The 56,765-nt window shown below is 59.4% G+C and carries 51 protein-coding genes, 2 tRNA genes, 1 rRNA gene and 3 pseudogenes (1 of these 57 running past the window's edge); 28 read left to right on the forward strand and 29 right to left on the reverse strand.

Annotated elements, in window-relative coordinates; translation table 11 throughout:
- Positions 1-4: 4 nt before the first annotated feature.
- The 4 genes from rrf (at position 5) to B0D71_RS19105 (ending at position 3,833) form a co-directional block, all read left to right on the forward strand.
- Positions 5-120, forward strand: a 5S ribosomal RNA gene (gene rrf / locus B0D71_RS19090).
- 147 nt (positions 121-267) lie between these two features.
- Complete coding sequence (locus B0D71_RS19095) at positions 268-927, forward strand: paraquat-inducible protein A (protein WP_103396150.1); 660 nt, start codon at positions 268-270, stop codon at positions 925-927.
- Positions 914-1,537 carry a paraquat-inducible protein A gene (locus B0D71_RS19100; RefSeq protein ID WP_095945250.1) on the forward strand — a complete coding sequence of 208 codons (624 nt, stop codon included), beginning with the start codon at positions 914-916 and terminating at the stop codon, positions 1,535-1,537. Before B0D71_RS19095 ends, B0D71_RS19100 begins: the two co-directional genes overlap by 14 nt.
- Entirely contained in the window at positions 1,530-3,833 is a 2,304-nt protein-coding gene (locus B0D71_RS19105) for a PqiB family protein (protein WP_103396151.1), read from the forward strand. Before B0D71_RS19100 ends, B0D71_RS19105 begins: the two co-directional genes overlap by 8 nt.
- A 212-nt stretch (positions 3,834-4,045) precedes the next feature.
- Here the strand turns inward: B0D71_RS19105 and mksF are convergent, their stop codons facing one another.
- From mksF to mksB, 3 genes are read right to left on the reverse strand one after another with little or no spacing between them, the layout of a single operon-like run.
- Positions 4,046-6,886 (reverse strand): Mks condensin complex protein MksF, encoded by a 2,841-nt coding sequence (mksF, locus tag B0D71_RS19110; RefSeq protein ID WP_103396152.1) that lies wholly within the window; start codon positions 6,884-6,886, stop codon positions 4,046-4,048.
- Complete coding sequence (mksE, locus tag B0D71_RS19115; protein WP_103396153.1) at positions 6,883-7,584, reverse strand: Mks condensin complex protein MksE; 702 nt, start codon at positions 7,582-7,584, stop codon at positions 6,883-6,885. The genes mksF and mksE overlap by 4 nt, the downstream gene beginning before the upstream one ends.
- Positions 7,574-8,848, reverse strand: coding sequence for an Mks condensin complex protein MksB (gene mksB, locus B0D71_RS19120; protein ID WP_165798736.1), 1,275 nt, complete (start codon positions 8,846-8,848; stop codon positions 7,574-7,576). Before mksB ends, mksE begins: the two co-directional genes overlap by 11 nt.
- A gap of 231 nt (positions 8,849-9,079) precedes the next feature.
- Between mksB and B0D71_RS19125 the strand changes: the two genes are divergently transcribed.
- The gene (locus B0D71_RS19125; protein ID WP_103396155.1) at positions 9,080-9,826 is read left to right on the forward strand and encodes an energy transducer TonB; all 747 of its coding nucleotides are present in this window, start codon (positions 9,080-9,082) and stop codon (positions 9,824-9,826) included.
- Positions 9,819-10,271: a ribosomal protein S18-alanine N-acetyltransferase gene (rimI, locus tag B0D71_RS19130; RefSeq protein WP_085723975.1), complete on the forward strand. Its 453-nt coding sequence runs from the start codon at positions 9,819-9,821 to the stop codon at positions 10,269-10,271. Before B0D71_RS19125 ends, rimI begins: the two co-directional genes overlap by 8 nt.
- Positions 10,272-10,380: 109 nt before the next feature.
- On the opposite strand, the gene B0D71_RS19135 is transcribed toward rimI, so the two are convergent.
- Positions 10,381-10,785 carry a serine kinase/phosphatase gene (locus B0D71_RS19135; protein ID WP_103396156.1) on the reverse strand — a complete coding sequence of 135 codons (405 nt, stop codon included), beginning with the start codon at positions 10,783-10,785 and terminating at the stop codon, positions 10,381-10,383.
- A 168-nt stretch (positions 10,786-10,953) separates the two neighbouring features.
- On the opposite strand from B0D71_RS19135, the gene can reads away from it, so the two are divergent.
- Complete coding sequence (gene can, locus B0D71_RS19140) at positions 10,954-11,598, forward strand: carbonate dehydratase (RefSeq protein ID WP_103396157.1); 645 nt, start codon at positions 10,954-10,956, stop codon at positions 11,596-11,598.
- A 6-nt stretch (positions 11,599-11,604) separates the two neighbouring features.
- On the opposite strand, the gene B0D71_RS19145 is transcribed toward can, so the two are convergent.
- Positions 11,605-12,129 (reverse strand): SET domain-containing protein-lysine N-methyltransferase, encoded by a 525-nt coding sequence (locus B0D71_RS19145; protein ID WP_103396158.1) that lies wholly within the window; start codon positions 12,127-12,129, stop codon positions 11,605-11,607.
- A 217-nt stretch (positions 12,130-12,346) separates the two neighbouring features.
- Entirely contained in the window at positions 12,347-13,765 is a 1,419-nt protein-coding gene (locus tag B0D71_RS19150) for a short-chain fatty acid transporter (protein ID WP_103396159.1), read from the reverse strand.
- A 200-nt stretch (positions 13,766-13,965) separates the two neighbouring features.
- On the opposite strand from B0D71_RS19150, the gene B0D71_RS19160 reads away from it, so the two are divergent.
- From B0D71_RS19160 to B0D71_RS32415, 3 genes and pseudogenes are all read left to right on the forward strand, one after another.
- Positions 13,966-15,279 carry an MFS transporter gene (locus B0D71_RS19160; RefSeq protein ID WP_103396161.1) on the forward strand — a complete coding sequence of 438 codons (1,314 nt, stop codon included), beginning with the start codon at positions 13,966-13,968 and terminating at the stop codon, positions 15,277-15,279.
- A gap of 207 nt (positions 15,280-15,486) precedes the next feature.
- Positions 15,487-16,125, forward strand: a pseudogene (locus tag B0D71_RS32410) (PAS domain-containing protein); the annotation flags it as partial.
- Positions 16,126-16,275: 150 nt separating this feature from the next.
- Positions 16,276-16,713: pseudogene (locus B0D71_RS32415) on the forward strand (methyl-accepting chemotaxis protein); the annotation flags it as partial.
- Positions 16,714-16,816: 103 nt separating this feature from the next.
- On the opposite strand, the gene B0D71_RS19170 reads toward B0D71_RS32415, so the two are convergent.
- Positions 16,817-17,164, reverse strand: a complete 348-nt coding sequence (locus B0D71_RS19170) for a DUF6124 family protein (RefSeq protein WP_046043796.1) — start codon at positions 17,162-17,164, stop codon at positions 16,817-16,819.
- Between the two features lie 593 nt (positions 17,165-17,757).
- Here B0D71_RS19170 and B0D71_RS31495 point away from each other — a divergent pair.
- The 8 genes and pseudogenes from B0D71_RS31495 to B0D71_RS19210 all read left to right on the forward strand — a co-directional run bounded on the left by B0D71_RS31495 (position 17,758) and on the right by B0D71_RS19210 (position 24,848).
- Positions 17,758-19,710 (forward strand): type VI secretion system Vgr family protein, encoded by a 1,953-nt coding sequence (locus tag B0D71_RS31495; RefSeq protein ID WP_240635718.1) that lies wholly within the window; start codon positions 17,758-17,760, stop codon positions 19,708-19,710.
- 5 nt (positions 19,711-19,715) lie between these two features.
- The gene (locus tag B0D71_RS19180) at positions 19,716-20,489 is read left to right on the forward strand and encodes a hypothetical protein (RefSeq protein ID WP_103396163.1); all 774 of its coding nucleotides are present in this window, start codon (positions 19,716-19,718) and stop codon (positions 20,487-20,489) included.
- 65 nt (positions 20,490-20,554) lie between these two features.
- Entirely contained in the window at positions 20,555-20,938 is a 384-nt protein-coding gene (locus B0D71_RS31270) for a hypothetical protein (protein ID WP_133160949.1), read from the forward strand.
- 280 nt (positions 20,939-21,218) lie between these two features.
- Entirely contained in the window at positions 21,219-22,274 is a 1,056-nt protein-coding gene (locus B0D71_RS19185) for a DUF2345 domain-containing protein (protein WP_103396164.1), read from the forward strand.
- Positions 22,275-22,322: 48 nt separating this feature from the next.
- On the forward strand, positions 22,323-23,096 hold the full coding sequence (locus B0D71_RS19190; RefSeq protein WP_103396165.1) for a hypothetical protein: 774 nt from the start codon (positions 22,323-22,325) through the stop codon (positions 23,094-23,096).
- The gene (locus B0D71_RS19195) at positions 23,081-23,446 is read left to right on the forward strand and encodes a DUF7079 family protein (protein WP_103396166.1); all 366 of its coding nucleotides are present in this window, start codon (positions 23,081-23,083) and stop codon (positions 23,444-23,446) included. Before B0D71_RS19190 ends, B0D71_RS19195 begins: the two co-directional genes overlap by 16 nt.
- A 286-nt stretch (positions 23,447-23,732) precedes the next feature.
- Positions 23,733-24,158: pseudogene (locus B0D71_RS19205) on the forward strand (DUF6396 domain-containing protein); the annotation flags it as partial.
- Between the two features lie 90 nt (positions 24,159-24,248).
- On the forward strand, positions 24,249-24,848 hold the full coding sequence (locus tag B0D71_RS19210; protein WP_103396168.1) for a flavin reductase family protein: 600 nt from the start codon (positions 24,249-24,251) through the stop codon (positions 24,846-24,848).
- Positions 24,849-24,860: 12 nt separating this feature from the next.
- Here the strand turns inward: B0D71_RS19210 and B0D71_RS19215 are convergent, their stop codons facing one another.
- Entirely contained in the window at positions 24,861-25,229 is a 369-nt protein-coding gene (locus B0D71_RS19215) for a cupin domain-containing protein (RefSeq protein WP_103396169.1), read from the reverse strand.
- Positions 25,230-25,305: 76 nt separating this feature from the next.
- On the reverse strand, positions 25,306-26,115 hold the full coding sequence (locus tag B0D71_RS19220) for an AraC family transcriptional regulator (RefSeq protein ID WP_103396393.1): 810 nt from the start codon (positions 26,113-26,115) through the stop codon (positions 25,306-25,308).
- Between the two features lie 164 nt (positions 26,116-26,279).
- Between B0D71_RS19220 and ddlA the strand changes: the two genes are divergently transcribed.
- On the forward strand, positions 26,280-27,374 hold the full coding sequence (ddlA, locus tag B0D71_RS19225) for a D-alanine--D-alanine ligase (RefSeq protein WP_103396170.1): 1,095 nt from the start codon (positions 26,280-26,282) through the stop codon (positions 27,372-27,374).
- 64 nt (positions 27,375-27,438) lie between these two features.
- Here the strand turns inward: ddlA and ggt are convergent, their stop codons facing one another.
- Positions 27,439-29,271 carry a gamma-glutamyltransferase gene (gene ggt / locus B0D71_RS19230; protein WP_103396171.1) on the reverse strand — a complete coding sequence of 611 codons (1,833 nt, stop codon included), beginning with the start codon at positions 29,269-29,271 and terminating at the stop codon, positions 27,439-27,441.
- Positions 29,272-29,437: 166 nt separating this feature from the next.
- Here ggt and B0D71_RS19235 point away from each other — a divergent pair, with 166 nt between their 5' ends.
- On the forward strand, positions 29,438-30,541 hold the full coding sequence (locus B0D71_RS19235) for a DUF2817 domain-containing protein (RefSeq protein ID WP_103396172.1): 1,104 nt from the start codon (positions 29,438-29,440) through the stop codon (positions 30,539-30,541).
- A 154-nt stretch (positions 30,542-30,695) separates the two neighbouring features.
- Here B0D71_RS19235 and B0D71_RS19240 read toward each other — a convergent pair.
- The 6 genes from B0D71_RS19240 to B0D71_RS19265 form a co-directional block, all read right to left on the reverse strand.
- A tRNA-Met gene (locus B0D71_RS19240) sits at positions 30,696-30,772 on the reverse strand.
- A gap of 87 nt (positions 30,773-30,859) precedes the next feature.
- Complete coding sequence (locus B0D71_RS19245) at positions 30,860-32,314, reverse strand: amidase (protein ID WP_103396173.1); 1,455 nt, start codon at positions 32,312-32,314, stop codon at positions 30,860-30,862.
- A 60-nt stretch (positions 32,315-32,374) separates the two neighbouring features.
- Positions 32,375-33,421: an ABC transporter substrate-binding protein gene (locus B0D71_RS19250; protein ID WP_103396174.1), complete on the reverse strand. Its 1,047-nt coding sequence runs from the start codon at positions 33,419-33,421 to the stop codon at positions 32,375-32,377.
- A gap of 27 nt (positions 33,422-33,448) precedes the next feature.
- Positions 33,449-34,255, reverse strand: a complete 807-nt coding sequence (locus B0D71_RS19255) for an ABC transporter permease (protein WP_103396175.1) — start codon at positions 34,253-34,255, stop codon at positions 33,449-33,451.
- On the reverse strand, positions 34,255-35,175 hold the full coding sequence (locus B0D71_RS19260; RefSeq protein WP_103396176.1) for an ABC transporter permease: 921 nt from the start codon (positions 35,173-35,175) through the stop codon (positions 34,255-34,257). The genes B0D71_RS19255 and B0D71_RS19260 overlap by 1 nt, the downstream gene beginning before the upstream one ends.
- Before the next feature lie 15 nt (positions 35,176-35,190).
- Positions 35,191-36,309 carry an ABC transporter ATP-binding protein gene (locus B0D71_RS19265; protein ID WP_103396177.1) on the reverse strand — a complete coding sequence of 373 codons (1,119 nt, stop codon included), beginning with the start codon at positions 36,307-36,309 and terminating at the stop codon, positions 35,191-35,193.
- A gap of 226 nt (positions 36,310-36,535) precedes the next feature.
- Between B0D71_RS19265 and B0D71_RS19270 the strand changes: the two genes are divergently transcribed.
- Entirely contained in the window at positions 36,536-37,441 is a 906-nt protein-coding gene (locus B0D71_RS19270; protein WP_103396178.1) for a LysR substrate-binding domain-containing protein, read from the forward strand.
- A gap of 15 nt (positions 37,442-37,456) precedes the next feature.
- On the opposite strand, the gene B0D71_RS19275 is transcribed toward B0D71_RS19270, so the two are convergent.
- Positions 37,457-39,514 (reverse strand): methyl-accepting chemotaxis protein, encoded by a 2,058-nt coding sequence (locus B0D71_RS19275; protein ID WP_103396179.1) that lies wholly within the window; start codon positions 39,512-39,514, stop codon positions 37,457-37,459.
- A 334-nt stretch (positions 39,515-39,848) separates the two neighbouring features.
- Between B0D71_RS19275 and B0D71_RS19280 the strand changes: the two genes are divergently transcribed.
- Positions 39,849-41,066 (forward strand): MFS transporter, encoded by a 1,218-nt coding sequence (locus B0D71_RS19280; protein ID WP_103396180.1) that lies wholly within the window; start codon positions 39,849-39,851, stop codon positions 41,064-41,066.
- Positions 41,067-41,232: 166 nt separating this feature from the next.
- Here the strand turns inward: B0D71_RS19280 and ychF are convergent, their stop codons facing one another.
- From ychF to B0D71_RS19320, 8 genes are all read right to left on the reverse strand, one after another.
- The gene (gene ychF, locus B0D71_RS19285) at positions 41,233-42,333 is read right to left on the reverse strand and encodes a redox-regulated ATPase YchF (protein WP_103396181.1); all 1,101 of its coding nucleotides are present in this window, start codon (positions 42,331-42,333) and stop codon (positions 41,233-41,235) included.
- A gap of 22 nt (positions 42,334-42,355) precedes the next feature.
- Positions 42,356-42,940: an aminoacyl-tRNA hydrolase gene (gene pth / locus B0D71_RS19290; protein WP_103396182.1), complete on the reverse strand. Its 585-nt coding sequence runs from the start codon at positions 42,938-42,940 to the stop codon at positions 42,356-42,358.
- Positions 42,941-43,109: 169 nt separating this feature from the next.
- Entirely contained in the window at positions 43,110-43,709 is a 600-nt protein-coding gene (locus B0D71_RS19295; protein ID WP_103396183.1) for a 50S ribosomal protein L25/general stress protein Ctc, read from the reverse strand.
- 142 nt (positions 43,710-43,851) lie between these two features.
- Positions 43,852-44,793 (reverse strand): ribose-phosphate pyrophosphokinase, encoded by a 942-nt coding sequence (locus B0D71_RS19300; protein ID WP_003171603.1) that lies wholly within the window; start codon positions 44,791-44,793, stop codon positions 43,852-43,854.
- A 46-nt stretch (positions 44,794-44,839) separates the two neighbouring features.
- A tRNA-Gln gene (locus tag B0D71_RS19305) sits at positions 44,840-44,914 on the reverse strand.
- A gap of 36 nt (positions 44,915-44,950) precedes the next feature.
- Positions 44,951-45,802, reverse strand: coding sequence for a 4-(cytidine 5'-diphospho)-2-C-methyl-D-erythritol kinase (gene ispE, locus B0D71_RS19310; RefSeq protein WP_103396184.1), 852 nt, complete (start codon positions 45,800-45,802; stop codon positions 44,951-44,953).
- A gap of 1 nt (position 45,803) precedes the next feature.
- A complete protein-coding gene (gene lolB, locus B0D71_RS19315) occupies positions 45,804-46,421 on the reverse strand; it encodes a lipoprotein insertase outer membrane protein LolB (RefSeq protein ID WP_103396185.1) in 618 nt (205 codons plus the stop codon).
- 4 nt (positions 46,422-46,425) lie between these two features.
- Positions 46,426-48,150, reverse strand: a complete 1,725-nt coding sequence (locus B0D71_RS19320) for a tetratricopeptide repeat protein (protein WP_103396186.1) — start codon at positions 48,148-48,150, stop codon at positions 46,426-46,428.
- 339 nt (positions 48,151-48,489) lie between these two features.
- On the opposite strand from B0D71_RS19320, the gene hemA reads away from it, so the two are divergent.
- From hemA to B0D71_RS19350, 6 genes are all read left to right on the forward strand, one after another.
- Positions 48,490-49,779 carry a glutamyl-tRNA reductase gene (gene hemA, locus B0D71_RS19325; protein ID WP_103396187.1) on the forward strand — a complete coding sequence of 430 codons (1,290 nt, stop codon included), beginning with the start codon at positions 48,490-48,492 and terminating at the stop codon, positions 49,777-49,779.
- Positions 49,776-50,858 carry a peptide chain release factor 1 gene (prfA, locus tag B0D71_RS19330; protein ID WP_007981853.1) on the forward strand — a complete coding sequence of 361 codons (1,083 nt, stop codon included), beginning with the start codon at positions 49,776-49,778 and terminating at the stop codon, positions 50,856-50,858. The genes hemA and prfA overlap by 4 nt, the downstream gene beginning before the upstream one ends.
- Positions 50,859-51,689, forward strand: coding sequence for a peptide chain release factor N(5)-glutamine methyltransferase (prmC, locus tag B0D71_RS19335; RefSeq protein ID WP_103396188.1), 831 nt, complete (start codon positions 50,859-50,861; stop codon positions 51,687-51,689).
- Positions 51,683-52,438: a molybdopterin-synthase adenylyltransferase MoeB gene (locus B0D71_RS19340; protein WP_103396189.1), complete on the forward strand. Its 756-nt coding sequence runs from the start codon at positions 51,683-51,685 to the stop codon at positions 52,436-52,438. Before prmC ends, B0D71_RS19340 begins: the two co-directional genes overlap by 7 nt.
- Positions 52,431-53,222 carry a glutamate racemase gene (gene murI, locus B0D71_RS19345; RefSeq protein ID WP_103396190.1) on the forward strand — a complete coding sequence of 264 codons (792 nt, stop codon included), beginning with the start codon at positions 52,431-52,433 and terminating at the stop codon, positions 53,220-53,222. Before B0D71_RS19340 ends, murI begins: the two co-directional genes overlap by 8 nt.
- A 124-nt stretch (positions 53,223-53,346) precedes the next feature.
- The gene (locus B0D71_RS19350; RefSeq protein WP_103396191.1) at positions 53,347-53,865 is read left to right on the forward strand and encodes an acyloxyacyl hydrolase; all 519 of its coding nucleotides are present in this window, start codon (positions 53,347-53,349) and stop codon (positions 53,863-53,865) included.
- 143 nt (positions 53,866-54,008) lie between these two features.
- Here the strand turns inward: B0D71_RS19350 and B0D71_RS19355 are convergent, their stop codons facing one another.
- The 4 genes in view from B0D71_RS19355 to B0D71_RS19370 are tightly spaced (at most 54 nt apart) and all read right to left on the reverse strand, a layout consistent with a single transcriptional unit that may run on beyond the window.
- The gene (locus B0D71_RS19355) at positions 54,009-54,314 is read right to left on the reverse strand and encodes a YkgJ family cysteine cluster protein (protein WP_007981864.1); all 306 of its coding nucleotides are present in this window, start codon (positions 54,312-54,314) and stop codon (positions 54,009-54,011) included.
- 54 nt (positions 54,315-54,368) lie between these two features.
- Entirely contained in the window at positions 54,369-54,872 is a 504-nt protein-coding gene (locus B0D71_RS19360) for a DUF2878 domain-containing protein (RefSeq protein WP_103396192.1), read from the reverse strand.
- Positions 54,865-56,136 carry an SAM-dependent methyltransferase gene (locus B0D71_RS19365; protein WP_103396193.1) on the reverse strand — a complete coding sequence of 424 codons (1,272 nt, stop codon included), beginning with the start codon at positions 56,134-56,136 and terminating at the stop codon, positions 54,865-54,867. The genes B0D71_RS19360 and B0D71_RS19365 overlap by 8 nt, the downstream gene beginning before the upstream one ends.
- Positions 56,123-56,765, reverse strand: the 3' portion of a protein-coding gene (locus tag B0D71_RS19370) for a DUF1365 domain-containing protein (RefSeq protein WP_103396194.1). Its footprint extends 173 nt past the window's final position; 643 of the gene's 816 nt are visible here — the last part of the coding sequence; its start codon lies off the right edge, out of view; its stop codon occupies positions 56,123-56,125. The genes B0D71_RS19365 and B0D71_RS19370 overlap by 14 nt, the downstream gene beginning before the upstream one ends.

The raw sequence follows: 56,765 nt of genomic DNA on the forward strand, positions 1-56,765 counted from the left end.
ATTTCTTGACGACCATAGAGCGTTGGAACCACCTGATCCCATCCCGAACTCAGCAGTGAAACGATGCATCGCCGATGGTAGTGTGGGGTTTCCCCATGTGAGAGTAGGTCATCGTCAAGATTAAATTCCGAAACCCCTATCTGCGTATGCAGGTAGGGGTTTTGTTTTTGCGCGTTAAAAAACAGGGTTGGCCGTTGCACATTTTGCACAGTTATTTTCAGCTCATGGCACTAGAATAGGCCCAACTTCTTCAGAATCAGAGCCTTTATGCTGGATCCGGTTGACGCCCCAGGGCTGTCAGAATTACCACTAGAAAATCTGGTTGCCTGCCATGAGTGCGATTTGCTCATGCGTAAACCCGAACTCGCCCATGGTGAAAAAGCCCTGTGCCCGCGCTGTGGCTACGAGCTTTATGCCAATAGGTATAACGTCGTACAGCGCAGTCTCGCCTTGGTCATTGCAGCCTTGTTGTTGTTTGTCCCAGCGAACTTTTTACCCATCATGCAACTCAATCTACTCGGGCAATCTTCGCACGACACTGTCTGGAGCGGCGTTGTCGCGCTTTTTGAAACAGGCATGCAAAGCGTTGCAGTGATTGTGTTCCTGTGCAGCATGGGGATTCCGCTGCTCAAGTTACTGTGCCAACTGGCCGTATTGTTGAGCATCCGTTTTGATGTCGGACGCAGCTACGGCTTGTTGCTCTATCGCATTTATCACCACATACGAGAATGGGGGATGCTCGAGGTCTACTTCATGGGCGTACTGGTGGCGATCGTAAAACTGGCAGATATGGCAGCCATCACCATCGGCCTCGGCCTGGCGTGTTTCATTGGTTTGTTGCTGATACAAGTCTGGCTGGAGGTCGTAATGTCACCTCACCAGATCTGGCAAGCGTTATCAGGAGAGGATGCCCATGCGGGCGATTGATGCAGGCATTCTGATTTGCAAGGAATGCCATGAATTGAATAGGCAGGAAGCCGATACCGATGAGCAAGTCTGTACGCGCTGCGGGGCGCTGGTGCATGCCCGTAGCCCCAATAGTCTAGTGCGGACCTGGGCATTGCTGATTACCGCCGCCATTCTTTACATTCCGGCCAATTTGTTGCCGATCATGACCGTGAACTCATTAGGCAAAGGCGCGCCCAGCACGATCATGGCTGGTGTGATCGAGTTGGTGCACTACGGAATGTTCCCCATCGCGGCCGTGGTGTTTATCGCCAGTATCCTGGTGCCCACCTTCAAGCTGGTTGGCATCGCCTTGCTGCTGTTTTCCGTGCAGCGCCGCCAGCCACTTTCGGCCCGCCAGCGTATCTGGATGTACCGCTTCATCGAGTTCATCGGTCGCTGGTCGATGCTCGATATCTTTGTGATCGCCATCCTGGTGGCGGTCGTGAATTTTGGACGGCTTGCCAGCATTGAAGCCAATCTTGGCGCCATCGCTTTCGCCACTGTGGTGATTCTGACGATGCTTGCCGCTGTAACTTTCGATCCCCGACTGATTTGGGATAACACGGAGTCGGACGACGACCATGACTGATTTGCCTGTAGCGAAAACCCGACCGGCCTCGAACTGGTCTGCCATTTGGGTGTTGCCCCTGATTGCCTTGATCATTGGCGGCTGGCTCGGATGGCGTGCTTACAACGAGACCGGCATCGAGATTCAGGTGCGTTTTGAGAGTGGCGAAGGCATTCAGGCCAACAAGACGGAAGTCGTCTACAAGGGCATGTCGGTCGGCAAGGTCAAAAGCCTCAAGCTCGATGATGAGGGCAGTTCCAAGGGGGTGATTGCCAGCATCGAGATGAACAAGGACGTGGAGCAATACCTGCGCACCAGCACACGTTTCTGGCTGGTCAAGCCGAGCGTAACGCTGGCCGGTATCACGGGCCTTGAAACGCTGGTTTCGGGCAACTATGTTGCGATCAGTCCGGGTGAGGGTGAACCGATTCGCAAGTTCAAGGCCCTGGCTCAGGAGCCACCGCTCTCCGATGCCCAGCCAGGTCTGCACCTGACCATCAAGGCCGATCGCCTGGGGTCGCTGAACCGTGGCAGTCCGGTGTTCTACAAACAAATCAAGGTGGGCCAGATCAAGAGCTACGTGCTGTCCGAGGACCAGAGCACCGTCGAGCTCAAGGTCTTCATTGAGCCGACCTACGCCAAGCTGGTGCGCAAACACACACGATTCTGGAACGCCAGCGGCATTAGCATCGACGCCAATCTGTCCGGCGTGAAAGTGCGCAGCGAATCGTTGGCCAGCATCGTCGCCGGTGGTATTGCGTTCGCGACGCCTGAAAACCGCAAGGACAGCCCGCCTACCGACCCGAGCCTGCCATTCAGACTCTACGAAGACTTCGATGCGGCGGCGGCCGGTATCCGGGTCAAGGTCAAGCTCAGCGACTTTGAAGGTTTGCAGGCCGGGCGTACACCGGTGATGTACAAAGGCATTCAGGTCGGCAATCTCAAGGCGCTGAAGGTCGATCCTGATCTGTCCGGGGCCACCGCCGAATTGACGATGGACCCGTTGGCCGAAGATTACCTGGTGGACGGTACGCAATTCTGGGTGGTCAAACCGTCGATTTCCCTGGCGGGGATTACCGGCCTGGAAGCGCTGGTCAAAGGTAACTACATCGCTGTGCGTCCGGGCGACAAGGGCGCCGCCCCTCAACGCGAATTCGTGGCACGGCCCAAGGCGCCACCACTGGATCTGCGTGCACCGGGCCTGCATCTGGTGTTGTTCACCGAAAACCTTGGTTCGCTGGAAGTAGGCAGTCCGGTCCTCTACAAGCAGGTCAAGGTCGGTTCGGTACAGAGTTATCAGTTCTCTCGCACCAAAAAGCAGTTGATCATCGGCGTGCATATCGAGAAGGAATACGAGGATCTGGTCAACGCCTCGACACGCTTCTGGAATGCCAGCGGCATCACGCTCACGGGCGGACTGACCGGTGGGATTCAAGTCAAAAGTGAATCACTGCAAAGCTTGATGGCCGGTGGTATTGCGTTTGAAACACCCGAAGCCAAGGCGCCGCTACAGAAGCGCATTCCACGTTTCCGCTTGTTCGCCAGCCATGACGATGCCACGCAAAAGGGTGCGGTGATCAGCATCAAGATAGACCGCGCCGATGGTTTGCGTACGGGCACGCCAATTCGCTTCAAGGGTCTGGATGTCGGCAAGATCGAGGACGTTGACCTCAGCGAGGATCTGCAATCGGTATTGCTGACCGCGCGGATTACCGAAGTGCCGGAGCGCATCGCCCGGGTCGGTAGTCAGTTCTGGGTGGTCAAGCCTGAACTGGGCCTGATCAAGACGTCCAACCTCGAAACCCTGGTGACCGGGCAATACATCGAGGTGCAACCGGCACCGAAGAATCTGGGGCCGCAGAACAACTTTGTCGCTTTGCCCACGGCGCCGGAAACTGCCAAACAGGAAGCGGGATTGAGTCTGGTGCTCAGTGCCGCTCGTCGTGGTTCGCTGAAGGCCGGTGTGCCGGTGACGTATCGCGAAATCACCGTGGGCAAGGTGACTGGCTATGAACTGGGTCAGACCGCTGATCGTGTCCTGATCCATATCCTGATCGAGCCGAAGTACGCGCCACTGGTACGCAGCGGCACTCGGTTCTGGAACACCAGCGGTTTCGACTTTGATGTTGGCCTGTTCAGGGGCGCAACGGTGCGTACCGAGTCCCTGGAAACGATGATTCAGGGCGGTGTCGCCTTTGCTACACCAGACGGAGAGCGCATGGGCAGCACGGCGCTACCCGAGCAGACGTTTGCGCTGTTCGACAAGTTTGAAGATGAATGGCTGACCTGGGCGCCGAAGATTTCGCTGGGTAAATAACAGGGAATTGATTGGGCGTCTGTGATGACGCCTTCGCGGGCAAGCCCGCTCGTACATTTGATCGAATGTCTTCAGGGACAACCCAATCACCCTTGTGGGAGCGGGCTTGCCGCGAAGAGGCCCTCAAACCCACCGAACCTCTAACCCGGTGCCCACAAAAAAGGCCGCGACCCATTGGATCGCGGCCTTTTTTATTGTCTTCGATTCAAGCCTCAGACCGCATCCAGCTCCGGTTCATCCGCTTGTTCGCTGACCGTCGCCTTTACCTGATCGTGACGACGAATGTACTTCCAGTCCGCCTCGTCGATGTAAATGCCGGCCGGGCCGCTGCCGCCTTCGAGGTCGATGGCGACACTGGCGCAGACCTGCGGCTTCACGCTCGCCAGGATCGGCACGAAGCCCAGTTGCAGGCTGGTTTCCAGCAACGCGGCCTGGTTCTTCTCGTCGATGTCCGCCGCCTCGTCGAGGTAGTACGGCAAGCGCACACGCCCGGCCTGGTCACGGTCCATCAAGTGCAGCAACAAGTACATGTTGGTCAGCGCCTTGATGGTCATGGTGGTGCCGTTGGACGCTGCACCGTCGATGTCGGTGTGGATCACCGGTTGGCCGTTGACCTTGGTGATTTCGAATGCCAGTTCGAACAAGTCCTTGAGGCCGAGCTGGTTGTGGTTGGCTGCCACCAGCCGCGCCAGGTATTCCTTGGCCTCTTCGTTCTTGTTGTCCTGTTCAGCGCTCTGGCTAAGATCGAATACCGACAGGGTTTCGCCTTCCTCGTACTGACCGGCGCTGTGGATGATCTGGTCGATGTGCTTGAGCGCTTCCTTGTTCGGTGCGAGCACGATACGGAAGCTCTGCAGGTTGGAGACCTGACGCTTGTTGATCTCGCGGTTGAACAGTGCCAATTGGTGTTCGAGGCTGTCGTAGTCGCTGCGGATGTTGCGCAGGGTCCGGGCGATGTCCGTCACCGCGGCGCGGCGAGCCTTGCCCAGGGTCAGGGCTTCGTCGGTACGGTGCGCATAGGCGTTGATTAGCAGTTGCAGGCGACGCTCCATATCGTCTTCGCTGTCGAACTTGGCCACGCCTTTGAGGCGCACCTGAGCGTACAGCGCCTCGATCTGGCCGTCTGCCCGCAGCAGGCCCTGCCAGCTGTCCTGATAGTCGTTGAGCAGTGGCAGCAGGTTGTCCATGGAATCGTCGATCGGGTCCATGAACGGTGTGCCGAACGGCAGGTCCGCCGGCAACAACTGACGGCGGCGCAGGGCATCGTCAAGTGTGCGTTGCTTGGCTTCCATGTCGCCGATCTGACGACCGACCAGTTGCAGCTTGGCCGACAGTTGCTGGACGCGCTCGGTAAAAGCATCGCTGGAACGCTTCAATTCGTCCTGAGCGGCTTCCATCTGTGCCATCTGTTCCAGCTTGTCGCCTTCCTCGGCGCTCAGGGTTTGCGCGCGACGGAAATCTTCCAGGGCTTTCTGCGCATCCAGCACTTGCTGGTACAGCACTTCGGTCTGGGTCTTGCTCGCGGCGCGGTCGGCAGCCACTGCTTGCTGGGTTTTCAGTTGCTTGAGTTCTTTTTCCAGGCGCTCTTTCTGGTCGCGCAGGGCCGCGCGGTCAGCCAGGGCCTGTAACGCCGGTGGTTCGATGTGCGAGATGTCGATGGACAGGCCCGGCACTTCGAAACGCTCACCTTTGAAGCCGTCGAGGATCAGCTCAACGGATTTGACCCACTCGCCGTTGTCGTCGAGGGTGATGCCATGCTCACCCAGCGGCAGGCTGAACAGTGCGCTGTTGAACAGGCGCATCAGGCGTTCGACGTCCTGCTGCGAGAACTCCTCGCGCAGACGGGCGTAGCTGTTGTTGTCGGCGTGATCGAGTTGCTGCTTGACCGACTTCAGGCGTTTTTCCAGATCGCGCAGGCGCTCGTCCAGATCCTCGGCGCTGAACTGGCGGGACTGTGCCAGTGCACCGGCCAGTTCGTCGTGGGCATCCTTGGCGGCCAGCAATTGCTGTTCCAGTACCTTGACGTCATCGACCAGGGCAAAGCGATGCTTGAGTACCGACAGCTCGCCGAGCCAGCGCTGGATGCCGGTGATTTCCCGCTCCAGGCGCATCAGTTCCTGAGTGCCGCCGCGCTGGTCGTTTTGCAGGGCGTCCTGTTCGTTGCGGTAGTGCTCGGCCTGAATGGTCAGCTCTTCCTTGCGCGCACTGGCGTAGTCCGACCAGGTGCCCAGCAGCGAGTCGAGCAGCGGCGAGATCCGGTGCAGCTTGCCACGCAGGATGTCACGTTGCTTCACACCGTTGGCCAGGGCTTCGACCAGTGGGCCGGCGGCGACCAGCGAGTTGTAGTCCTGCTCCATGCGGCGTACATCGCGGAACGCTTCTTCGCACGCGGCAATGTAATCGACGCTGCCGGAACGCAGGCTGTGTTCGAAGGCATCGAGGAACAGTTGCTTGAGCTTGGCCGCGGTGATTTCGCGCATATGCAGCAGGTTGATGAACAGCGCACGGAAGGTCTTCAGGCTCTGCTCGCTGGTGGAACGCAGCGGAATCAGTGTCAGGTCCAGCGGGATCGAGGTGTGACCACCGACCAGCAGGCGGCGCAGTTCGTCCGGCTTGAGCTCGTAGGCTTTCAGGCCCTCGCGCTCAAGGTTGGTGAACAACTCCTTCTGACGCAGGCAGGTGTCGTTTTTCTGGTAGTGGGCCAGGTCCAGTTTGCCGGCATAGGCAAAGAACTGGTGACCAAAACCGCCACCCGGGCCGCGGCCGACCACACCAATAACATGTGGACCATGGGGCAGGTTCACTTCGACCAGGATGTAGCTGGTGTCCGAGGCGAAGTAGAAGCGCCGGGATTGTTCCAGGCTGTACTTGCCGAAGCTCATGTCCGACATGCGCGCGAGGATCGGGAACTGCAAGGCGTTGATCGAGGCGGATTTACCGAGGTTGTTCGCGCCGTACACCGACAACGGTTCTTCCAGCGGAAACAGGCCGAGGCTGTAGCCGGCGGTGTTCAAAAGGGCAAAGCGGCGGATGCCGTAACGTTCCTTGCTCATGCGTCGAGCTCCTGTTCTTCGGCGATGGCCCGGGCCAGGGCGTCTTCTTCGCTTTCGTCTGCAAACTCCGCCAAGTCGAGCGGGTCATCGGTCTGCAGCAGTTTTTCGTCGCTGTCTTCGTCGATCAGCACCGGCACCGGCAACGGCAGGACGCTGTGCAGGCTGGCGGCCAGATCGCGGTCCTGCTGCACCGACAGGCACACGTCGAGGAAGCGGTGCATCGGCGGCAGGAAACGGTAGATGCCGTTTTCTTCGCTGGCGAAACCGAGCTGGGTCATGCGGCGCATGATTTTTTCTTCGAGCTCGTCCTGGGTCTGTACTTCGGCCTGGATGAACAGGTCGCGGTACTTTTCCAGCAACGACGGCAGCTCATCGCGGCCGAGGCTGCCGCCATCGAGTACGGAGATCGGGTCGCGGCCCTGATCGGCCAGGTGCTCGACGAGGATGAAGGTGAACAGCGCCAGACGCTGGGCGGTCTTGTTCACCGCCGCCGCCGCGAGGTCGGGCACGAAGTAGTAGAAACCGCGGGTATCGCAGACCAGTTCAAAGCCCAGGGCCTTGAACAGCGTGCGGTACTGGTCCTGGAAGTTCGACAGCTGTGCGTACAGCTCAGGATCGCGGCGGCTGACGTGATAACCCTTGAACAACTCGCGAAAGATCGGCGCCAGCTGAGACAGTTCGGAAAGATCAAGATGCATGAGGAATGCTCGCAGAATTCTCGGCGACATCGCTGACCGAGAGCAGGGCGAAGGAGCGCAGGCTGACCTGGTGCTCGTGAGTATGGTATTCGCGACGTTCCAGACGCTCGCGCTTGAAGCGTTTTTCCCGCGACAGACGCGAGAACCAGTACAGCAATTCGTCGGTGGCGCCGTCCGGTTCCTGCTCCAGCAGCCAGGTCATCAGGTCCGGCATCGGCAGGGCGTCTTCGCAGCGTTCGAGCATTTCCCGAACGGTGCGTGGCGCCCGTGGCGCTTCGCCTTTCTGGGTCTTGTGCGCCTTGGGGAAACGCGCCGGTTTCGGTTCGAAACGCGCCAAGGCGTAAACGTAGGCTTCGACCTGACTGGCGCTGCCCAGGAAGGTGCTTTGCGGGCGGGTGAACATCGGCATGGCCGCTTGTGGCACGGCGTCGATGCCCTTGCGACGGATCATCGACAGGGCCAGCGCCGCGCCACGGGTCACGGCGTTGTGCCGGCGCGCTTCTTCACGCAGCGGCAGCAGCAGTTCGCGGGCATGACGCAGAGTCAGTTGGGCGCTGGTCTGCATTTCGAGGATGCGCGCGTGGGTACGCAGCAGCATGTCATCGTCGACCAGGTGGCCGAGGCGCTGCTGTTCGCTGAGCATCTTCAACAGGACGGTTTCGACCTTGCGTACGCCCTGTTCGAAGGCGCCGTCGGCATTCACCAGATCAATCATCGGCTCGACGTATTCGTCCCAGGTCGCCAGCACTTCAGCGTAACGCTGGCGCAACGGAATCTGCCGGTCGCTGGTTTTTGCCCGTTCGGCGACTGCCACCAGTGCCTGTTCGTCGTTATCGAGCTTTTTCAGCACGTCACGTACGCGCATGTCGAGCAAGCGTAATTGGCGCGCCAGGTCATTGCCGTCGCGAACATCGAACGCATCCTGGATGTAACCGGCCAGACGCTCGAGGTGGCGCAGGTAGGCTTCGATCTCCAGGCACAGTCCCAGACGGTGCTCGCGGCGCAGATAGGCGAGGAAGTCGTGAATCTGCGCATTGAGCTCGAACCGGTTCGGGCTTTTGGCCACGGGAACCAGAATATCGAGGCGAATCCACACATCCAGCAGGCTGGTGATGTCCTGTGGCGTACTGTCGAGTTGCTGGGCGGCCAGTTGCGTGCGCAGTTCGTTCAGGCTCAGTGTGCCTTGGTCGAAGTGCTCGCACAGTGGCTCCAGAAGAGCCCAGTGTTCAGCGAGGGCGCGCAAGACGCGCTTGGGTTCGATCATCGGAATGGCCGGCTGGTTGGCGATTAAAAGCCGCGATTGTACTGCATCGGGCGCGATGCGATTCAATCTCGGGACGGGCTGTCGCATTCTTTCGATAAAGAGCATCGGTCGAGGCTATCGATCAACAGCAAGCGATATTGAGCGAACGGCGGTAGAATCACCGCACTTTAGTTATCCACAAGTGGCCGACCTTTGCTTATCGAGTCCCGTCGTCGCGCTTATCTGGCCGCCATGCAGGTGGTCAACTGGCTGCCGCGCACCGAATTGCCCTTTGCCGCGCCGTCGCGGCCCGAGCTGCTGGAGATCCCCGAGCCGGCTGTGGTCGCGCCTGTCGTGCCGGCTGTCGTGGCTGAGACGCCCGTGGCGCCAGTGGTCAAACCGGCCGAGCGAGTGAAGATCGAGGTGCCGCGGCCATCGCTGGCGAGCACTCGCACCGGTGCCAAACCGGTGGAAGAGGCCGAAGAGGCGCCGGTCGTGGTCAAGGCGCCTGTCGTGCCGCCGCCGCGTTTCGCCCTGCAATTGCTGCGGGCCGGGCGTTGCCTGCTGTTGGTGGAGTTACCCACAGGCGAATCCTTCCAGACTCGCGATCCTGCTTACCTGCTGCTCAAGGACATGCTGCGCGCCGCCGGTCTGCCGGACAGCCCGCAGATCGTCGGCGAGCCGGTGCGCTGGCCGTTGCTGGTGCGTGGCACGATGGACCAGGGCCCGGAAGCGGCCCGCGACTTCGTGCAGGGGTTTCTCTCGGTACGCATGGAAGAAACGCCGTGTGCCTGCCTGTGGCTGATCGGCCTGCCCGCCGTGCGATTTGCCGGCGAAGCGGATGCCGAGGCGTTCAATCGCGAGTTGCAGATAGAAGGCCTGGGCTCGGCCTGGGCAGTGCCGGGCCTGGAATTATTAATGGAAGAGCCACAGCGTAAGGCTGATGTCTGGCAAGCCATGCGTCGGCTGATGGCGCGCTGGAAAGAATCGAATGAGTGACGCAGTATCGTTTCGCCCGATGACCGAGGCGGACCTGGAAGCCGTATTGAAAGTCGAATACGCGGCCTATAGTCACCCGTGGACCCGCGGGATTTTCCTCGATGGCCTGGGCAAGTATCAGATCTGGCTGATGTTCGAGGGTCAGCAACAGGTCGGCCACGGGGTGGTGCAGATCATCCTCGACGAGGCACACCTGCTGAACATTACGGTCAAGCCGGAAAACCAGGGCCGTGGCCTGGGGCTGACTTTGCTTGAGCATTTGATGTCGATTGCCTACAAGGCCGACGCCCGGGAGTGTTTCCTGGAAGTGCGCGACAGCAATACCGCGGCGTTCAAGCTGTACGAGCGTTATGGCTTCAACGAGATCGGCCGGCGCCGGGATTACTACCCGGCGGTGGGCGGGCGCGAAGATGCGGTGGTCATGGCCTGTACTTTGGTGGATTGAGCGTAAAAAACTCTTCGCGAGCAGGCTCGCTCCCACAGGGGATTTGTGTCGTACATAAAACCTGTGGGAGCGAGCTTGCTCGCGATGAGGGCCTGCCAGACACCGAAGATCACCGCTTGCCGTCCATCGGATCGCGCCGCGCCAGTTCCTCCTCATCCAGACCATTACCACCACCAATATCGTCCTCATCGACGATGCTCAGGTCCCAATCCGCGCGGCTGTTATTGCCCGCTTCCAGGGCATCCCGGGCACCATCTTCACGGATCAGGGTTTCCGGGCTCATGTCGTCGTCGGTAGGTTGATGGTCGCTGGTCGAGGCGCCGGTCAGGCCCGCATTACGTACGCGCTGGCCTGGCATCAACTGCTCGCGCTCGCCGTCCGGCAGTTCGTCACCGATCCTGGCGCTGGGTTCTTCGGTTTCGAAATCCAGCTCACGCACCGAGCCCATGCGGTCTTCGTTGTCATCGACGGGTTCCGGTTGCACCGCATCGTACGGACGTCGTGAATCATTCATGGTAATTCCTCATACTGTGGGCCTTACTACGGTTGACCCACGTGGCTACCGAGAATTCCACCGGCATGGAGGCCCGTGTTGCGGATCAGGAAAGCATCTGCATTTCGCGCGTGACCCCGACGGACGGTTGTCAGTCAAAGTTGCGCATCATTCTTGAGGCTTCAAAGCATGAACGAATTACAAGATCTGATTGATAACAACGAGCGTTGGGCCGCTGCGATCAAGGAGGAAGATCCTGACTTCTTCGCCAAGCTGGCGCGCCAACAGACCCCGGAGTTCCTGTGGATCGGCTGCTCCGATGCGCGGGTGCCGGCCAACGAGATCGTCGGCATGTTGCCGGGTGATCTGTTCGTACACCGTAATGTGGCCAACGTCGTGCTGCACACCGACCTCAACTGCCTGTCGGTGATCCAGTACGCGGTCGATGTACTCAAGGTCAAACACATCCTCGTCACCGGCCACTATGGCTGCGGCGGCGTGCGCGCCTCGATGCAGGATCGTCAGTTCGGCCTGATCGACGGCTGGCTGCGCTCGATTCGCGACCTGTATTACGAAAAGCGCGAAGAGCTTGCTAAATTGCCGACTGAAGAAGAGCGGGTCGACCGGCTCTGCGAGCTCAACGTGATCCAGCAGGTGGCTAACGTCGGTCACACCAGCATTGTGCAAAACGCCTGGCACCGCGGGCAGAGCCTGTCGATCCACGGCTGCATCTACGGCATCAAGGACGGTCGCTGGAAGAGCCTGAACGCCACCATCAGTGGTTTCGAGCAATTGCCGCCGCAGTACCGCCTGCGTCCGTTCGAGCCCCTATAAAACCCTTCAGCGCAGACTTTGCCGACGCCACTGTTGCAAAAACAGCTGGCCGTCGGCGTTTGGCGATTCATCGTAGCCGGTGATCCAGCCCCGGCAGTTGTGCGAACCGCAGCGGCAGGCGAATTGGCGCAGCAGTTTGTCTTCCGTGGCGGCGTAGTCCATCGACAGCCAGTCGCCTTTCTGAATGTCTTTCAGCGCCCATAACCACAATTCACTCATGTCGAGAAACACGTTCGGGTCGCAAGAGTGATGCAGCAGCCCGCAAAAGCGCGGGTCGTAAACATGCACCCCGGGCGCCAGTTGCCGTGTATGCCGGCAGCGATAGGGCAGCAAATGCCCCGAGGCCCGGCACATTCGAGTGATTCGCGGGAATTCGCTCCGGGCCGCAATGGCAGTGGCCTGGCCCTTGGCGTTTTCAATGATTTCAAAGTCGGCCAGGGACGGAAATCCCAGGCGAACAGGCAGCTCTGAAAAGGGATAAACACCTTGCGGCGACTGAGGGCGTTTTCCTTGAACGGCTTGAGCTTTCATAACGATCCTTGTCGGCAGGGTGCTGCGACTTCGGTCGGCTGACGATCCTGTCAGTCCTGCAGCACATGGGAGCGTCTTTAGGCTGTCGTAAAAACAACGGTATTTCTACTGTCATAACTGACAGCACAAATACCGTTCATCGTTTTGAAGGGCTGGTGCGGGGGGCTGAAGAGTCGCCCCCCTGGTTGTTTGCGTGATGGTGTTCGTCAGGTCTGTGTTACGGCATTACCGGCGGGGTATAGGCCAACGTCGTCCCCAGTGCCCACAGCAAAAACAGCACGATCGGCGTGTGCACCAGCAACTGCACGAACGAGAAGCCGATCAGGTCTCGCGCCTTCAACCCCAGCACGCCCAGCAACGGCAGCATGTAGAACGGGTTGATCAGGTTCGGCAAGGCTTCGGCGGCGTTGTAGATCTGTACGGCCCAACCCAGGTGATAGTTGAGGTCATTGGCCACCTGCATCACGTACGGCGCTTCGATGATCCACTTGCCGCCACCGGACGGAATGAAGAAGCCGAGGATCGCCGAGTACACGCCCATGAGCAGGGCATAGGTGTCGTGGGAGGCGATGCTGACGAAAAAGGTCGAGATGTGGTGCGCCAGGGTTTGCGCATCGGCGCCCTTGACCGTGGTCATCAATGCGGCGATCGAGCCGTACAGCGGGAACTGGATCAACACGCCGGTGGTGGTCGGCACTGCACGGGATACCGCATCCAGGAAGCTGCGCGGACGCCAGTGCAACAGGGCTCCCAGCATGATGAACAGGAAGTTGTAGGTGTTCAGCCCGGAAATCGCACTGATGGCCGGCTTGGTCGAAAACTCATGGAACAGCCATCCGGCGGCCAGCAATACCAGCAAAATCGTCAGCAGCGGGCTGTGTTCCAGCCATTCGCCGGGGCGGGTGCGCGGTTGCAAGGGCGGCAGGTTGAAGCTCGGGTCCACGCCGCAAGCCTCGGCGTCACGCGCCGAGTTTGGGCCGGGTGCAGTGGCGTAGGCGATGATCAGCGAGATCACGATCAAGACCAGCAACATGGCACCGGACTGCCAGAGGAAAATCGTCTGTGTGAACGGAATCACCCCGGTGATCGACAGAATCGATGGCGGCAGGCTACCCGGGTTGGCCTGCAATTGTGCGGCCGATGACGACAGGCCTAATGCCCACACGGCACCGAGACCCAGGTACGCAGCGGCGCCGGCGGCGCGGTAGTCCATTTTCAGATCGGTGCGGCGAGCGAGGGCGCGCACCAGCAGGCCACCGAACACAAGGGACAAGCCCCAGTTCAGCAACGAGGCGACCATGGAGATCAGCGCGACCCACGCCACGGCGGAGCGGCCGTTTTTCGGAATTTCCGCCAGACGGTCGATCAGTTTCACCGCCGGCGGCGAACTGGCGACCACATAACCGCCGATCACCACAAAGGCCATCTGCATGGTGAACGGGATCAGGCTCCAGAAACCATCACCAAAAGCCATCGCGGCATCGGTGGGCTTGGCACCCATGGCCATGGTGGCCAGGGCTACGATAATCACCGCCAGGGCAGCAAACACCCAGGAGTCGGGGAACCAGCGTTCGGCAAAACTTGAGCAGCGCAGGGCAAAGCGGGCGGAGCGGCTATCTTCGATATCAGCGGCCACGGGAGTACCTCGGATTTTTATGTTTGTTGTGGTCTTCGGGGCAGTAACCGCCCGTCTGGACAGACGCCAACATTAATTCAAGCGCGAGTTTTTTGCGGGGCTGATTTGTGGCTATGGGACTTTGGTCTAACGGGTTGTCCGCCAGCACGTTTGCGTAGACCATGGGCGCCTTGGTTTTTGCCTGTGCCAGAGTTCTTTTCATGACTGCCAACACCGATTCGCGTCCGGCGCCGTTCAGCCGCTCGGACTACAAGACCCTCGGGCTCGCTGCCCTCGGCGGGGCGCTGGAAATCTACGACTTCATCATTTTCGTGTTTTTCGCCCTGACCCTCAGTCAATTGTTCTTCCCTCCGGAAATGCCCGAGTGGCTGCGCCTGCTGCAAAGCTTCGGGATCTTCGTCACCGGCTACCTGGCGCGACCGTTGGGCGGCATCCTGATGGCGCACTTCGCCGACCGTCTGGGGCGCAAGAAAGTCTTCAGCCTGAGCATCCTGATGATGGCGTTGCCCTGCCTGCTGATCGGGATCATGCCGACCTACGCGCAAATCGGATATTTCGCACCCTTGCTGCTGTTGGGCCTGCGCGTCCTCCAAGGCGCGGCGGTGGGCGGCGAAGTGCCGAGCGCCTGGGTGTTCGTCGCCGAGCACGCACCCGTCGCCCATCGCGGTTATGCCCTGGGTTTCCTGCAGGCTGGGCTGACCTTCGGCTATCTGATCGGCGCCTTGACCGCGACCTTTCTGGCGCAGGCATTCACCCCGGCGCAAATCCTCGATTACGCCTGGCGTTACCCGTTCCTGCTGGGCGGTGTGTTTGGGGTGATTGGCGTCTGGCTGCGTCGCTGGCTCAGCGAAACCCCGGTGTTCATGGCCATGCAGGCGCAACGTGAGGCAGCCGACGAACTGCCGCTGCGCACGGTCCTGCGCGAGCATCGCCTGGCCATTTTGCCGGCGATGATCCTCACCTGTGTGCTGACCTCGGCCGTGGTGGTGTTCGTGGTCATCACTCCGACCATGATGCAGAAAACCTTTGGCATGACCGCCAGCCATACCTTCGCCTTGAGCGCACTGGGTATCGTGTTCTTGAACATCGGTTGCGTGCTCGCCGGGCTGCTGGTCGACCGCATCGGTGCCTGGCGCACGGTGATGCTCTATAGCCTGTTGCTGCCGCTGGGCATCGGCGTGTTGTATGCGTGCCTGATCATGGGCGGCGACTGGATCGGCCTGGCCTACGCCGTGGCAGGGCTGGCCTGCGGGGTGGTCGGTGCGGTGCCATCAGTGATGGTCAGCCTGTTTCCGGCGCGGATTCGCGTCTCGGGCATCTCGTTCACCTACAACATTGCCTACGCTGCGTGGGCGAGTATCACACCGTTGTTGCTGATCGGTCTGATGCCGTGGAGTCCCTGGATCTGCGTGATGTTCAGCGCGGTGATGGGCGCGGTGGGCGTAGGCAGCGCGGCGTACTTCGGTGCGCGCATGCCGAGAATTGCTGGCTATTCTGCCGCTGGCGCGCATTGATCGAGCGCGTCGTAACTTTTTTTGTAGGACAAGCCTGAAACACGCTTAAGTAAATGTTTCCAAGGCCGATGGTTAGGCTGTATATCGCTTTCTACCCCTGTCCATCGGTGCTTTCCCATGTTCAATAAACGCTTGAAGCAGGAGCTGTCGGCTCTTCGTGAAGAACTCTCCAGCCTCCAGCAAGTGAAGGAAAGTCTGGAAAGCGAGATGCTGGTGCTGACCCTCGACAGCGACGGGCGGGTCCAGTCGGTCAATCAGAACTTCCTCGGCGAAATGCACTACAAGAGCGGCGACCTGATCGGCCGACATATCGATGACCTCGTCCCGGATCACGTGAAATTCGACGAATTCCAGCAGCGCTTCAAGAACGCGTTGAACCGTGGCGAGCACTTCGCCGGCGCGGTACGCCTGTTGCGCGGCACGGGCCAGGAAGCGTGGTTGCGTTCGATCCTGCAGCCAGTGCGCTCGTCGGACGGTCGGATCAAGTGTTTCTCGATCTTCTCCAGCGACCTGACCCGCACCATCGAGGCCTCCCGCGAACACGAGAACCTGATCGGCGCACTGGTGCGCTCCACGGCGGTGATCGAATTCGACCTCAACGGCAACGTGCTGACTGCCAACGACCGATTCCTCAGTGGCATGGGTTACAGCCTGGCGCAGATCAAAGGCAAACATCACCGCACCTTCTGCCTGCCGGAGGATTACAACAGTGCCGAGTACCAGAACTTCTGGCGTCGCCTGAACGCGGGCGAGTACGTTGCCGACCGCTTCAAACGTGTCGACAGCCATGGTCGTGCGGTCTGGCTGGAGGCGTCCTACAACCCGGTGGTCGATGCCAACAACAAACTCTACAAAGTGGTGAAGTTCGCCACGGTGATTACCGATCAGGTCAATCAGGAGCAAGCCGTCGCCGAGGCTGCCAACATTGCCTACAGCACCTCGCAACAAACCGACCAAAGTGCTCAGCGCGGTAACGCTGTGGTGACCCAGGCCGTGGACGTGATGCGTGACTTGGCCAAACATATGCAAACCGCCGGCGACGGCATCGAAGCCCTGAACGAGCAGTCGCTGGTGATCGGTACCATCGTCAAAACCATCAGCGGCATTGCCGAGCAGACCAACCTGCTGGCGCTCAACGCGGCCATCGAAGCGGCGCGTGCGGGCGAACAGGGTCGAGGGTTCGCCGTAGTGGCGGATGAGGTCCGGCAACTGGCTTCGCGGACCAGCCAGGCCACAGACGAAATCGTCCTCGTGGTGCGGCAGAACCAGGACATGGCGCGCAACGCCGTAGCGTTGATGACCGACGGCAAGCTTCAGGCCGAGCAGGGCCTGGCACTGGCGGCGGAAGCGGGCACGGTGATTGTCGAGATCCAGGACGGCGCACAGAAAGTGGTCAATGCGGTGGGGCAGTTTGCCAATCAGTTGTCCAACTAGTGTTTGATCGTTAAGAGATCGTAGAGTGCAGCAACTCCTACAGGATGTACGCCAATCCAATGTAGGAGCTGCCGCAGACTGCGATCTTTTGATCTTTTGATTTCTATTCGGGCGGATCAATCCGATACAGCGCCCGGTTCACCGCCAGTTCCCCCAGCATGATGACTTGGGCAATCCCCAGCAGGGTATTGCGACTCGTCCCCTCCGTACGATCCGCCAGATCCATGGTCATGACGTTTGCCGAGGCCAGCGACTCGCAGGCATGGGTGAGCAGGGTTTCGGCATGGAGGTCCGTGTTGACGATAAACATGGTGCAGAGCTTGCGTGGGGTGGCGCGGATGTCAGCGGCTGAGGGGATACGTTCGGACGGCTCGTGAAGTGTATTTGAATCGAGGGTTTCTGAAGACGTTTCCGGATCGGTTTCCGGGGGGTTAGGTGTCGGTTTGAACATAGATGAAACTCCATATGGGATTGATGGAGTCATCACCCTCGCTACCAAACGAAAGGTGGTGACCATGCGGAGGTTGGTAGACCGGCCCATATGGCAAACCCGGCGCACCCGAGGGTGCCCTGCGCATGGTCGCCATTGATACAAGTGCCGTAGAAAAGCACCTGTAAATGGTGACGCTATACGCCATTTGAGGACGGGCTACCAAACCCGATCGCTGTTTTTTTCAGCGACCAGCAAACGATAAAACCCAGCCCCAAGGCGTACAAGCCGGCGGATTCTGGAGTATGTGTAGGCAACGACGCAAGGCGCTGTGGCTTTCACGAAGTAACCTTGAGGACTTTTAAACACGCAGGGGTTGCGCTCTGGAGTGGCGTTCGACCCGAACGGTTTAACCCTGTCAAAAAGCAGCCGCGGCACTGGGCGCCGACAAGATAGCGAACGGTCCTACAGGTTGGGGGTGTCAACACTCGGACGCATCCTACGAGTGCGCCGGAAGCATCCTATATCAACCTTTTTTTCCTTCCTGAAAGCTGTCGAGCGCTTGAACGGGGATGGAAATGAAGCCTCCCCCAATGTCCCAGGGAGGTCCGTACTTGAACACCATTCTGCCCGTCTTCTTCGACCACAGCCGCCACAAACTACTGATCGATGGCCTCGACACCCACCTCGACGTCCTCACCTTCGAGGGCCATGAGTACCTCAGCCAACCCTACCTCTACCGCATCGAATTCACCGCCAGCGACCTCGACATCGGCGCGGAAAAATTCATCGGCCAATACGCCGAGTTCAGCCTGTACGACGCGCCGTCCAACGTACCCGTGTTCGACTGGGAAGTGCCCAGGCCGATAATGCCGCTGCGCACCCTGTACGGCCGCATCACTGCCTGCCAGCGCCTGTCCAGCTCAATCGACGAAGCCCGCTACGAAGTCACCCTGCAACCGCGCCTGGCCCTGCTCGATCGCGGCCAGCAAACGCGGATCTATCAGCACCAATCCGTACCGGACATCGTCAAAAGCATTCTGCGCGACCGCCATGGTCTGGACACCGGGCACTTTCGCTTCAACCTCAAGCGCGAGTACCCGCAGCGCGAGCAAGTCATGCAGTACCAGGAAAGCGACCTGGCTTTCATCAGCCGGATCCTCGCCGACGTCGGCATCTGGTACCGCTGCTTCCAGCACGAAGAGCTCGCCTTCGATGTCGTCGAGTTCTGTGACGACCAGCGCTGCTACCAGTTCGACGTCGAACTGCCGCTGCGCTCGCCCTCGGGCTTCAGCAACAGCGAGCAGGACAGCGTCTGGGCCCTGAGAACCCGCCACCGGGTGGTGGAGCAGCAAGTCAGCGTACGCGCCTATCACCCCGACGACAGCCGCGCCTACCTCGACGGCGAGGTAGACCAGACCCTCGGCGAGCCCACCACCCACGGCGTGGCCACGACCCGTGGCGTCGCCGACAACACTTACGGCGAGGCCTACCACTACGCCGAACCCTACCGCGTGCTCGGCAAGTCCCACCTGCGCGACGAAGACCTGCAAAGCGAAAGCGGCTTTTTCTACGCGCGCCTGCGCCACGAACGCTACCTCAACAACCAGACCCACCTCAGCGGCACCAGCAGCAGCGCCACCCTGGCCCCGGGTCAGGTCCTGACCATCAGCGGCGACGTACCCAAGGCCTTCACCCCCCGCGTGGTGATCAAAAAGACCACCATCCGCGCCGCCCGCGACCGCAGCCTGACCTGCGATTTCGAAGCCATGCCCTACGCCCTGCGCCTGTGCTTTCGCCCAGAAGTACCGCCCAAACCGCAAATCGCCGGCACCCTGCCGGCACGCATCACCCACCCCCAAAGCGCGCACAGCGCGGACATGCAGCTCAAGGCGGCCAAGGGCAACATCGATTTGCATGCTCTGGAAGGCCTTCTGCACGCCCTGGCCAAGGGCGACATCAAGATTGAGAGCGTGGATGGCCGGGTGCACATCCGCGCTGAGAAAGAGCTGATATTGGAATGCGGAGGGGTCTTCGTCCGCTTGAAAGACGGCGACCTCGACCAGGGCGCCCCCGGCAATATCTATCAACGGGCCAAGCATGTGCAAAAGCTTGGCAGCGCCAGGCTGGATACGCCGGCAACACCGTTACCCGGAGGTTACTCCGCGAAATACGTCCTGAAAGATGAGGCCCAGGCACCGCTGGCATATACACGCTACCGGATCACCACTGAACAGGGCGAGGTGTTTAACGGCGTAACCGACAAGGAAGGGCGAACCATGAGCGCTCATACCTTGTTGCCGGGTGGACTGAAGATTGAGTTTCCGCAGTCAACAAAATGGATCAGTTTTTCTGCCCCGCCTGAATTGAACTACCAGGGCATAAAGTGCACAGCCACCATGGATGACGGGGCGACTCTGCAAGGTGAATTTGATAGCGAGAATAAGGTGAGCTTTTATTCTTTTTCTGGAAAATCTTGCGTCAAGTTCGAAGTGGAGTGCCCGGACAAGCAAGAAAACACGATCATCAGTGGTACTGAAAAATTGCTAAAGGAACTTGCGGAGTAACTATTATGGATTCTTTTTATCGCTACTATCTTGCTGGAAAAATACACGCAATTGATGATGATACTCTAGAAAAAGCAATTGAAAGCTTTGAGGGGGCGGCCCTAAAGTTTTCTGCGGATTTTATAAGTGACGCTAGGCAGCGTGATAATTACAATCGAAATGTAAGTAGGGTCAAAGATGAAGTTCTAACTCAGGTGAAGTCCGGCAAAGTCTCGGTCAAGGAGGCGGCAGAGTTCTGCTACGAGATGCGAAACAAAATTATGATTGAGGTCCGAGCGAAAACGTCTACGCACGGATTATCCATCGCAGAGCGTAAAAAAATGATTTCTAAAGCCTTAGAGGATCTGTTGGATAGTAAGGCGATTGACAAATTTGGCAAAAGGTTCGTTGATCTGGAAGTTCGTCAAAAAACATCAATTCACTATGAGATTATTGAGTCTTCGGCGCGGCCGAATGCTCAGTACAATACGCGAAATAGGGTGTTGAGGGTCGCTGGCAAGGTATTGATTGTTGTTACTATTACCTATGCTGCATACGAAATCGCGAACGCGGAAAATAAATCGAAAGAAGTGATCAAGCAAGGGGCTGTAATTGGTGGCGGTGTGGTGGGGACTATTTTGGCAGGCAGTGCCGTTATTGCAGTGTGTGGACCAGGGGCACCGGTATGCACAATTGCACTATTGCTTGCAGGGGGCACTTCATTTAGCTGGCTTGCATCAAGTGCGGTGATTTTTTTTGATGAGGAATTAGATGAGTTCACCAAGTGGCAGGTTAACTAATGTCAGTGTCAGTTTTGTTGGGGCGGTGAGCTGGAAAATAGGCTAGAGGGATAGAGGGTAAACAATTGACTTTTACCATTTTGAAATTGTCTTTGTTTTTTGGGCCTTTGATGGTGGCTTTAACGGGTGTTGCTATTAATTGTTATATCGCGTTTCGCGACTTGGATGTGGTGCTGGGTAATTTTAAAAATAGTTACGCAATAACTTCATTTGGGGGTGGCGGACGCTCATTTTTTTCACGCTGTATATTGGCTTCTATTGTATCTGGTGGAGTGCTTTGGCCCAGCAGGCATATACGAAATGGAACGCTTGATCCTGAAGAGTTGGCTCGATTACCCGTCTCAATAAAATGCCGTATGAAGTGGGCTGTAGTGCTCGTTTACTCGGGCGTAATATGCCTTTTTGCGGTATTCATTGGTGCTGAGATTTTCAGGTGGTCGGCTGCATGAGAAAACCAGTCGGACGGCTAAGTGATCTTCCAATAGGACAGCATCGAAATAGAAATTGTTCAGAGAAAGTCGCTTGTCGGCTACCGAATTACCAACCAGCAGGGTCAGGTTTCAAGGGGATGGCCGGTGGCGATAGGCATACCTTGGAGATAATTACCGTGCTACCGGGCGGGCCTAAGTTTGAGTTTAAAAAAGAATCATTAGAGTCGGGTCCGGGGCACTGGGTGACAATTGATCACAATAATGTGCTTGTCGGATATGGCTGTAGGATCAGGAGCAGCTGCGGACGGATGATTGGGGCGCCGTTCATGGCGGCAAGGGCCTTTTCATCAGCGCGGACAAACAGGAGAAAGCCAAGGGTGCGCAACTCGACATGGATGCTGCCGTCGCCCAATTGGAAAGTGCCTTGTCACTGGCGCGTTCTCTGGCCGATGCGGCTCGCGCGACCAAAGCCACTCCCGGCGACACCGCCAGCCAGCAACGGCTTAGACAAGTCCTCGATGGCTTGAAGCAACCGGGTCTGTTGCTGCACGCCCCGGCAGGTATAGGCATGGTCAGCCCGGAGGCGGTGAGCCTGTCCTCGGGTAGCGAAAGCGTGAGCGCCGTTGCCGCGCACAACGTCGACCTCAGCGCCGGGCAGAACATCACCGCCACCGCCGAGGACGGAATCAGCCTGCTCGCGCACAGCGCGGACATGCAGCTCAAGACGGCCAAGGGCAACATCGATTTGCATGCCCTGGAAGGCCTTCTGAACGCCCTGGCGAAGGGCGACATCAAGATTGAGAGCGTGGATGGCCGGGTCCACATCCGCGCTGAGAAAGAGCTGATATTGGAATGCGGAGGGGTCTTTGTCCGCTTGAAAGACGGCGACCTCGATCAGGGCGCCCCCGGCAATATCTATCAACGGGCCAAGCACGTGCAAAAGTTTGGCAGCGCCAGGCTGGATACGCCAGCAACACCGTTACCCGGAGGTTACTCCGGGGAATACGTTCTGAGAGATGAGAGCCAGGCACCGCTGGCGTTTACCCGCTACCGGATCACCACTGAACAGGGCGAAGTGTTTAACGGCGTAACCGACAAGGAAGGGCGAACCATGAGCGCTCATACCTTATTGCCGGGCGGGCTGAAGATTGAGTTTCCAGCGTCCGAGAAATGGATCAGTTTTACTGCACCATCTGATATGAATTATCAAGGTTTGAAGTGCAGTGCCACGATGGATGATGGAACAGTGCTTCTAAGTGAGTTTGATAGTGAAAATAAAGCGAATTTTTGTTCGTTTGTTGGAGAGGCTTGTATCAAATTTGAAATCAGAGGATCTGAATCGAGAGGGTCGTGACTCCAGTGGTGCGGAGAAATTACTGCGAATGTTGGTGGAGTAACTGTTATGGATAATTTTTATCGTAATTACTTAGCTCAAAAAAACCATCCCATTGATGACGATGTATTAAATAAGGCCGTTGAAAGCTTTGAAGGGGTTGCGCTGAAGTTTTCTAACGATTTTTTAAATGATGCGCGGCAGCGCGAAAACTACAATCGAAATGTCAGAAGAGTCAAGGCGGAGGTTTTAAGCCAAGTAAGGTCTGGAAGTGTCTCGGTGAAGGAAGCAGCGGAGTTTTGCTACGAGGCGCGAAATAAAATAATGGCGGAGATTCGTGCCAATACATCGGTCCATGGGTTGGCTATTGCGGAGAAGAAGAAATTCGTTGCTCCTGCCTTGGAGGAGATATTGAACCGGAAGACTGAAGAGAAGTTTGGTAAAAAATTTGTAGATCTGAGTCAGGCGCAAAAAAATTCAGTGTACTATGAAGTCGTTGAGTCTTCGGCAAGGCCGAATATAAAGTTTAATACTGTAAATAAAGTGCTAAAGGTATCAGGGAAGGTTTTGATTGTTGTGACTATCGCCCATGCGACTTATGTAATTGCCAATGCAGATAATAAACCCAAGGAAGCTATTAAGCAGGGTATTACCATAGGCGGTGGATTGGCGGGAGGAGTATTGGCAAGCATGGCTGTATCTACGATCTGTGGACCTGGCGCGCCGTTCTGCGCAATCGGTTTAATGCTGGCAGGCGGGGCTGCGTCTGGCTGGGTGGCTTCGGAAATCGCAGACTCCCTTGATGATGAACTAGAGGAGTTTGCAAGGTGGCAGATCAACTGAACGAAAAACTGTGGTTGGCTTTGTCGGGTGCGTTTGTTGATAGTGAGATTGACTACAAATATATCGCGAGTATCGCAAAAAATTACCCTTTGCCGGATGTCGAGTACGCGTTTTTTGAAAGAGTTGCGCCCGTGTGTATTTACAATCTGCTGGCACCAGTGCCTCCGGTCTGCTGGTTCTTCAATGAGGATCAGCTTTTACGCGATATCGAGTTGTTGATAAAGAAGAGACTCAGTAGAGGTGTCTCGAGTAAGGCGGTTGCCCCGGTTCAAGGGTGGTTTATTCGGTTGGTTTGTAAGGGTGTCTGGGCCGAAATTAAAGCTGAAATAGAGCGAGCAAAAGCTGACTAAAGGACTGCGTCGAGTGAGAGTAAAGTGGCTCTATTGTTCTGTGGGTAGGATGGATGTTTTTTATATTTCCCGGGTCGGTTGTCTCAAATTTTTCCACTAAAAAGGGAGCGCAGGATAATTCGGAATGGGCCTTTAATGCTTGGCAAAAGATCATTAAACGGAACAAACGGCGCCAAAAAGCCCAGGCCTCGCCCATAGCTCCCATCATCGAGTTCTATTTCGGCGAATCCGACCTGTCGGACCTCGACTGATGCGCCGGGTCTTGTTGCTGACATGTCTGCTGCTGGTCGCCGAAATCGTCCCACTGCCACCCGCGCCGTTGCCATCCTGGGACGGCAAGCTCAAATGGCTCGAAGAACGCCTGGCCAATGTCCCCCCTGAAAAACCCAGCGAAACGCTAATCAACCAACTGGCCAAAGCCAAGCTTCTCGACCCGGCCACGGGACAGGGTCTACCGGGATCGCCTGCATTCAGCCAATCTCATTTGTCGGCACCGAACTGCCATAGCGGCCAAGCCTGTCCGGTAAGTGGATACTGGAAGGTGGGCTGGCTTCCCCGCCACCACTCAGTAGACAGGAGCGTCGCTCGGTATTTCGAACAGGGCGAGATCTTGCCGACACAACTGGTCCAGCGCTACCAGATGCGCACTTGGCCCTTTTCCGACAGGATCACACGACACGAACAAGCGGTTGAATGGTACCTGCTCGGGTGATGGACCACTTTGTAGAAGCTATCGCAGGCTGCGATCTTTTCATTTGGGATGTCGTTACAATCGGCTCATTTCCCCCAGGAGCAGACTTCCATGAGCGCTTCCCACCGCCGCCCGGTTCCCTTGTCCAAGGCTTATCGTCTGCTCAATCATGGCCCGACCGTGCTGGTCAGCGCCGCCCACGATGGTCGGCGCAATATCATGGCGGCAGCCTGGGCCATGCCGCTGGATTTCGAACCGCCGAAAATTGCCGTGGTGCTGGACAAGTCCACCTGGACTCGCCAGTTGCTGGAAGCTTCGGGCACTTTTGTGCTGAACGTGCCTTGCGCTGCCCAGGCCGACATCGTGCAGACCGTCGGCTCGACCTCCGGCCTGGAATTGACCCAGGGCCAGGGCCGCGACAAGTTCGAGGCCTACGACTTGCAGACCTTCACCGGCGAGTCGGTCGATGCGCCGATGCTCGAAGGCTGCGTGGCCTGGCTGGAATGTCGTTTGTTGCCAGAGCCGAACAACCACCAGCAGTACGATCTGTTCCTGGCCGAAGTGATTGCCGCTCAGGCTGACGAGCGCGTGTTCAGCGAAGGCCGCTGGCACTTCGAAGGGCAAGATGCCTTGCGCACCTTGCACCATGTCGCGGGCGGGCATTTCCTGAAGATCGGCGATCCGGTGGATGGCAAGACCCTGCAGGCGTGAGCCGGTTGGCGCTCAAATCCACAGATCATTCTCGGCCGTGCGCTCGCCACCTTCGCTGCCGGTATTGAGCACACCCTTGGGTTCGATCAGCAGGAGCTTTACCTCCTGATCGGCGCAGGGTTTGTGTTCGACGCCTTTGGGCACCACATACATTTCCCCTGCGTTCAGCAGCACGTGGCCATCACGAAAGTCGATGCGCAACCGGCCTTCCAGAACGATGAAGGTTTCGTCGGTATCGACGTGGTCGTGCCAGATGAAATCCCCCAGCAGCTTCACCACCTTGAACTGGTACTCGTTCATTTCGGCGATGACCCGGGGTGACCAGTGGGAATCGATCCGGCTGATTTTTTCAGCGAAGTTCAGGCTTTCGTAAGCGTTCATGAAACAGCTCTCGTGGTTGTTGGTGAATCCACGATAGCCAGCGGCTCGATGCGCTTCTTGTACGATTGTGCGTGGCTCAGCGGCGCTGCATGTTCATCCAGCGGGCCGGTGACAGGCCGTAGGTTTTGCTGAATTGCCGAGTCATGTGACTCTGGTCGGTGAAGCCCGCGATCAGCGCTGCGCTGACCAGTGTCTGCCCCTGGATCAGCAGCGCGCGGACCATGTCCAGACGCCGCATGGTCAGGTAGCGGTAGGGGCTGGTGCCGAACAACAGGCGAAAATCCCGCGACAGGCTCCAGCGATCCCGGCCACTGTGCTGTGCCAGTTCATCCAGGGTCACCGTGCGATCAAGGGCGCTGTGGATGTATTCCCGGGCGCGCTGCGCAGCGACGTAGTCGAACCCAGAGCGTTTGGTCGGCCCGCCGGAAACCGTGCTCAAGGCTTGTGCCAGATCGAACAGTGCGTCCTGTTCTTCCAGTGGGTCGAGCGGGCAATCCAGGCTGCGCAGCAGCGCTCCCGTGGCGGCGAACAGGCGTGGGTCGTTCGACAGTCCGGTCTTGATGAACGGCAGCGGCTGACCGCCGAGTATCTGCTGGATCAGTGCGGGTTCGATGTACATCATCCGGTACTGGAAACCGGACTCAGTGCCGGCCTCGCCATCGTGGGCTTCGTCCGGGTGCAGCACTATCGTTGTGCCCGGCAGGCTGTGACGCCTGCCACCGCGATACTGAAAGCTCTGCACCCCGGCAAGGGTGTGGCCGATGGCATAGGTGTCGTGGCGGTGAAGATCGTAGCCATGGCCGGCAAAAAACGCCTCGAAACGCTGCAGCCCGCCGACATCGGGCGCGCGATGGAACCAGTCATTGCGAGGCAGTTGCTTGGCCATGGTGATGATCGTCTTTGGATCGATGTGCAACACGGTAACCCAGTCAGCGACTTCCTGTCTTCTGATCGGAAGGGGACATGTGCGCTAGAAAACCAGGGGTAAATACTGCACTGTGTGGCCATTCTCTGAAGGTCGTTTTTCTATTCGTCAGGTGAGGCCAGGTCATGAGCAAGTTGCGTGTGGGGATCATTTTCGGGGGCCGTTCGGCCGAGCATGAGGTGTCGCTGCAATCGGCGAAGAATATTGTCGACGCCCTCGATCGTTCACGCTTCGAACCTGTGCTGATCGGCATCGACAAACAAGGCCACTGGCACCTCAACGACCCTTCCAATTTTTTGCTGAACCAGGAAAACCCGGCGCTGATTGCCCTCAACCAGTCCAATCGCGAACTGGCCGTGGTGCCGGGCAAAGCCAGCCAGCAACTGGTGGAAACCTCCAGTCAGGAAATGCTCGGTCACGTCGATGTGATCTTCCCGATTGTCCACGGCACCCTCGGCGAGGACGGTTGCCTGCAAGGTTTGCTGCGCATGGCTGATCTGCCGTTTGTCGGCTCCGATGTGCTCGGCTCGGCAGTGTGCATGGACAAAGACATCAGCAAGCGCCTGCTGCGCGATGCCGGCCTGGCTGTGACGCCGTTCGTGACCGTGACCCGCGCCACGGCGGCTCGCACCGGGTTTGCCGAGGTGCGGGGCAGGTTGGGATTGCCGCTGTTCGTCAAACCGGCGAACCAGGGCTCTTCCGTGGGCGTGAGCAAGGTCACCGACGAGGCTGAATACACCTCGGCGCTGGAACTGGCCTTGAGTTTCGATACCAAGGTGTTGATCGAATCTGCCGTCAGCGGCCGCGAGATTGAATGCGCGGTACTCGGCAATGAAGACGCCGTCGCCAGTGGCTGCGGCGAGATCGTGGTGCGCAGCGGGTTCTATTCCTACGACAGCAAATACATCGACGACAAGGCCGCTGAAGTGGTGGTGCCGGCCAATATCAGCGTTGAGGCCAGCGAGCGCATTCGCGCCCTGGCCGTCGAGGCATTCCAGGTGCTGGGCTGCTCCGGCCTGGCCCGCGTCGATGTGTTCCTGACCGACAGCGGCGAAGTGCTGATCAACGAAATCAACTCGCTGCCCGGCTTCACCCGCATCAGCATGTACCCGAAACTGTGGCAGGCCACCGGCATGACCTACAGCGAACTGGTGACCCGATTGATCGAGCTGGCGCTGGAAAAGCATCAGGTTCGACAGGGGTTGAAGATCAGTCGATAAGCGAGCTTGCCGAGAAACTAAGGGCCTACCCACCGGTAAGCCCTTTCTCATTCCCGTGTACGACTCAATCCCCCAGCGCTTGTCCCTCACGCCGCGGATCGGCCCCACCCGTCAGCGACGCTTTCCCCTGCGCGTCCTTCACCCGAACGATCGCCTGGGTTCCGCTGGTCATGTCGATCTCGTTCACGCTGTGCCCTTTGTCTTTCAGCGCCTGAATCAGTGTCGGGCTGAACTGCCCCTGTTCCAGTTCGGTCGGGCCGTTGCGGCTGCCGAAGTTGGGCAGGTTGATGGCGGCTTGGGCATCGAGGTTCCAGTCGAGCAGGCCGATGGTGGATTTAGCCACGTATTCGATGATTTGCGAGCCGCCGGGAGAGCCGACCGTGGCGAGGAATTCGCCGCTCTGGCGGTCGAAGATCAGGGTCGGGGCCATGGAGGAGCGCGGGCGTTTGCCGGGTTCGACGCGGTTGGCGACTTTCTGCCCGTTTTCCTCGGGAATGAACGAGAAGTCGGTCATCTCGTTGTTGAGCATGAACCCCTGAACCATGATGTGCGAGCCGAACGCCGACTCGATGGTGGTGGTCATCGACACGGCGCCGCCGGCGTCATCGACGGCCACCACTTGCGAGGTGGAAATCCGCAGCGGCGAACGGTCCGGCGCGTAGGCCACCTGAATCCCAGGCGGGGTGCCGGGTTTGGCCGTGCCCATGCTGCGTTCGCCGATCAGGGCGGCGCGGCTGGCGAGGTAGGCCGGGTCGACCAGGCCTTTGACCGGCACGGGTACGAAGTCTGTGTCGGCGACGTACTGTGCGCGGTCGGCGTAGGCCAGGCGTTCGGCTTCTGAGATCAGGTGCACGGCTTGCGGGTCGGGCTCGATGCCGGCCGGAGCGGTGGTCTTGACCGGCTTAAGCGGCGCCAGCGCCAGGCGCTTGTCGCGAGCTTCCAGGGCCTGCAGCGTGCCGAGGATCTGCGCCACGGCGATTCCGCCCGACGACGGTGGCGGCATGCCGCAGACTTGCCAACGCTTGTAGTCGGTACACAGGGGCGCACGTTCCTTGGCCTGGTAGTGGGCGAGGTCGCTCACGGACAAGCTGCCGGGGTTGGCGTGACCCTGGACCCTGGCTGCGATCTCCTCGGCGACCGGGCCTTTGTACAGGGCGTCGGCGCCTTCATGGGCGATGCGACTGAACACGGCGGCCAGCGCCGGGTTCTTCAAGTTTGTACCGACGGCTTTCGGGCTGCCGTCGGCATTACGGAAGTAAGCCATCATTTCCGGCGAGCGCTGCATGGAAGAGTCCGCAGCGATCAACTGATGCAATCGAGGTGAAATGGCGAAACCTTGCTCGGCGAGCTGGATGGCCGGTTCAAACAACTGCGCCCAGGGCAGGCGTCCGTGTTTTTGATGGGCCAGTTCCAGGACGCGCAATACGCCGGGTGTACCCACGGAGCGACCGCCAATCTGCGCCTGGTTGAAGCCCATCGGTTGCCCGTTGCTTTGTAGGAAAAGCTTCTCGGTGGCGCCGGCCGGGGCGGTTTCACGTCCGTCGTAGGTGCGCACGGCCTTGCCATCCCAGAGCACGATCAACGCGCCGCCACCAATGCCCGAAGACTGTGGCTCGACCAGCGTCAACACCGCTTGCATGGCAATCGCGGCATCGATGGCCGAGCCGCCCCGGCGCAGCATCTCCCGTCCGGCTTCGGCCGCCAGCGGGTTGGCTGCAGCGGCCATGTATTTTTCGGCGTGCTGGGTGCGCAGATCGGTTCGGAACCCGGAAGCGCTTTCCGGAGCGAGCGGCAGCGTCGGCACCGTAGCGTTGTTGCATGCGGCCAGGCTCAAGGCGCTGGCGAGCAAAACCAGGGCTGGCAGGCGATAGCGGCGCAAAGGGAAGATTGAGAACACGTGGGGCACTCCGTCCGTTGGATCTACGATCAGTGGACTTTATCGGCCGACCGGGAGGGACGCAAACCGGGTCCCACGGCATTGACGTTTTTGCCCTTCATCAATGGCAGGATTTTCTGTAGGGTCGTTGCCAACAGGCAGGCCAGAAAATCAACAAGAGGCAGACATGCAAACCGAGTTTCCCACCCAGCCCAGCTATCGCATCCAGCGTGAACAATTCCTGGCCGCTGCGACCACCGCAGGCGCCACCTTGACTGAGTATCCGCACCCGCTCAAAGGCCCGTTCGGCGAACAGCTGAGCACCGATGTGGCGGTGTTGGGTGATCCGGGCGCCAAGCGGCTGCTGATCGCGTTGAGCGGCACCCACGGGGTCGAAGGCTTCTATGGCTCGGGCTGCCAGATCAAATGGCTGCAGGAGTTGGGCAGGCGCTCCCTGCCAGCGGATGTCGCCGTGGTCATGATCCATGCGATCAATCCCTGGGGCATGGCGTGGTTGCGCCGGGTCAACGAAGACAACATCGACCTCAACCGCAATCACCTGGATTTCCAGCACCCGCTGCCAGACAACCAGGCCTACAACGCCCTGCATGAAATCTATGCCTGCCCACAGTTGCAGGGGCCGGATCGTGAGCGTGCCGATGCCTTGCTCGACGAGCAAATCCGCCAACACGGTTGGTCGGCGGTGATGTCGATTGTCGAGGGCGGTCAGCATGCGCATCCCGATGGTCTGTTTTTCGGCGGGCTGGCGCCGAGCTGGTCGAATCGCACGCTGCACCGGATCGTGCAAAAGCACGTGGCCCATGCCGAGGTCGCCATGTGTTTCGACTTGCACACTGGCGCTGGCGAGTACGGTCATCCGATGTTGTTGACCATCACCGAGTCCGCCTATCCGGCATTGCCGGATGCGCAGGCGATTTATGGCCCGTGGCTCTACAGTCTGCAAACCGGCGCCGGCACGGTGAGCGAAACCGGTGTGGCGGCAACGGCCACCGGCTACACCTCACAGGCGTTGATCAATGCGTTGTCACAGGTACGGTTGATGCCTTTCGTCATCGAGTGCGGGACCTATCCCGGGCCGGACGTTCACCGCCATTTGCGTGATGACCACTGGCTGCATCTGCATGGCAACCCGAGTGACGCGACAGGGCGCGAGATCAAGGTGAATCTACTGGAACAGTTCTATCCGGCGGATAGCGATTGGCAGGCGATGGTCTGGTTGCGTACGTGGCAGATCTGGGAGCGGGCGTTGTCCGCGTTGCCGACAGTGTAGGAGCGAGCTTGCTCGCGATGGTCGTTAACGATAACGCGTGTTTACTGGTTAAACGCGGCGCTCTTGAGTCCATCGCGAGCAAGCTCGCTCCTACAGGCATAAAAAACGAGGCATAAAAAAACGGCTTACCTTGCGGTAAGCCGTTTTTAGTACTTGGTGGCTACACAGGGACTTGAACCCCGGACCCCAGCATTATGAATGCTATGCTCTAACCAACTGAGCTATGTAGCCAAGTGGCGCGCATTATTCACCGGTAACGGGGATGCGTCAAGCATAAATCTAAAATATTTCTCTGCGCTTTCAACCGTTTATCAAAATCTATCCTCTGAGCAGGGGTGAAGGGCAGCGCTGGAACCAGCGACTGGCCTGTTCATAGGCGTGCGCCAATTGCAGGACAGCGAAGTCAGCCTGGTGTCTGCCGATTATTTGCAGGCCCATGGGCAGGCCGCTGGCGTTGAAGCCGACCTGTACGTTAGCCACCGGGCAGCCGGACAAAGTGCCGGGAATCACCACCTCCATCCAGCGGTGATAGGTGTCCATGCTCACGCCTTCAATGGAGGCGGGCCACGCTTGGGTCTTGTCGAACGGGAATACCTGGGCGCTGGGCAGCAGCAGGTAATCGTACTTTTCGAACATTCGGGAGATCGCCCGATACCAGTCGCTGCGCGTCACCGAGGCGGCAAACACCTCGGTGGCCGAGAGTTTCAGGCCGTTTTCGACTTCCCAGCAGGCTTCCGGTTTCAACAGTGCACGCTTTTGCGGGTCGGCATAAGTTGCGCCCAACGAGCCGGCGACCATCCAGTGCCGCAACGTTCGCCAACTGCTCCACAGCTTCTCTGGGGCGAATTCGGACTGTACGGGCTCAATCTGGCAGCCCAGGCTTTCGAAGTCGCCGAAGGCCTTTTCGCACAGCGAGAGGATGCCTTTTTCCATCGGCAGGTAGCCGTTGAAGTCGCCGAGCCAGCCCAGACGCGTGCCTTTGAAGTCCCGATCCAGTGGTGCCGCAAAGATGCTGCCGGGCTCGGCAATGGACAGCGGCGCCCGCGCATCGGCCCCGGCCTGCACCGACAACAGCAACGCCGCATCCCGCACACTGCGCGCCATGGGGCCTTCGTAGCCGAGTTGGTCGATGAACAGGTCGGCACTGTCATCGAAGGGCACGCGGCCCTGGGATGGGCGGAAGCCGAAGATGTTGTTGAACGCGGCCGGGTTGCGCAGCGAGCCCATCATGTCGCTGCCATCGGCCACCGGCACCAGGTGCATGGCCAGCGCCGCCGCCGCGCCGCCGCTGCTGCCGCCAGCGGTCTTGCTCGGGTCGTAGGCGCAACCGGTCGCTCCGAAGATCGGGTTATAGCTTTGCGAGCCGAGGCCGAATTCCGGGGTGTTGCTCTTGCCGATGATGATGGCGCCTGCGGCTTTGATCCGCTCGACCATGATGCCGTCGCGCTCGGGGATGAAGTCCTTGTACAGCGGCGAACCCAGGGTGGTGCGGATGCCACGGGTCAGGGACAAATCCTTGATGGCGTGGGGCAAGCCGTGCATCCAGCCACGGTATTGGCCGCTGGCCAGTTCGGCGTCGCGGATATCCGCCTGGGCCAGCAGGTCTTCCGGCGCTTGCAGGCTCACCAGTGCGTTGACCTGCGGGTTGAAACGTTCGATATGGGCAAGATAAGTCTGCATCACTTCCCGGCAGGAAACCTGGCGCAGGCGGACGCGTTCGGCGAGCTCATGGGCCTGCAACAGGACCAGTTCGCTGATGTTGTTAGAGTTCATTGCAAGCGGCCTTTCAGACGGCTGGAAAAACGCCCCGCCAATGCGTCGGGGCGGTAGAGGTCAACGCATCAGGTTGGTCCAGAGACGGTCGGCCAGGCGGATCGCGCCTTCGCCGCAGGTCTTGCTGAACATCACCGGAGTGCCTTCGGGAATGTGCAGTTCCGGCGCGTCCTTGAGGGCCGCGTCGAGGAACGGTTCCACACCCTTGATCGGGCTCTGGTGCTTGAGGAAGTTCTGGGTCATCGCCGCGTTTTCAGGCTGGCTGAGGAACGCGATGAACGCCTTGGCGTTCGCCGGGTTCTTGCTGCCGGTCGGGATGACCATGTTGTCGACCCAGGCCAGCACGCCTTCTTTCGGGTACAGGTACTTCAGGCTCGGTTTCATTTCCCGGGCGCGCATCGACGAACCGCCCCAGAAGGTCGACATGTCGATTTCACCGGACGCCAGGTTTTCGCGGATCGAGCCAGCCTTGGAGCTGTAGGTCTTGACGAAGGGTTTCTGCGCCTTGAGCAGGGTCAGGACCTGCTGCATCTGCTTGGGATCTTCACTGCACAGAGGGATGTTCAAGTACAGGCTGGCCATGTCCACCACGTCGCTGACCGAGTCGAACATGTTGATCCGCCCTTGCAGCTCGGCGGGTGGCTCGTAAAGCACCTTGAGGCTGTCGGCAGGGCCTTTGTAGCGCTCGGTGTTGAGCACCACGCTGGTGGTGCCCCAGATGAACGGCACGGAGTAGGCGCCTTCCGGGTCCCAGGTGGGTTTTTTCAGGTTGTCGACGATGCTGGCGTAGTAGGGCTCGTTGACCGGGTCGAAACGCTCCAGCAGTTTTTCCTTGATCAGGATCGGTACGAACTGGTGCGACGGGATCGCCACGTCATAACCGGCACCGCCCTGTTTCAATTTCGCCAGCAGGGTTTCGTTGGAGTCGTAGGAGTCGACGGTGACTTCAATGCCGGTTTGTTTCTGGAACTTGGCGAGAATCTCCGGCGAAAAGTACCCGCTCCAGCTCACCACGTTGAGTTTTTCCGCGGCCTGAACGCTGCCGGCCATGGTCAGCGGTAAAGTCAGGAACAACGAAGTGCCGATGCTTTTAATCCACTTGCTCATGCTATTTCCCCACAGTACGTAGAAGGTTCAGGATTTCTTTTTGCCCAGCAGATAGGAAAGGGTCACGAACAGCACCGAGACACCCAGGATCAGGGTCGACACGGCGTTGACGTCGGGTGTCACGCCCATGCGCAACAGGCCGAAGATGAAGATCGGCAAGGTGGTGGTGCCGGCCTGGGAGACCATCATCGAGATCACGAAGTTATCCAGTGAGACGATGAAGGCCAGCATCAGCCCGGAGAAAATCCCCGGCATCAGCAGCGGCAGGGTGACCTTGCGGAAGGTCCGCCATGGGCCGGCATACAGGTCGGCCGAAGCTTGTTCCAGGGACAGGTCCATGTCGTTCAGGCGTGCCCGAATCGGCAGAAAGGCAAAGGGAATACAGAACACCGTGTGCGCGATGATCAGGTTGCCGTAGCCCAGGGACAGGCCGATGGTGGAGAACAGCGCCAGGGTCGCAACACCGACCACGATTTCCGGCAATACCAGGGGTAGCATGATTGCGCCCATGGACAGTTGCAGACCCTTGAACTTCGCACCCCGTGACGTGCCGAGGGCAGCGAGCGTGGCAATGGCCGTGGCGACCATGCTGGCGCACCCCGCGATCAACAGGCTGTTGCCGGCCGCCTGGCGCAGGGCCTGGTTGGCGAAGGCCGCGCGGTACCAGTCGAGGCTGAAACCGGTCCATATCGTTGCCGACTGGTTGGCGTTGAACGAGAACGCCACCAGCACCACGATCGGCGCGTAGAGGTACAGGTAGAACAGGAAACTGAAGCCGCCGAAGCCGGGGAAATCCTGCACGCCCAGCGTGTTGCGTTTGAACAGGCCGATCATCACGCACCTCCTTTGGCGATGCGCTGGCGTTCTGCACGCAAGGCATAAACCGTCAGTACCAACATCACCGCCGCCATCAGCACCAGTGACAGGGCCGCGCCGAATGGCCAGTTACGCGCATCGCTGAACTGGCGGAAAATCAGGTTGCCGAGCATCATCCGCGTGCCGCCGCCGAGCAGTTCCGGGGCGATCATCGCGCCCAGGCAAGGCACGAAGGTGAGGATGGCGCCGGCGAGAATTCCTGGCTTGGCGATCGGCAACACCACCTTGCGCAAGGTGCGCACACGTCCGGCGTAGAGATCCTGAGCGGCCTCGAGCAGGCGGATGTCCATTTTTTCCAGGGTGGCGTAGATCGGCAGCACGACGAAGGGCGCGTAGGTATAAACCAGCCCCAGCAGCACCGCGCCATCGGTGTAGAGCAGTTGCAACGGCTGGTCGATGACCCCGAGGCCCATGAGGCTGTTGTTGATCACCCCGGTGTTGCGCAGCAGCAGAATCCACGCATAGGTGCGGATCAGCAGGTTGGCCCAGAACGGCACGGTGATCAGGAAAATCAGCAGACCACGGCGATGGGCCGGTTGCATCGCCAGCCACACTGCCACCGGAAAACCGATCAACAGGGTGATGAGCGTGGTCACCCCGGCGATGCCGATCGAACGCAGGGCAATGATCAGGTAGGAGTCGGCGAAGGCGAGGCTGTCGTCCAGTTGCCGTTCGAACAGCAGCGAAGTGTAGGCGTCACTGCTGAATACTTTGTTCACCCCGCCGTAGGGGTTGGCCTCCATCAGCGAATAGCCGATGACGATCAGGATCGGCACGATCAGAAACAGGCCGATGGCAATCAGTGCCGGGCTGACCCCGAGGAAACTCTGGAAGGCCCGCCGACGTTCCAGCGTGTTGGCAATCGGTAAAGCGTGCATGGCAATTCCTCGTGCTCAATCGTGCAGGACGCTGGCGCTACCCTGGTCGAACAACAGACCGGCCTGGCTGCCGACGGCGAAGCGCCGGCTCTGGTCGACGCAGTTGGGCGTGCGCACGGTGAGGCGCGAACCGTCGCTCAGGCTGACCTGGTATTGCAGGTCGGTGCCGAGGTAGATCTGCGCTTCGATCTGGCACGGCAGAGCGTTTTCAGTGGTGGCTGGCACCAGATGCAAACGTTCCGGGCGCACGGACAATGCGACGCTGGCACCGACCCGCACATCGCTGCAGTGCTGCGCGGGCAGCGGATGTCCGGCGGGGCCGGCGAACCAGGCCTGACCGTCTTCGGCGCGGGTGACCGTGCCTTCGATGAAGTTGGTTTCGCCGATGAAGTCGGCGACAAAGCGATTGCGCGGGCGCTCGTAGATGTCTTCCGGGCGGCCGACTTGCTGCACTTCGCCTTCGGACAACACGGCGATGCGGTCAGACATGGTCAACGCTTCTTCCTGGTCGTGTGTGACGAAGATGAAGGTGATGCCGGTGCGCGCCTGGATGGTTTTCAGCTCTTCGCGCATGGCTTGGCGCAGCTTGAGGTCCAGCGCCGAAAGCGGTTCGTCGAGCAGCAACACCTTGGGATGCGGCGCCAGTGCACGAGCGAGGGCGACGCGCTGTTGCTGACCGCCGGACAGTTGCGCCGGCTTGCGGTTGGCGAAGCGCTCCATCTGCACCAGGGCGAGCATCTCGCGCACCCGTTCGGCCATCTGCGTTTTGTTCAGGACCTTGCCCATTGGGTGGGATTCGAGACCGAAGGCCAGGTTCTCGGCGATGGTCATGTGCGGGAACAGCGCGTAATGCTGGAACACCGTGTTGACCGGGCGCTGGAAGGGCGGGCGGTCGGCGATGTTTTCGCCGTAGAGCAGAATCTCGCCTTCGGTAGGGAATTCGAACCCGGCGATCATCCGCAGGAGCGTGGTTTTGCCACAGCCCGAAGGGCCGAGAAGGGTGAAGAATTCGTTGTCGCGAATGTCCAGGTCAATGCTTTTCAGCGCCACCGGGCCAGTCTTTGGATCACCGTAGACTTTGCGCACTGAGCGGATGGACACCGCCAGCGTTTGCAGCGAATGCAGGGCATTCATGCGTTACCTCCGATTCCCCCATCGCCCGCGAGCGCTGTAAACAGCTGAGCCGTCGGACCATGGATATTATTTTTCTGGGCAGGATCGAGATTGCGTTCGGGTGTTGTAACCAGCTGTTTTTTTGTTCTGCTGTGAATCGATTATCAGCGAGGGGTTGCGGGGGCGAAACTTCAATTTTAACATAGGGGCTGTTAAAAAATTTAACAGCAAAAGGCGCCCGGAAACCATGCCCGACCACCGTTTGCCGCCGCTCAACGCGGTACGTGCCTTTGATGCCGCGGCCCGGTTGGGCAGCTATGTCGAAGCCTCCAAAGCCCTGCACGTGACCCAGCCAGCCATCGGCCGTCATGTGAAGTTGCTGGAAGACTGGCTGGGCATCCAACTGTTCGAGCGCACCTCTCGCGGGGTCAATCTGACGCTGGCGGGGGAGAAGTACCACCGCAAGATCGCTGTCGCCTTGCAGCTGATCATCGAAGCCGGAAAAGAGGCACAGCCCAAGCACGCCGAGCGCTGGCTGCGCATCATGGTGGTACCGGGGTTCGCCAAGCGTTGGCTGATGCCGCGCATCGAGGCCATGCGTCACCTGCGCCCGGGTTTGAAGTTCGCCATTGAACCCAACTCCACCTTCACCGAAGTCGACGGTAAAAGCGCTGATCTGGGTATCGTCTACGGGTTGGATGGCCAATATGCTCACTCGCGCAGCAGCCTGATTTGCCCTCGGGTATTTCCGATCTGTTCCCCCGGCTACCTGGCCAGCGTCGAGCCCATCGGCAGCCCGGCGGACCTGGTGAAGCACAACCTGATCCACGTCGATGACGGCGAGTGGTGGAACCTGTGGTTTGCCGCCAACGATCTCGACATCCACCTCAATTCGGACATGCTCTACGTCAACAATGACCACGCATTGTCGGTGGCTGAGAGCGGGCAGGGCATTGCGCTGGCCAACGAAGTGCTGGTGCGCGAAGAACTCAATACCGGCAAGTTGGTGCGGGTGGTGGACGCGCAAGTGAAGCTGGAAAGTTATCGGGTGCTCACGCCATCCGCCGAACTCTCGGCGGATGTGGCGTGGTTTATCGACTGGCTCAAGACCGAGCTGGAGCAGGACTTCCCGGAGGCGGTGATCCGCGTCTGAGAAGCCCTGTCGGACTCAACTCAGGCGGAAGCGCCCGGTGTTGTCGCTCAAGGCTTTGCTGCCATGGCTCAGGGTGTCCGCGGCCTGGTTCACCGCGCGGGCACCTTCAAGCAAACGCACCGCCGCTTGATCGACCTGCTGGATATTGCTGCTGACCTCGTCGGCGGTACTGGCCTGTTCTTCAACCGCCGTGGCGATTTGCGCCAGGGTATCGGTGACGCTCTGCACGGCACTGGCGATCTCTCCGAGTCGTTCGCCCAGACCTGTCACTGCCTGCGCATCGGATTGTGCCTGACCACAGGCCGCTTCCATCAGGCTCACGGCTTCGTTCACTGTGTTGCGCAAGCTATCGACTGTGCCGGCAATCTGTGCGGTCGACGATTGTGTACGTTGCGACAGGCTGCGCACTTCATCAGCCACCACCGCAAAACCGCGCCCTTGCTCGCCCGCCCGCGCTGCCTCGATGGCGGCGTTGAGGGCCAACAGGTTGGTCTGTTCGGCGACGCCGCGAATGGTATCGACCACCAATTGAATCTGTTGTCCCTGCTCATTGACCCGGCCCAGCGCTGCTGCCGTTTCATTCAGGCGTTGGTTGAGTTGCTGGATGCTCGCGGTGGTGCGCTGGCTGTCGCGGCTGCTATCGGCGGCAATGCGCCGGGTGTGCTGGGCGCTGCCAGAGGCCTGTTCGCAACTGTGGGCCACCCCTTGTGAGGTGGCGGCCAGTTGCGTCGCCGCCGCCGCAATCTGGCTGATCTGCAGCTGCTGCGCTTCGACTTCACCCAGGGCGTCACTGGCGTGGTGGTTGAGGGTTTGCACCGCGTTACTCAGTTGCAGGGTTTCGTGATCGACCCCTTGCAGGCTGGTGCGCAGTTGCACCACGGCGACGTTCAGCGCGGTGCTGATGACCGCCAGTTCGTCCCGTCCCTGAACCGGTACTTGCAGGCTCAGGTTGCCGTCGCGCAAGGCCTCGGCCAGCACCGTGATGCCGCTGGCGCTGCGGCGGATCGAGGCCTGCAAGCAGATGAACAGATACAGGGCGGCCAGCAACAGGCAACCCAACACGGCGGTCACCATAATGAACTGGCCGATTGCTGAGTCGTGGTAGTAATCCAGACGTTGGTCCAGCGACACCAGCGACTGCTGACGCAACGAGGCGAGGTCGGAGAGCAGGGTATCGAGACTGCGTTCGAAATCTTCCGGCTTGAGGTTGATGCTACCGCCGAACACGCCGTCATCCAGTACCTTCAGGCCTGCATCGAGACGCTTGAGGCTGTCATGGTATTGCCCGGCCCAGGTTTGCAGGGCGCTGGGCAAGCGTGCCTCGAGCAGGCCCGCGGTTTTCACCAGCTGCTCGCGCGCATCGCCGATGCGGCTGCGCAGGTCGCGCAGTTGCAGACGGCTTTGCAGGGTGAACTGCCCGGACACTACCGAAGCCTGGCCCACTGCCGCCAGGCGGCCGACTCGCTCGATCAGGTCGGGGGCATGCTGGGTGGAAATCTGCGTCAGCAAATAAGTCTCAAGCCACGGCGCCAGCGTCAGGCGGTTGTCCATAGCGATCTGCTCGCGCAAGGCTTGCAGGGCGCTCAAGGCATTGGTGAAGCGATCGTAACCATCCGGCCACCAGCCGACACTGCTCAGGCTTTTTGAGTCAAGGCCATTGAGGGCGGTTTGCAGGGCCTGGTAACGGGTCAGCGTCTCGCCTTGCGCACTTTCTTTTTGCAGGGCATTGCCCAACTCGGCGGTGGCCTGGCTGACGGCGGGCTGAACCGCATCGAAGGCGGCCATTGCGGCGAGAGTGGCAGGCGTTGGCTGGCGATTGGTTTCCGTGGCGCGCCAGCGGGCAGCGCGATCACGCTGGCCGGCGAGCAGGTCATCCAGCGCATCAAGAGCCAGCAGTTGCCGCACCCCGGCGCGTTCGCCGGAAATCAGGCTGAGTTTGTCGCGATAGTCCTGGCCAATCATCCACAGGCTGCCCGCCAATGGCAGGATAAACAGCAGAAACAACAGCTGGAATTTGCGTGCAAACCCAAAACGCCCCAGCAGCGCGATCCCCGGTGATAAAAAAGCCTGCATGCCCCATGACTCCTCTGGACACCACGCACTATTGGCGTGCGTCGGAGGTTGTTGCACCGCCGACTCGTGCCCTCTTAAAAGGCCTCGAAAGTTCACCCTTGTCCGCTCTGTAGGCCGACTCTGTGGCGAAACTTCCCATTGTCGGCCTCCTTTGTAAGGAAGCCGCGTTCAAGCAGGCAAGGAAGGCAAGATTCAGACCATGGCTTTGCGCCATCAATGGTGTGGCGATGAAAGTCGAGGTCGTTAGCAAGCTAAGGGGATGGCGTTGCTGCACTGAAAAATGGCACATTGGCGCACCTGCCTGTTTGTACCCACCTGTTGTACGGAAAACCCCATGGCTATCAGCAACGCCCAGACCGGTTCAGTGCCGACGTCCGCTACGCCCCAAAGCAGCCCGCTGGTGATGCGCATCATCGGCGCGGTGGCGCTGGCGCATTTGATCAACGACCTGATCCAGTCGGTGCTGCCGTCGATCTACCCGATGCTCAAGGCCAACTATGGCCTGACATTCACCCAGGTCGGCCTGATCACCCTGACATTCCAGTTGACGGCCTCGCTGCTGCAGCCGTGGGTTGGTTACTACACAGACCGCCATCCCAAGCCGTGGCTGCTGCCGGCGGGTACGGTCTGCACCTTGATCGGGATTCTGATGATGTCGGTGGTCGGCAGCTTCCCGTTGATTCTGCTGGCGGCGGGGCTGATCGGCATCGGGTCTTCGACGTTCCACCCGGAAGCGTCCCGCGTGGCGCGACTGGCTTCGGGCGGACGCTTCGGGCTGGCGCAGTCGACCTTCCAGGTCGGCGGTAACGCAGGCTCGGCGTTCGGCCCGTTGCTGGCGGCGGCGATCATCATTCCTTACGGTCAGGGGCACGTGGCGTGGTTCGGTCTGTTCGCGGTGTTTGCACTGTTCGTCCTCTACCGGATCAGCCGCTGGTACGCCAACCACTTGAACCTGTTCAAGCTCAAGCAAGGTCAGGCCGCGACTCATGGGCTGTCCAAGGGCCGAGTGACCAGTGCGCTGGTGGTACTCGGATTGTTGGTGTTCTCCAAGTATTTCTACATGTCGAGCCTCACCAGCTATTTCACCTTCTACTTGATCGAGAAGTTCGACCTGTCGGTGGCCAGCTCGCAGTTGCACCTGTTCCTGTTTCTCGGCGCGGTAGCGGCGGGGACGTTCTTTGGCGGACCGATCGGCGACAAGATCGGGCGCAAGGCGGTGATCTGGTTCTCGATCCTCGGCGTTGCACCGTTCACATTGTTGCTGCCCCATGTCGACCTGTTCTGGACTAGCATCCTCAGCGTGGTCATTGGCTTCATCCTTGCCTCGGCGTTCTCGGCCATCGTGGTGTACGCCCAGGAACTGGTGCCGGGTAATGTCGGGATGATCGCCGGGGTGTTCTTCGGTTTGATGTTCGGTTTTGGCGGGATTGGCGCGGCGTTACTTGGGCATCTGGCGGACATACACGGCATCGAGTACGTGTACTACCTGTGTTCGTTCCTGCCGCTGTTTGGGGTGTTGGCGATCTTCTTGCCGCGTACCCGGAAGGCGTGAGTAGCAGGTGACCTGTAGGAGCCGGCTTGCTGGCGATGAACGATTACGCGGTTTGACTGGTTAACCGCGGTGTCCGGATCGCCAGCAAGCCGGCTCCTACGGGATACGGAGATGTCAGACACAAAAAAGCCGCGTATCAAACGCGGCTTTTTCTTGGGGGTGTGGCTTACACGTTGAAGCGGAAGTGCATCACGTCGCCGTCTTTGACGATGTAATCCTTGCCTTCCAGGCGCCATTTACCGGCTTCCTTGGTACCGGCTTCGCCCTTGTACTGGATGAAGTCGTTGTAGGCGATCACTTCGGCGCGGATGAAGCCTTTCTCGAAGTCGGTGTGGATCACGCCAGCGGCTTGTGGTGCGGTGGCACCGACGCGGACGGTCCAGGCGCGGACTTCTTCGACACCGGCGGTGAAGTAGGTCTGCAGGTGCAGCATTTCGTAGCCAGCGCGGATCACGCGGTTCAGGCCAGGCTCTTCGAGGCCCAGGGCTTCGAGGAACATGTCTTTTTCTTCGCCGTCATCGAGCTCGGCGATTTCCGCTTCGATCTTGTTGCACACCGGAACAACCATGGCGCCTTCTTCTTCGGCGATGGCCTTGACCACGTCCAGGTGCGGGTTGTTCTCGAAGCCGTCTTCAGCAACGTTGGCAATGTACATCACCGGCTTGGTGGTCAGCAGGTGGAAGCCCTTGATCACCGCCTTTTCGTCGGTGCCCATGTTCTTCATCAGGCTGCGCGCCGGCTTGCCTTCGGTGAAGTGAGCGATCAGTTGCTCCAGCAGGCCTTTCTGAACCACTGCGTCCTTGTCACCGCCCTTGGCGTTGCGCGCGACTTTCTGCAGTTGCTTCTCGCAGCTGTCGAGGTCGGCGAAGATCAGTTCCAGGTCGATGATTTCGATGTCGCGTTTCGGGTCGACGCTGTTGGAGACGTGAATGACGTTCTCGTCTTCGAAGCAGCGGACCACGTGGGCGATGGCATCGGTTTCACGGATGTTGGCCAAAAACTTGTTGCCCAGGCCTTCACCTTTCGACGCGCCGGCAACCAGGCCCGCGATGTCGACGAATTCCATGGTGGTCGGCAGGATGCGCTTTGGATTGACGATGGCAGCCAAGGCTTCCAGACGCGGATCCGGCATCGGCACGATACCGCTGTTCGGCTCGATGGTGCAGAAGGGGAAGTTCTCGGCCGCGATCCCGGACTTGGTCAGGGCGTTGAACAGGGTGGACTTGCCGACGTTAGGCAGGCCGACGATGCCGCAATTGAATCCCATGGTGTTTCCCCTCGGATAAGAGTCAGGCCTTCTGGCTGTGCAGGTTTTTCATCGCGCGGTTCCATTCCCCGGCGAGGATATCCGGCAGCACGCCGAGGGCAAAGTCGATGCTGGCATCGAGTTTTTCCTGTTCGGCGCGTGGCGCACGACCCAGGACGAAATTTGAAACCATACTGGCAACGCCCGGGTGGCCAATGCCAAGCCGCAAGCGGTGAAAGGTATTCTGATTGCCCAGTTGCGCAATGATGTCGCGCAACCCGTTGTGACCGCCATGGCCGCCGCCCTGCTTGAGCTTGGCAACGCCGGGTGGCAGGTCGAGTTCGTCGTGCGCCACGAGGATTTCTTCAGGCTTGATGCGGAAGAAACCGGCGAGTGCCGCTACGGCCTGGCCGCTGCGGTTCATGTACGTGGTGGGAATCAGCAGACGAATATCCTGACCCTGATGCGAATAGCGCCCGGTCAGGCCGAAATACTTGCGGTCCGCCACAAGGTTCACGCCTTGTGCGTTCGCGATGCGCTCAACAAAAAGGGCCCCTGCGTTATGCCGGGTCTGTTCGTATTCAGCGCCTGGATTTCCCAGGCCAACGATCAGTTTGATGGCAGTCACGATAGGGGCCCTTCATTGGAGTGGTGGATAACATCGCCGCAATCAGGGAGAGCGGCGAAAGTGGACGAAAGTTGCTCATTTACCATGATGTAAACTCCGCGTTCTCGCCCGCTTTCTCGCTATGCTCTAGTCCGCGATGTTTCCGGTCACTCCGGCGTACAGAGTAAAATTACTCTGCAGCGCCTTCTGCAGCTTCTGGAGCAACACGTGGAGCGTGGACGTTGGCAACAGCCTTGTCATCGCCGTGTGCCAAGGCCACGAACTCAACGCCTTTAGGCGCTTTGAGGTCCGACAGGTGAATGATCGAACCGATTTCAGCGTTAGCCAGGTCGACTTCGATGAACTCAGGCAGATCTTTCGGCAGGCAGGAAACTTCGATTTCCGAAGTAACGTGCGAGATTTCGCCGCCTTTCTTGACCGGTGCTTCTTCGTTGATGAAGTGCACTGGAACGATAGCGGTCAGTTTCTGGCCAGCTACTACGCGTACGAAGTCAGCATGCAGCACGTGGCCTTTGGCCGGGTGACGCTGCAGGGCTTTGATCACGACGTTCTGCTTGGTGCCACCAACGTTCAGCTCGATGATGTGGCTGTAAGCCGCTTCGTTCTCGAGCAGTTTGGCAACTTCTTTGGCCAGCATGCTGATGGATTCAGGGGCTTTGTCGCCACCGTAAACTACAGCTGGAACCAGGCTTGCGAGACGACGCAGGCGGCGGCTCGCACCTTTCCCCAGGTCGGAACGCACTTCAGCATTCAGAGTAAAATCGTTCATGTTGTATCTCCAAAATAACCACACTCGCCCCAGCGTTTGCGACCAGCGCTAAAGGCGATATGGGCAAAAAAGCCCCGCCCCGACAGGAATGCCGGGGCGGGGCGCTTTTCGTCAACGAGACATTTCGAGAAGGGCAGGGCCCTTAGCGGAACATCGCGCTGATCGATTCTTCATTGCTGATGCGGCGGACCGCCTCGGCAACTACCGGTGCGATATCCAGTTGGCGGATACGCGCACAGGCTTGTGCTGCAGCGGACAGAGGAATGGTGTTAGTTACCACCAGCTCGTCCAGCACGGAATTTTCAATGTTTTCGATCGCCCGACCCGACAGCACAGGGTGCGTGCAGTAGGCGAAAACCTTGGCAGCGCCATGCTCTTTCAGGGCCTTGGCCGCATGGCACAGGGTGCCGGCGGTATCGACCATGTCATCGACCAGAATACAGGTGCGCCCTTCGACATCACCGATGATATGCATCACTTCAGAGTGATTGGCTTTCTCACGGCGTTTGTCGATGATCCCGAGATCCACGCCCAGGGATTTGGCAACGGCACGTGCACGCACGACGCCACCAATGTCCGGGGACACGATCATCAGGTTTTCGAAGCGCTGATCTTCGATGTCATCCACCAGAACCGGGGAGCCGTAGATGTTATCTACCGGAATATCGAAGAAACCCTGGATTTGGTCAGCATGCAGATCAACCGTGAGAACACGGTCGATGCCGACTACGGTAAGCATGTCAGCCACGACTTTCGCGCTGATAGCTACACGTGCGGAACGCGGACGGCGATCCTGACGGGCATAACCAAAGTAAGGAATAACAGCAGTGATACGAGTAGCCGAGGAGCGGCGGAAGGCATCAGCCATCACTACCAGTTCCATCAGGTTATCGTTGGTCGGAGCGCAAGTCGGCTGAATAATGAAGACGTCTTTACCGCGGACGTTTTCATTGATCTCGGCTGTGATTTCGCCGTCGGAAAACTTACCGACAGAGATGTCACCGAGAGGGATATGCAGCTGACGTACGACACGTCGAGCCAGATCGGGGTTAGCGTTCCCCGTAAAGACCATCATCTTGGACACGCGCAGTACCTGAAGGCTGAGGGTAACCTGGATGAGTATAGGAAAATGGCAGGGGCGGCTGGATTCGAACCAACGCATGGCAGGATCAAAACCTGCTGCCTTACCGCTTGGCGACGCCCCTGTATCTGTTGCAACGATTACCCAGTAATCGGTTCCTTTAGAGCAGACTTTGAAGCTTTCGATGCAACATCGAAATGTTGCTTCCTTTTGCTACAAAACCTGTAAGGGTCTCTGTCAGAAGGGCCGAGACTTTATCAGCTTCAGCTTTGCTTGGGAAGCCCCCAAACACACAACTTCCAGTTCCGGTGAGTTTTGCTTCGGTAAATTTACCTAGCAAATTCAAAGCGTTACGTACCTCTGGATAACGCCTTGTTACCACCGGTAAGCAGTCATTTCGACTGTTTCCCTTGGGAACGGGGCGCACTTTAATGGGAGGAGTGTTACGTGTCAACAACGGATCTGAAAAAATTTCTGCCGTACTTACAGAGACTTGCGGCACCAGCACGAGATACCACGGTTCTTCCGGGTCGACAGGGGTGAGTTTCTCGCCAACACCTTCGGCGAAAGCCGCGTGGCCCCGCACGAAAACCGGGACGTCTGCGCCCAGCGTCAACCCCAGGCCAGCCAGGCGATCTTCATCCCAGCCCAATTGCCAGAGATGATTCAAACCCAGCAATGTCGTTGCGGCGTTCGAGCTGCCGCCACCGATGCCGCCGCCCATTGGCAAGATTTTTTCAATCCAGATATCGACGCCCAGCGAACAACCGGATTGCTCCTGAAGTTTTTTCGCGGCCTTGACGATCAGGTTGCTGTCGTGGGGAACGCCCGGGAAATCGGTGTGCAGTCGGATGACGCCGTCATCGCGCAGGGCATAGGTGATCTCGTCACCGTAATCGAGAAACTGAAACATGGTTTGCAGTTCGTGGTAGCCGTCTTCGCGGCGACCCAGAATGTGCAGCATCAAATTGAGCTTGGCCGGCGAGGGCAGTGTCAGGCGATTGTCTGGCATGTCATTGACCCAGTTTGCGCGGTTGCCAGACCTTGATCACCAGCGTGACATCGAGGTCTTTGCCGCTGAGCTTGATGCGCTCGGGCAACCAGTAACCGTTTTGCTCGGTGTAGGCGGTGTAGTCGACCTTCCAGCCATCCTGTTCCAGGCTGGCCAGGCGGCTGTCGCCGTCCAGGGTCAGGCGACTTTTGCTGTTGGGCGCCGGGAGGCCGCGCACCCACCAGGCCAGGTTGGACACCGGCAGCTTCCAGCCAAGCTGTTCTTCGAGCAGCACTTCCGGATTCGGCGCGTCGTAACGTCCCTGGTTGGCGACCTCCAGCGATACCTTGCCCGGGCGTCCGGTCAGGCGAGCCGCGCCGCGACCCAGTGGTCCGGACAGGCGTATGTCGTAGTAATCCTGGCGTTGCAACCAGAACAGCGTGCCGCTACCCGAGTCTTTCGGAGCGCGAATGCCGATCTTGCCGTCGATCTGCCAGCCATCGAGGCCGGTCAGTTGCTGTTTGTGCTCGCGCCATTGGGCGGCGTTGCCATGACCCTCGACCGATTCGCGGGGACCCAGGCCCGCGCAACCGGCGAGCAGGGCGATAAAACTGAAAACGATGAAATGGCGCAAAAACATAATCTTAAAGAGTCTCTGATCCGGTCAGGCGTTTGATGGTGCCACGCAGGGTCGGGCTGTCGGGTTGTTCCTTGAGAAACTTGCCCCAGACTTGTCTGGCTTCACGCTGTTTGCCATTGGCCCACAGTACTTCGCCCAGGTGAGCGGCGACTTCCTGGTCGGGGAAGCGATCCAGGGCCTGACGCAGCAGGCGCTCGGCTTCGTCGAGATTGCCCAAGCGGTAATTCACCCAGCCAAGGCTGTCGAGTACCGCCGGATCTTCCGGACTGATCTGGTGCGCCTGTTCGATCAGGGCCTTGGCTTCGGCGTAGCGCGTGGTGCGGTCGGACAGGGTGTAGCCAAGGGCGTTCAAGGCCATGGCATTGTCCGGGTCGCGCTTGATGATCAATCGCAGGTCTTTTTCCATCTGCGCCAGATCATTGCGTTTTTCCGCCTGCATGGCACGGGTGTAAAGCAGGTTCAAGTCGTCGGGGTATTGCTGCAAGGCTAGTTGCAGAACATTCCAGGCCTTGTCGCCCTGATTGTTGGCGGACAGGGTTTCGGCTTCGATCAGGTACAGCTGGATCGCATAATCCGGCTGCTCGTCGCGTTCCGCCGCCAGCTTGCGTTGCGCTTCGGCGGTCTTGCCGTTGTTGATCAGGATGTCGGCCTGGCGCAATTGCGCCGGCAGGTAGTCGCTGCCCGGGCCAACCTTGGCGTATTCGATCAGGGCGCCTTGCGGGTCGTTTTGTTCTTCGGCGATGCGGCCGAGATTCAGGTGTGCCGAGTCGACGTGGCTATCACGATCGATCAAGTCTTCCAGATAACCCTTGGCCTCATTCCAGGCCTTGGCTTCCAGGCAGACCAGTGCCAGCGAGTAACGCAGTTCGTCGTCTTCCGGGTATTGCTGAACCAGGCTCGAGAACTCGGCCTTGGCATCGTCCATGCGGTCCTGTTCAACCAGCATGCGTGCATAAGTCAGGCGCAGGCGCTTGTCGTCCGGGTATTTCTTGATGCTTTTTTGTAGCAGCGGCAGGGCTTCGTCGCCGCGATCCAGGCTTTGCAGCAGGCGCGCACGCAGCAGGATCGGCGCGATTTCGCCGTCGTCGGGCGGATTGTTTTCCAGCAGGGTCAATGCGCCTTTGGTGTCGCCGTCCTGTTGCATCAGCAAGGCCTTGCCGAAAATCAGCTGGCTGTTGTTCGGATGGCGTTGCAGCAAACGGTCGAAGCTTTTCATCAAGCCGTTGCGGGTGTCCTGGTCGGTGTCGGCCGCGGACAGCGCGAGGAAGTCGAAATGGGTGTCGCCCTTGCCTTGCAGGACTTTCTCCATATAGACCATGGAATCGTCATAACGCCCGGCGCGTGCCAGTTGAACGGCGGCGGCGCGTTGCGCTTCGAGGTCGTCGGGGGCGTTCTTCGCCCAGATCAGCGCGGTGTCCAGGGCTGCTTGATCGGCACCCAGATATTCGGCAATACGGAATGCCCGCTCGGAAATGCCCGGATCCTGAGTGTTGATGGCCTGGGTCACATAGTTGTCCAGGGCAATGTCGAAACGATTGCGCTGGCCAGCCAGTTCGGCGCTCAACAGGCTGAAGACGGTTTCCTCGCTGAATGAGCTGTAGACCTTGGGCTTTTCAGGGGCCGGGGTGCTGTCTTCCACCGGCGGCGTACCGTCCGACGATACGGGTGCCAAGGCCTGGCAGCCGCTGAGGAAGATAAAAGCGAGGAGCAACGCGGAGGATCTATTCATATAGGAAGAGGGCGACTAACCTGCGGTCGGATCATCATGACACAAGCTTTCGGCCAAACATAACCGCCCCGGCATTTTCACATGCACACGGTCCCTGTAGGAGCTGGCTTGTCGGGTCGCCGCATCGCAGCGATGGTCGTCAACGATGACTCGTTTTTACAGAAATACGCGGGGCCTTTCAGTCCATCGCTGGCAAGCCAGCGCCTACAGGGATTGTGTTTAAACGAGAACCGCTCGCAACGTGGGCGCCATCTACCGGCGCGATAGATATCGAGTAGTTGTTCTCCATGTGTCGAAGTAGGACAATTGCCGGCTTCACGTCACCATCAGCGACTTTGAATGGCCTTCCTTGCACTCGGTATTAACCACAAGACTGCTTCAGTAGACGTCCGCGAGCGCGTGGCTTTTACTCCTGAGCAGCTGGTTGAGGCCTTGCAGCAGCTCTGCCGACTCACCGACAGCCGCGAAGCTGCGATCCTCTCCACCTGCAATCGCAGTGAACTCTATATAGAACAGGATCACCTGTCGGCGGACGTCGTGCTGCGCTGGCTGGCCGAATATCATCATTTGAGCTTCGACGAGCTGCGCGCAAGCGCCTATGTGCATGAAGATGATGCGGCAGTTCGTCACATGATGCGGGTGGCTTCCGGGCTCGACTCGCTGGTGTTGGGTGAACCGCAGATTCTCGGCCAGATGAAGTCGGCCTATGCCGTGGCCCGCGAGGCCGGCACCATCGGGCCATTGCTCGGGCGCTTGTTCCAGGCCACGTTCAACGCGGCCAAGCAGGTGCGCACCGACACGGCCATCGGTGAGAACCCGGTGTCGGTGGCGTTTGCCGCGGTGAGCCTGGCCAAGCAGATTTTCAGCGACCTGCAACGCAGCCAGGCGTTGTTGATCGGCGCCGGCGAGACCATCACCCTGGTCGCCCGCCATCTGCATGACCTGGGTGTGAAACGCATTGTGGTCGCCAACCGCACGCTGGAGCGCGCCAGCATTCTGGCCGAACAGTTCGGCGCACATGCCGTGTTGCTGTCGGATATTCCGGCGGAGCTGGTGCGCAGCGATATCGTCATCAGTTCCACTGCCAGCCAGTTGCCGATTCTGGGCAAGGGCGCGGTGGAAAGCGCCTTGAAACTGCGCAAGCACAAACCAATCTTCATGGTGGATATCGCCGTACCGCGCGACATCGAGCCTGAAGTTGGCGAGTTGGACGACGTTTACCTCTATAGCGTCGACGATCTCCACGAGGTGGTTGCCGAGAACCTCAAGAGCCGTCAGGGCGCAGCTCAGGCAGCCGAAGAGATGGTCTCGGTCGGCGCCGAAGACTTCATGGTCCGCCTGCGTGAATTGGCGGCAGTGGATGTGCTCAAGGCCTATCGTCAACAGAGCGAACGCCTGCGCGACGAAGAATTGCAAAAGGCCCAGCGCCTGCTGGCCAACGGCAGCAGTGCCGAAGAGGTGCTGGTGCAATTGGCCCGCGGGCTGACCAACAAACTGTTGCACGCACCGAGCGTGCAGTTGAAAAAGCTCTCTGCCGAAGGTCGCCTGGATGCGCTGGCGATGGCCCAGGAACTCTTTGCCCTCGGTGAGGGCTCATCGGATAGCTTTTCGGATAAAAAACCGCAATGAAAGCGTCACTGCTCAATAAGCTGGATATCCTCCAGGACCGTTTCGAGGAATTGACCGCCCTGCTGGGCGATGGCGAGGTCATTTCCGATCAGAACAAGTTCCGTACCTACTCCAAGGAGTACGCGGAAGTTGAGCCGATCGTGGGCGCCTATAAAGAACTGTTGAAAGTGCAGGATGACCTCGAAGGTGCCCAGGCGCTGCTCAAGGACAGCGACCCGGACATGCGTGAAATGGCCGTGGAAGAAGTCCGCGAGGCCAAGGAACGCCTGGTCACGCTCGAAGCCGACCTGCAACGCATGCTGTTGCCCAAGGACCCGAACGACGGGCGCAACGTGTTCCTCGAGATCCGTGCCGGTACCGGCGGCGACGAAGCCGCGATTTTCTCCGGCGACCTGTTCCGCATGTATTCGCGTTACGCCGAGCGTCGTGGCTGGCGGGTGGAGATCCTCTCGGAAAACGAGGGTGAACATGGCGGCTATAAAGAGGTGATTGCCCGGGTCGAGGGCGACAACGTCTACGGCAAGCTGAAATTCGAATCCGGCGCGCACCGCGTGCAGCGGGTTCCGGCGACCGAATCCCAGGGCCGTATCCACACGTCGGCCTGCACCGTGGCGGTATTGCCCGAGCCGGACGAACAGGAAGCCATCGAGATCAACCCGGCCGACCTGCGCATCGACACCTATCGCTCCTCCGGCGCCGGTGGCCAGCACGTCAACAAGACCGACTCGGCGATCCGTATCACGCACTTGCCGTCCGGCATCGTGGTCGAGTGCCAGGAAGAACGTTCGCAGCACAAGAACCGTGCCCGGGCGATGTCCTGGTTGTCGGCCAAGCTGAACGATCAACAGACCTCCGCCGCGGCCAACGCCATCGCCAGTGAGCGCAAGTTGCTGGTTGGTTCCGGTGATCGCTCCGAGCGCATCCGCACCTACAATTTTGCCCAGGGCCGGGTCACCGACCACCGGGTCAACCTGACCTTGTATTCCCTCGACGAGATTCTCGCCGGTGGCGTCGAGGCGGTGATCGAGCCGTTGCTGGCTGAATACCAGGCCGATCAACTGGCAGCGATAGGTGAGTAAATGACGATCATTGCCAGTTTGTTGCGCGCCGCCGATCTACCCGACTCGCCGACGGCGCGTCTGGATGCCGAATTGCTCCTGGCGGCGGCGTTGGGCAAGTCCCGCAGTTTCCTGCACACCTGGCCGGAGCGCATTGTGCCGAGCGAAGCGGCGCTGACGTTCACCGAGTATTTGCAGCGCCGCCGCGGCGGTGAGCCGGTGGCCTACATCCTCGGCCAGCAAGGATTCTGGAAACTGGATCTGGAAGTCGCGCCACACACGCTGATCCCGCGCCCGGACACCGAACTACTGGTGGAGGCTGCGCTGGAATTGTTGCCGGCCACACCGGCCAAGGTGCTCGACCTCGGCACCGGCAGCGGTGCAATTGCCCTGGCGCTGGCCAGCGAACGCCCGGCGTGGAACGTCACTGCCGTGGATCGCGTGCTGGAGGCCGTGGCCCTGGCCGAACGCAATCGCCAGCGCCTACACCTGAACAACGCCAAGGTGCTGAGCAGTCATTGGTTCAGCGCCCTGGAAGGACAGCGTTTTCAACTGATCATCAGCAACCCGCCATATATCGCAGCGGCCGATCCGCACCTGGTCGAGGGCGATGTGCGCTTCGAGCCGGCCAGCGCCCTGGTGGCCGGTGTCGACGGGCTCGACGATCTGCGCCTGATCGTCGCCCAGGCGCCAGACCATCTCGACGCAGGCGGTTGGCTGATGCTCGAACATGGCTATGATCAGGCCGAGGCCGTTCGCGATTTACTGCTGACCCGCGGTTTTGAAGAAGTCCACAGCCGCACCGATCTGGGCGGTCATCAACGCATCAGTCTGGGGCGCCTGCCGTGCTGAATGATCAGGAGTTGCTGCGTTACAGTCGGCAGATTCTGCTGCAACACATCGATATCGACGGTCAGTTGCGGCTCAAGGAAAGCCGCGTATTGATCGTCGGCCTCGGTGGCCTCGGCGCGCCGGTGGCGCTGTACCTCGCCGCTGCAGGTGTTGGTGAATTGCATCTGGCGGACTTCGATACCGTCGACCTGACCAACCTGCAACGCCAGATCATTCACGACACCGACAGCGTCGGCATGACCAAGGTCGATTCGGCGCTCAAGCGCCTGAGCGCGATCAATCCTGAAATTCAACTGATCGCCCATCGTGCGGCGCTGGACGAAGATTCCCTGGCTGCCGTGGTGGCCGGGGTGGATCTGGTGCTCGATTGCTCCGACAATTTCTCCACCCGTGAAGCGGTTAACGCCGCTTGTGTGGCGTCCGGCAAACCGTTGGTCAGTGGTGCAGCGATTCGCCTCGAAGGGCAGTTGTCGGTGTTCGATCCGCGTCGCCCCGAGAGCCCGTGCTACCACTGTTTGTATGGGCACGGCAGCGAAGCCGAATTGACCTGTAGTGAAGCCGGCGTGGTCGGGCCGTTGGTGGGGCTGGTCGGTAGTCTGCAAGCGCTTGAAGCGCTGAAGTTGCTAGCCGGATTCGGTGAGCCGCTGGTGGGGCGCCTGCTGTTGATCGACGCCTTGGGCACACGCTTCCGTGAGTTGCGGGTCAAGCGCGATCCGGGTTGTAGCGTCTGTGGGTCGAAACATGCGTGAAGCGCCGATTGGCGTGTTCGACTCCGGTGTCGGCGGGCTCTCGGTACTGGCCGAGATCCAGCGTTTGCTGCCCAATGAGACGCTGATGTACGTCGCCGATTGCGGGAATGTTCCCTATGGCGAGAAAACCCCGGAGTTTATCCAGCAGCGTTGCAGCGTGATGGCCGACTTCTTTCAGCAGCAGGGCGCCAAGGCCCTGGTGCTGGCCTGCAACACGGCGACGGTGGCTGGCGTCGCCGACCTGCGTCGCGACTATCCAGAATGGCCCATCGTCGGCATGGAGCCGGCGGTCAAGCCTGCCGCCGCCGCCACCCGCAGCGGCGTGGTGGGGGTGCTGGCCACCACCGGCACCTTGCAGAGCGCCAAGTTCGCCGCGTTGCTCGACCGTTTCGCCACGGACGTGAAAGTGATCACCCAGCCGTGTCCGGGGCTGGTGGAACTGATTGAAAACGGCGATCTGCACAGCCCCGAGTTGCGTCAGCTGTTGGCCGGGTATGTCGAGCCACTGCTGGCCGCTGGCGCGGACACCCTGATTCTCGGCTGCACCCATTACCCCTTTCTCAAGCCGCTGCTGCGGCAGATGATCCCCGACCACATCAGCCTGATCGATACTGGGGCCGCCGTCGCGCGGCAACTCCAGCGGCTTTTGGCCGAAGGCGAGCTGCTCGCCCAGGGGCCGGCCCGTGAAGCACAGTTCTGGACCAGTGCCGATCCGCTTCATTTCAGAAATATCTTGCCGATACTGTGGAATACCGCTGGCGTTGTGCGAAGCTTCAACAGGTAGAAGCCTGTCCGGGGGGAGTACGAAAAATCGGGGTGAACTTCTGATAAATCGCTGACTTCTATAGTTTTGCAGGGCTTGGCAACAAAAAAAACCATACGAAATCGTTCGGAAAAGGAAGTTTCTAGTGAAGCGACTATTCTGCTTGGCCGCGATTGCGGCCGCACTCATGGGGCACACTTTTACCGCGCAGGCGGCTGGTGTGGAGTTCGCGGTCGGTCAGACCAGCGATTCGACCATGACGTATCGACTGGGCATGCAATTCGATTGGGACCAGAGCTGGTGGCAGAGTGACGTGGGTCGTCTGACCGGCTACTGGAGTGGCGCCTACACCTACTGGGAAGGTGACGAGAAATCCAGTAATCACAGCCTGTCGTTCTCGCCCGTGCTTGTTTATGAGTTTGCCGGCCAGAACGTCAAACCCTACATCGAGTTTGGGATTGGCGTGGCGGCGTTTGCCAGCACCGAAGTCGAAAGCAACGATCTGGGCAGCGCATTCCAGTTCGAAGACCGCTTTGGATTCGGTTTGCGTTTTGCCGGCGGACATGAAGTCGGGGTTCGTGCGACGCACTATTCCAATGCCGGGATCACCACGCCGAACGATGGTGTAGAAAGTTACGCATTGCATTACACGATGCCGTTGTAAGCACCACGGTTTCAGCGGATGTAAATCCCTCTGTGGGAGCGAGCTTGCTCGCGATGACGATGTTTCATTCAACATCAATGTTGAGTCTGAAATCGCTATCGCGAGCAAGCTCGCTCCCACAGTGGGGTACGTTGTTGTACTGCTCAGCGATACGCCGTCGAAATTCCCTGGCGTTCGTCGATGCACTCCGGTGCGCCCATCTCGAACTCCCGGCAGATCAGCGGGCGTTTTTCGTAGATGGTGCACATCATCGTGTTGCGATCCAGTGCGGCACACCAGCCGTCGTCCAGGCGCAGCATGACTTCCCCGCCCCAGTCATCGGTATCGATGAACCGTTCAGGCACACCCGTGTCGGTGATCAGCATGACTTCGAGCTGACAGCAGCAGGCTGCGCAGGTCGAGCACGTGACCGCGGGCTCCGCGATTTGCGTATGGGGGATGGTTTTCATGGTGCGCAGTGTAAGGCAGTCAGTCAGCGCTGTGTGAAAGGCCTGACGGGACGCTCATTCATGTTCACCGCCCACCAGGCGCGGTGCCATGGCATGCAGAAGCGGAAACAGCAAAGCCCAGAGCAGCCCCATGCTGATCAGCGTCGGCAGTTGCCCATAGGGAAATTGCACTCCGGCCAGATGCCCGCCGGCGTAATACGACAGCGGACCACCTGCCGCGCCCAAAACACTTGCCCGCCACCAGGGCCTGGCAGACCACGCCAGACAGTGGCGCAAGGTCGTGGCCAATAGAGCCCACAACAGCATCAGCCACAGCGGAATCAAGGGTGAGTGATCGCTGAACCCTAATACCCCCAGCCAGCGCAACGCGCTATCGACCAACGTGCCGACAATCACCACGCTGAGTATCAATCGACCTTCCTCGGCCCAACTACTGATCCACAGCAGGTGAATCACCAGTGCCCCCAGCGGCACTGACAACCACAGGCTGTCGCCACCCATCACACACGCGAACCAGCCGAGCTGAAACAGCGCGGCATTGGCCAGGCGTTCAAGCATCGAAGCGCCCGAGTAGCGGCGCGGTGATCGCTGCCGGTTTAGCCAGCAGTAGTTGTGCGGTGCCGATAGTGCGCTCCAGAAACCCCCCTTCGCAGTAACACAGGTAAAACTCCCACAGCCTCAGGAATTGTTCGTCGTAGCCCAACTCGCCCAGGCGAACCTGCGCACGGCGAAAGTTCACATGCCACAGACGCAGGGTACGCGCGTAGTGCAGGCCGAAGTCCTCCATGTGCAGCATGTTCATGTCGGTGTCGCGGCTGACGGTTTCCAGTATCTTCTGTACGCAGGGCAGGGCGCCGCCGGGGAAGATGTAGCGCTGGATGAAATCGACACTGCGTCTGGCCTGTTCGTAGCGCTGCTCGCGGATGGTGATGGCCTGCAACAACATCAAGCCGTTGCTCTTGAGCAAATGCGCGCATTGCTTGAAGTAGGTGGATAAAAATCGGTGCCCCACCGCTTCGATCATCTCGATCGACACCAGTTTGTCGTATTGCCCACTGAGATCGCGGTAGTCCTTGAGCAACAGTGTGACCTGGTCCTGAAGTCCTAGCGTTTCGATCCGCTGTGCCGTGTAAGCATGCTGCTCCCTGGAGAGCGTGGTGGTGGTCACTTTGCAGCCATAATGCTGCGCCGCGTACAACGCCATGCTGCCCCATCCCGTGCCGATTTCCAGCAAGTGGTCACTGGGTTTGAGGGCGAGCTTCTGGCAGATGCGTTCCAGTTTATTCAACTGTGCCTGTTCGAGGCTGTCCTCGGGGCTCATGAATTGAGCGGCCGAATACATCATCGTCGGGTCGAGAAATTGTTCGAACAGCTCATTGCCCAAGTCGTAGTGGGCGGCGATGTTTTTCTGCGAGCCCTTGCGCGTATTGCGATTGAGCCAGTGCAGTGCCTGGACCAATGGCCGGCCGAGTTTTGCCAGGCCGCCTTCCAGCGCATCGAGCACCTCAAGATTGCTGACGAAGACCCTGATCACCGCCGTCAGGTCCGGCGAACTCCAGTAGCCATGAATGTAAGCCTCGCCTGCGCCGATCGAGCCATTGCTCGCGACCAGTCCCCAGGCCGCTGGGTCGTGGATATGGATCTCCCCTAGCAAGTGACTGCCAACGGTGCCGAACACATGGCGCTCGCCTTCCTCGACAATCACCAGTTGCCCGTGTTCAAGGTGCGCCAGTTGCCGCAGTACGCCCCGGCGCAGCAGCGATCCGCTCAGGCCGTTGGTGCTCAACAAACTGGTTTTGGCCAAGACGCTAGAGGATTTCATGGTGGCGATCCTTGGGCGGAACGATGGCGGTCTGGAAGCTGCCATCGGCAGCCTGATGAGTAAAAATCGGTACGCGCTTGATCAGCAGGCGCAGGGCTTGCCAGTAAATCCCCAGGCAGGTTTTCGCCGTCATCCAGGGAAAACGCCGCAAGTAGCGGTGCAGGCCGGCGCGATCGAGGGCTTCGCGTTGCAGGTTCAGGGTGGCGTCGAACAGCTTCAGATCGCCCTGCCAGTCAGCCATGTGCACGCCCAGCCACTGCGCGGCGGGGCTGAAGCTCATTCGGTGTTCAAGATCCCGGGGCAAAAACGGCGATACGTGAAAAGCCTTGGCAACGGCGAAATGTTGATGGAGGTCGTTGAGGTTCTCCGGCGTCTTGGCGGGCAACACGTAGTGATAGCGTTCGCGCCACGGGGTATTGGTGACTTCGGCGAGAATCGCGGCCAGTTGACCATCGGGTTCGTAGCAGTAGAAAAAACTGACCGGGTTGAACGCCAGGCCCCAGCTGCGAGGCTGGGTCAGCAGGCAGATCGGGCCTTGTGGCGCACGGCCGATCGCCTGGCGGACCTGTTCGCGCACCGCATCGCTCAAGCGCACGCCGCTGGCGGTGAAGGCCTTGAGGTAATCGCTT

It is taken from the genome of Pseudomonas laurylsulfativorans, from assembly GCF_002906155.1.
Taxonomy (GTDB): domain Bacteria; phylum Pseudomonadota; class Gammaproteobacteria; order Pseudomonadales; family Pseudomonadaceae; genus Aquipseudomonas; species Aquipseudomonas laurylsulfativorans.

Coding starts and splice junctions, on each gene's coding strand:
- mksF (WP_103396152.1), bottom strand. CDS start 6,886: ATGAGCAAGGAACGTTACGGCATCCGCCGCTTTGCCCTTTTGAACACC.
- can (WP_103396157.1), top strand. CDS start 10,954: ATGAACGAATTACAAGATCTGATTGATAACAACGAGCGTTGGGCCGCT.
- lolB (WP_103396185.1), bottom strand. CDS start 46,421: ATGTTTTTGCGCCATTTCATCGTTTTCAGTTTTATCGCCCTGCTCGCC.
- B0D71_RS19170 (WP_046043796.1), bottom strand. CDS start 17,164: ATGTTCAAACCGACACCTAACCCCCCGGAAACCGATCCGGAAACGTCT.
- B0D71_RS19355 (WP_007981864.1), bottom strand. CDS start 54,314: ATGAAAACCATCCCCCATACGCAAATCGCGGAGCCCGCGGTCACGTGC.
- B0D71_RS19295 (WP_103396183.1), bottom strand. CDS start 43,709: ATGAACGATTTTACTCTGAATGCTGAAGTGCGTTCCGACCTGGGGAAA.
- B0D71_RS19135 (WP_103396156.1), bottom strand. CDS start 10,785: ATGAATGATTCACGACGTCCGTACGATGCGGTGCAACCGGAACCCGTC.
- murI (WP_103396190.1), top strand. CDS start 52,431: ATGCGTGAAGCGCCGATTGGCGTGTTCGACTCCGGTGTCGGCGGGCTC.
- B0D71_RS19275 (WP_103396179.1), bottom strand. CDS start 39,514: ATGCAGGCTTTTTTATCACCGGGGATCGCGCTGCTGGGGCGTTTTGGG.
- B0D71_RS19320 (WP_103396186.1), bottom strand. CDS start 48,150: ATGAATAGATCCTCCGCGTTGCTCCTCGCTTTTATCTTCCTCAGCGGC.
- ychF (WP_103396181.1), bottom strand. CDS start 42,333: ATGGGATTCAATTGCGGCATCGTCGGCCTGCCTAACGTCGGCAAGTCC.
- prmC (WP_103396188.1), top strand. CDS start 50,859: ATGACGATCATTGCCAGTTTGTTGCGCGCCGCCGATCTACCCGACTCG.
- B0D71_RS19360 (WP_103396192.1), bottom strand. CDS start 54,872: ATGCTTGAACGCCTGGCCAATGCCGCGCTGTTTCAGCTCGGCTGGTTC.
- B0D71_RS19215 (WP_103396169.1), bottom strand. CDS start 25,229: ATGAACGCTTACGAAAGCCTGAACTTCGCTGAAAAAATCAGCCGGATC.
- B0D71_RS19160 (WP_103396161.1), top strand. CDS start 13,966: ATGACTGCCAACACCGATTCGCGTCCGGCGCCGTTCAGCCGCTCGGAC.
- B0D71_RS19280 (WP_103396180.1), top strand. CDS start 39,849: ATGGCTATCAGCAACGCCCAGACCGGTTCAGTGCCGACGTCCGCTACG.
- B0D71_RS19220 (WP_103396393.1), bottom strand. CDS start 26,115: ATGGCCAAGCAACTGCCTCGCAATGACTGGTTCCATCGCGCGCCCGAT.
- prfA (WP_007981853.1), top strand. CDS start 49,776: ATGAAAGCGTCACTGCTCAATAAGCTGGATATCCTCCAGGACCGTTTC.
- hemA (WP_103396187.1), top strand. CDS start 48,490: ATGGCCTTCCTTGCACTCGGTATTAACCACAAGACTGCTTCAGTAGAC.
- ddlA (WP_103396170.1), top strand. CDS start 26,280: ATGAGCAAGTTGCGTGTGGGGATCATTTTCGGGGGCCGTTCGGCCGAG.
- B0D71_RS19145 (WP_103396158.1), bottom strand. CDS start 12,129: ATGAAAGCTCAAGCCGTTCAAGGAAAACGCCCTCAGTCGCCGCAAGGT.
- mksE (WP_103396153.1), bottom strand. CDS start 7,584: ATGCATCTTGATCTTTCCGAACTGTCTCAGCTGGCGCCGATCTTTCGC.
- B0D71_RS19250 (WP_103396174.1), bottom strand. CDS start 33,421: ATGAGCAAGTGGATTAAAAGCATCGGCACTTCGTTGTTCCTGACTTTA.
- B0D71_RS19180 (WP_103396163.1), top strand. CDS start 19,716: ATGGATTCTTTTTATCGCTACTATCTTGCTGGAAAAATACACGCAATT.
- B0D71_RS19365 (WP_103396193.1), bottom strand. CDS start 56,136: ATGAAATCCTCTAGCGTCTTGGCCAAAACCAGTTTGTTGAGCACCAAC.
- B0D71_RS19105 (WP_103396151.1), top strand. CDS start 1,530: ATGACTGATTTGCCTGTAGCGAAAACCCGACCGGCCTCGAACTGGTCT.
- ispE (WP_103396184.1), bottom strand. CDS start 45,802: ATGCCAGACAATCGCCTGACACTGCCCTCGCCGGCCAAGCTCAATTTG.
- B0D71_RS19245 (WP_103396173.1), bottom strand. CDS start 32,314: ATGAACTCTAACAACATCAGCGAACTGGTCCTGTTGCAGGCCCATGAG.
- B0D71_RS19125 (WP_103396155.1), top strand. CDS start 9,080: ATGCAGGTGGTCAACTGGCTGCCGCGCACCGAATTGCCCTTTGCCGCG.
- B0D71_RS19235 (WP_103396172.1), top strand. CDS start 29,438: ATGCAAACCGAGTTTCCCACCCAGCCCAGCTATCGCATCCAGCGTGAA.
- B0D71_RS19210 (WP_103396168.1), top strand. CDS start 24,249: ATGAGCGCTTCCCACCGCCGCCCGGTTCCCTTGTCCAAGGCTTATCGT.
- B0D71_RS19255 (WP_103396175.1), bottom strand. CDS start 34,255: ATGATCGGCCTGTTCAAACGCAACACGCTGGGCGTGCAGGATTTCCCC.
- B0D71_RS19260 (WP_103396176.1), bottom strand. CDS start 35,175: ATGCACGCTTTACCGATTGCCAACACGCTGGAACGTCGGCGGGCCTTC.
- rimI (WP_085723975.1), top strand. CDS start 9,819: ATGAGTGACGCAGTATCGTTTCGCCCGATGACCGAGGCGGACCTGGAA.
- B0D71_RS19265 (WP_103396177.1), bottom strand. CDS start 36,309: ATGAATGCCCTGCATTCGCTGCAAACGCTGGCGGTGTCCATCCGCTCA.
- B0D71_RS19190 (WP_103396165.1), top strand. CDS start 22,323: ATGGATAATTTTTATCGTAATTACTTAGCTCAAAAAAACCATCCCATT.
- B0D71_RS19100 (WP_095945250.1), top strand. CDS start 914: ATGCGGGCGATTGATGCAGGCATTCTGATTTGCAAGGAATGCCATGAA.
- mksB (WP_165798736.1), bottom strand. CDS start 8,848: ATGATCGAACCCAAGCGCGTCTTGCGCGCCCTCGCTGAACACTGGGCT.
- B0D71_RS19095 (WP_103396150.1), top strand. CDS start 268: ATGCTGGATCCGGTTGACGCCCCAGGGCTGTCAGAATTACCACTAGAA.
- B0D71_RS19270 (WP_103396178.1), top strand. CDS start 36,536: ATGCCCGACCACCGTTTGCCGCCGCTCAACGCGGTACGTGCCTTTGAT.